This window comes from Mediterraneibacter sp. 210702-DFI.3.120 (assembly GCF_020561005.1).
GTDB classification, from domain to species: Bacteria; Bacillota; Clostridia; order Lachnospirales; family Lachnospiraceae; genus Mediterraneibacter; species Mediterraneibacter faecis.
In genome coordinates this window covers 230,087-287,757 of sequence record NZ_JAJCNG010000001.1, presented here as the reverse complement: position 1 = coordinate 287,757, position 57,671 = coordinate 230,087, and the positions used below count along the sequence as shown (strand labels likewise).

Annotated in this window: 50 protein-coding genes (1 of these 50 cut by a window edge); 45 read left to right on the top strand and 5 right to left on the bottom strand. The window is 42.8% G+C overall.

Translation table 11 applies throughout. The features are described 5' to 3' along the window. The 3 genes from LI162_RS01435 to LI162_RS01425 all read left to right on the top strand — a co-directional run. On the top strand, positions 1 to 122 hold the end of the coding sequence (locus LI162_RS01435; protein WP_227155558.1) for a phosphatidylinositol-specific phospholipase C domain-containing protein. 3,985 nt of this gene lie to the left of the window's left edge; 122 of the gene's 4,107 nt are visible here — the last part of the coding sequence; its start codon lies off the left edge, out of view; it ends in the stop codon at positions 120 to 122. A gap of 197 nt (positions 123 to 319) precedes the next feature. Further along, positions 320 to 1,099 (top strand): hypothetical protein, encoded by a 780-nt coding sequence (locus tag LI162_RS01430; RefSeq protein WP_055160865.1) that lies wholly within the window; start codon positions 320 to 322, stop codon positions 1,097 to 1,099. Positions 1,100 to 1,119: 20 nt separating this feature from the next. Further along, positions 1,120 to 2,412 (top strand): chloride channel protein, encoded by a 1,293-nt coding sequence (locus LI162_RS01425; protein ID WP_227155556.1) that lies wholly within the window; start codon positions 1,120 to 1,122, stop codon positions 2,410 to 2,412. Positions 2,413 to 2,416: 4 nt separating this feature from the next. Here LI162_RS01425 and LI162_RS01420 read toward each other — a convergent pair whose 3' ends face one another. The 3 genes from LI162_RS01420 to LI162_RS01410 all read right to left on the bottom strand — a co-directional run bounded on the left by LI162_RS01420 (position 2,417) and on the right by LI162_RS01410 (position 5,462). Further along, positions 2,417 to 2,830, bottom strand: coding sequence for a potassium channel family protein (locus LI162_RS01420; protein WP_055160872.1), 414 nt, complete (start codon positions 2,828 to 2,830; stop codon positions 2,417 to 2,419). An 80-nt stretch (positions 2,831 to 2,910) separates the two neighbouring features. Continuing rightward, positions 2,911 to 4,293 carry an MATE family efflux transporter gene (locus tag LI162_RS01415; RefSeq protein ID WP_227155554.1) on the bottom strand — a complete coding sequence of 461 codons (1,383 nt, stop codon included), beginning with the start codon at positions 4,291 to 4,293 and terminating at the stop codon, positions 2,911 to 2,913. 131 nt (positions 4,294 to 4,424) lie between these two features. Next, entirely contained in the window at positions 4,425 to 5,462 is a 1,038-nt protein-coding gene (locus LI162_RS01410; protein WP_196020087.1) for a YeiH family protein, read from the bottom strand. Positions 5,463 to 5,691: 229 nt separating this feature from the next. On the opposite strand from LI162_RS01410, the gene clpB reads away from it, so the two are divergent. The 18 genes from clpB (at position 5,692) to nifJ (ending at position 30,917) form a co-directional block, all read left to right on the top strand. Further along, complete coding sequence (gene clpB, locus LI162_RS01405; RefSeq protein WP_020436372.1) at positions 5,692 to 8,277, top strand: ATP-dependent chaperone ClpB; 2,586 nt, start codon at positions 5,692 to 5,694, stop codon at positions 8,275 to 8,277. A gap of 424 nt (positions 8,278 to 8,701) precedes the next feature. Continuing rightward, positions 8,702 to 9,937 (top strand): Y-family DNA polymerase, encoded by a 1,236-nt coding sequence (locus LI162_RS01395; RefSeq protein ID WP_227155552.1) that lies wholly within the window; start codon positions 8,702 to 8,704, stop codon positions 9,935 to 9,937. A 15-nt stretch (positions 9,938 to 9,952) separates the two neighbouring features. After that, a complete protein-coding gene (locus tag LI162_RS01390; RefSeq protein ID WP_227155550.1) occupies positions 9,953 to 10,966 on the top strand; it encodes an acyltransferase in 1,014 nt (337 codons plus the stop codon). 111 nt (positions 10,967 to 11,077) lie between these two features. Continuing rightward, positions 11,078 to 12,544 carry a UDP-N-acetylmuramoyl-L-alanyl-D-glutamate--2,6-diaminopimelate ligase gene (locus tag LI162_RS01385; protein WP_227155548.1) on the top strand — a complete coding sequence of 489 codons (1,467 nt, stop codon included), beginning with the start codon at positions 11,078 to 11,080 and terminating at the stop codon, positions 12,542 to 12,544. 4 nt (positions 12,545 to 12,548) lie between these two features. Next, a complete protein-coding gene (gene priA / locus LI162_RS01380) occupies positions 12,549 to 14,774 on the top strand; it encodes a replication restart helicase PriA (RefSeq protein WP_227155546.1) in 2,226 nt (741 codons plus the stop codon). Between the two features lie 18 nt (positions 14,775 to 14,792). Continuing rightward, the gene (gene def, locus LI162_RS01375) at positions 14,793 to 15,290 is read left to right on the top strand and encodes a peptide deformylase (RefSeq protein WP_015528377.1); all 498 of its coding nucleotides are present in this window, start codon (positions 14,793 to 14,795) and stop codon (positions 15,288 to 15,290) included. A 3-nt stretch (positions 15,291 to 15,293) separates the two neighbouring features. Continuing rightward, positions 15,294 to 16,232 carry a methionyl-tRNA formyltransferase gene (fmt, locus tag LI162_RS01370; protein WP_227155539.1) on the top strand — a complete coding sequence of 313 codons (939 nt, stop codon included), beginning with the start codon at positions 15,294 to 15,296 and terminating at the stop codon, positions 16,230 to 16,232. 50 nt (positions 16,233 to 16,282) lie between these two features. Continuing rightward, a complete protein-coding gene (locus tag LI162_RS01365; RefSeq protein ID WP_015528375.1) occupies positions 16,283 to 16,990 on the top strand; it encodes a zinc metallopeptidase in 708 nt (235 codons plus the stop codon). 66 nt (positions 16,991 to 17,056) lie between these two features. Continuing rightward, positions 17,057 to 18,463 carry a 16S rRNA (cytosine(967)-C(5))-methyltransferase RsmB gene (gene rsmB, locus LI162_RS01360; RefSeq protein ID WP_227155537.1) on the top strand — a complete coding sequence of 469 codons (1,407 nt, stop codon included), beginning with the start codon at positions 17,057 to 17,059 and terminating at the stop codon, positions 18,461 to 18,463. Between the two features lie 72 nt (positions 18,464 to 18,535). Then, complete coding sequence (rlmN, locus tag LI162_RS01355; protein ID WP_020436379.1) at positions 18,536 to 19,576, top strand: 23S rRNA (adenine(2503)-C(2))-methyltransferase RlmN; 1,041 nt, start codon at positions 18,536 to 18,538, stop codon at positions 19,574 to 19,576. 5 nt (positions 19,577 to 19,581) lie between these two features. Then, positions 19,582 to 20,322, top strand: coding sequence for a Stp1/IreP family PP2C-type Ser/Thr phosphatase (locus LI162_RS01350; RefSeq protein ID WP_020436380.1), 741 nt, complete (start codon positions 19,582 to 19,584; stop codon positions 20,320 to 20,322). After that, entirely contained in the window at positions 20,319 to 22,526 is a 2,208-nt protein-coding gene (pknB, locus tag LI162_RS01345) for a Stk1 family PASTA domain-containing Ser/Thr kinase (protein WP_055158337.1), read from the top strand. The genes LI162_RS01350 and pknB overlap by 4 nt, the downstream gene beginning before the upstream one ends. Before the next feature lie 17 nt (positions 22,527 to 22,543). Next, complete coding sequence (rsgA, locus tag LI162_RS01340; RefSeq protein ID WP_055146417.1) at positions 22,544 to 23,422, top strand: ribosome small subunit-dependent GTPase A; 879 nt, start codon at positions 22,544 to 22,546, stop codon at positions 23,420 to 23,422. 4 nt (positions 23,423 to 23,426) lie between these two features. Continuing rightward, entirely contained in the window at positions 23,427 to 24,089 is a 663-nt protein-coding gene (rpe, locus tag LI162_RS01335) for a ribulose-phosphate 3-epimerase (RefSeq protein WP_015528369.1), read from the top strand. After that, positions 24,082 to 24,741, top strand: a complete 660-nt coding sequence (locus LI162_RS01330; RefSeq protein ID WP_020436384.1) for a thiamine diphosphokinase — start codon at positions 24,082 to 24,084, stop codon at positions 24,739 to 24,741. Before rpe ends, LI162_RS01330 begins: the two co-directional genes overlap by 8 nt. 141 nt (positions 24,742 to 24,882) lie before the next feature. Next, a complete protein-coding gene (ychF, locus tag LI162_RS01325; protein WP_227155535.1) occupies positions 24,883 to 25,980 on the top strand; it encodes a redox-regulated ATPase YchF in 1,098 nt (365 codons plus the stop codon). A gap of 130 nt (positions 25,981 to 26,110) precedes the next feature. Beyond that, positions 26,111 to 27,064 carry a prolipoprotein diacylglyceryl transferase gene (lgt, locus tag LI162_RS01320; RefSeq protein ID WP_055160922.1) on the top strand — a complete coding sequence of 318 codons (954 nt, stop codon included), beginning with the start codon at positions 26,111 to 26,113 and terminating at the stop codon, positions 27,062 to 27,064. Between the two features lie 280 nt (positions 27,065 to 27,344). Further along, positions 27,345 to 30,917: a pyruvate:ferredoxin (flavodoxin) oxidoreductase gene (nifJ, locus tag LI162_RS01315; protein WP_227155533.1), complete on the top strand. Its 3,573-nt coding sequence runs from the start codon at positions 27,345 to 27,347 to the stop codon at positions 30,915 to 30,917. 105 nt (positions 30,918 to 31,022) lie between these two features. Here the strand turns inward: nifJ and LI162_RS01310 are convergent, their stop codons facing one another. Beyond that, the gene (locus tag LI162_RS01310) at positions 31,023 to 31,877 is read right to left on the bottom strand and encodes an AraC family transcriptional regulator (RefSeq protein ID WP_020436388.1); all 855 of its coding nucleotides are present in this window, start codon (positions 31,875 to 31,877) and stop codon (positions 31,023 to 31,025) included. A 225-nt stretch (positions 31,878 to 32,102) separates the two neighbouring features. Between LI162_RS01310 and LI162_RS01305 the strand changes: the two genes are divergently transcribed. The 12 genes from LI162_RS01305 to smpB all read left to right on the top strand — a co-directional run bounded on the left by LI162_RS01305 (position 32,103) and on the right by smpB (position 46,303). Then, complete coding sequence (locus LI162_RS01305; RefSeq protein WP_227155530.1) at positions 32,103 to 33,899, top strand: L-fucose isomerase; 1,797 nt, start codon at positions 32,103 to 32,105, stop codon at positions 33,897 to 33,899. Between the two features lie 140 nt (positions 33,900 to 34,039). Then, positions 34,040 to 35,509: a rhamnulokinase gene (locus LI162_RS01300; protein ID WP_334290420.1), complete on the top strand. Its 1,470-nt coding sequence runs from the start codon at positions 34,040 to 34,042 to the stop codon at positions 35,507 to 35,509. 191 nt (positions 35,510 to 35,700) lie between these two features. Then, a complete protein-coding gene (locus LI162_RS01295) occupies positions 35,701 to 36,702 on the top strand; it encodes a LacI family DNA-binding transcriptional regulator (RefSeq protein ID WP_015528361.1) in 1,002 nt (333 codons plus the stop codon). A gap of 310 nt (positions 36,703 to 37,012) precedes the next feature. Then, the gene (locus LI162_RS01290; protein ID WP_227155528.1) at positions 37,013 to 37,990 is read left to right on the top strand and encodes an ABC transporter permease; all 978 of its coding nucleotides are present in this window, start codon (positions 37,013 to 37,015) and stop codon (positions 37,988 to 37,990) included. A gap of 78 nt (positions 37,991 to 38,068) precedes the next feature. After that, positions 38,069 to 39,565: a sugar ABC transporter ATP-binding protein gene (locus LI162_RS01285; RefSeq protein ID WP_227155526.1), complete on the top strand. Its 1,497-nt coding sequence runs from the start codon at positions 38,069 to 38,071 to the stop codon at positions 39,563 to 39,565. Between the two features lie 14 nt (positions 39,566 to 39,579). Then, complete coding sequence (locus LI162_RS01280; protein ID WP_015528359.1) at positions 39,580 to 40,584, top strand: ABC transporter permease; 1,005 nt, start codon at positions 39,580 to 39,582, stop codon at positions 40,582 to 40,584. 343 nt (positions 40,585 to 40,927) lie between these two features. Further along, complete coding sequence (locus LI162_RS01275) at positions 40,928 to 42,043, top strand: substrate-binding domain-containing protein (protein WP_015528358.1); 1,116 nt, start codon at positions 40,928 to 40,930, stop codon at positions 42,041 to 42,043. Between the two features lie 109 nt (positions 42,044 to 42,152). Further along, positions 42,153 to 42,593, top strand: a complete 441-nt coding sequence (locus LI162_RS01270; protein ID WP_020436394.1) for an RbsD/FucU family protein — start codon at positions 42,153 to 42,155, stop codon at positions 42,591 to 42,593. A 30-nt stretch (positions 42,594 to 42,623) separates the two neighbouring features. Beyond that, positions 42,624 to 43,067 carry a hypothetical protein gene (locus tag LI162_RS01265; protein WP_015528356.1) on the top strand — a complete coding sequence of 148 codons (444 nt, stop codon included), beginning with the start codon at positions 42,624 to 42,626 and terminating at the stop codon, positions 43,065 to 43,067. A gap of 130 nt (positions 43,068 to 43,197) precedes the next feature. Beyond that, entirely contained in the window at positions 43,198 to 43,440 is a 243-nt protein-coding gene (gene secG / locus LI162_RS01260) for a preprotein translocase subunit SecG (protein WP_015528355.1), read from the top strand. Positions 43,441 to 43,678: 238 nt separating this feature from the next. After that, positions 43,679 to 45,790: a ribonuclease R gene (rnr, locus tag LI162_RS01255; RefSeq protein WP_227155577.1), complete on the top strand. Its 2,112-nt coding sequence runs from the start codon at positions 43,679 to 43,681 to the stop codon at positions 45,788 to 45,790. 48 nt (positions 45,791 to 45,838) lie between these two features. Then, a complete protein-coding gene (gene smpB / locus LI162_RS01250) occupies positions 45,839 to 46,303 on the top strand; it encodes an SsrA-binding protein SmpB (protein WP_118177703.1) in 465 nt (154 codons plus the stop codon). 37 nt (positions 46,304 to 46,340) lie between these two features. Here the strand turns inward: smpB and LI162_RS01245 are convergent, their stop codons facing one another. Continuing rightward, a complete protein-coding gene (locus tag LI162_RS01245) occupies positions 46,341 to 46,931 on the bottom strand; it encodes an HAD family hydrolase (protein ID WP_215639957.1) in 591 nt (196 codons plus the stop codon). A gap of 290 nt (positions 46,932 to 47,221) precedes the next feature. On the opposite strand from LI162_RS01245, the gene LI162_RS01240 reads away from it, so the two are divergent. The 12 genes from LI162_RS01240 to LI162_RS01185 all read left to right on the top strand — a co-directional run bounded on the left by LI162_RS01240 (position 47,222) and on the right by LI162_RS01185 (position 57,645). Next, a complete protein-coding gene (locus tag LI162_RS01240) occupies positions 47,222 to 48,169 on the top strand; it encodes a beta-ketoacyl-ACP synthase III (protein ID WP_055146219.1) in 948 nt (315 codons plus the stop codon). A 23-nt stretch (positions 48,170 to 48,192) separates the two neighbouring features. Then, positions 48,193 to 48,417: an acyl carrier protein gene (locus LI162_RS01235; protein WP_081016846.1), complete on the top strand. Its 225-nt coding sequence runs from the start codon at positions 48,193 to 48,195 to the stop codon at positions 48,415 to 48,417. A gap of 79 nt (positions 48,418 to 48,496) precedes the next feature. Further along, the gene (gene fabK / locus LI162_RS01230; protein WP_334300958.1) at positions 48,497 to 49,453 is read left to right on the top strand and encodes an enoyl-[acyl-carrier-protein] reductase FabK; all 957 of its coding nucleotides are present in this window, start codon (positions 48,497 to 48,499) and stop codon (positions 49,451 to 49,453) included. After that, on the top strand, positions 49,446 to 50,366 hold the full coding sequence (gene fabD, locus LI162_RS01225) for an ACP S-malonyltransferase (RefSeq protein ID WP_227155522.1): 921 nt from the start codon (positions 49,446 to 49,448) through the stop codon (positions 50,364 to 50,366). The genes fabK and fabD overlap by 8 nt, the downstream gene beginning before the upstream one ends. Further along, positions 50,360 to 51,109, top strand: a complete 750-nt coding sequence (fabG, locus tag LI162_RS01220) for a 3-oxoacyl-[acyl-carrier-protein] reductase (RefSeq protein WP_054751492.1) — start codon at positions 50,360 to 50,362, stop codon at positions 51,107 to 51,109. The genes fabD and fabG overlap by 7 nt, the downstream gene beginning before the upstream one ends. A gap of 19 nt (positions 51,110 to 51,128) precedes the next feature. Beyond that, positions 51,129 to 52,367 carry a beta-ketoacyl-ACP synthase II gene (gene fabF / locus LI162_RS01215; RefSeq protein ID WP_015528347.1) on the top strand — a complete coding sequence of 413 codons (1,239 nt, stop codon included), beginning with the start codon at positions 51,129 to 51,131 and terminating at the stop codon, positions 52,365 to 52,367. Positions 52,368 to 52,379: 12 nt separating this feature from the next. Beyond that, positions 52,380 to 52,871 (top strand): acetyl-CoA carboxylase biotin carboxyl carrier protein, encoded by a 492-nt coding sequence (gene accB, locus LI162_RS01210; RefSeq protein WP_015528346.1) that lies wholly within the window; start codon positions 52,380 to 52,382, stop codon positions 52,869 to 52,871. Positions 52,872 to 52,886: 15 nt separating this feature from the next. Next, positions 52,887 to 53,318: a 3-hydroxyacyl-ACP dehydratase FabZ gene (gene fabZ / locus LI162_RS01205; protein ID WP_015528345.1), complete on the top strand. Its 432-nt coding sequence runs from the start codon at positions 52,887 to 52,889 to the stop codon at positions 53,316 to 53,318. A 20-nt stretch (positions 53,319 to 53,338) separates the two neighbouring features. Then, positions 53,339 to 54,688: an acetyl-CoA carboxylase biotin carboxylase subunit gene (locus tag LI162_RS01200; RefSeq protein ID WP_226900994.1), complete on the top strand. Its 1,350-nt coding sequence runs from the start codon at positions 53,339 to 53,341 to the stop codon at positions 54,686 to 54,688. Next, entirely contained in the window at positions 54,675 to 56,393 is a 1,719-nt protein-coding gene (locus LI162_RS01195) for an acetyl-CoA carboxylase carboxyltransferase subunit alpha (protein WP_227155520.1), read from the top strand. Before LI162_RS01200 ends, LI162_RS01195 begins: the two co-directional genes overlap by 14 nt. 126 nt (positions 56,394 to 56,519) lie before the next feature. Further along, positions 56,520 to 56,966 carry a MarR family winged helix-turn-helix transcriptional regulator gene (locus LI162_RS01190; RefSeq protein ID WP_015528342.1) on the top strand — a complete coding sequence of 149 codons (447 nt, stop codon included), beginning with the start codon at positions 56,520 to 56,522 and terminating at the stop codon, positions 56,964 to 56,966. Between the two features lie 175 nt (positions 56,967 to 57,141). Next, positions 57,142 to 57,645, top strand: a complete 504-nt coding sequence (locus tag LI162_RS01185; RefSeq protein ID WP_055146210.1) for a DUF6465 family protein — start codon at positions 57,142 to 57,144, stop codon at positions 57,643 to 57,645. Positions 57,646 to 57,671 lie beyond the last annotated feature (26 nt).

Here is a 57,671-nt window from a genome sequence, read left to right as displayed (position 1 = left end):
AACAGGTGAAAACAGCAAAGACAGGAGACAGCATCAGTTACATCTGGATTCTGATGATTGCAGGATCAATTGCAGTGATCGGTGGAATGATTTATGTTATTAGAAGAAGAAAACAGAAGTAAAATTAAAGTGAATCTATAAACGATAGATAGAAAGGTGTTAGGCATATGTGGAAGCTGTTATTTTAAACTTCGGCCTGACACCTTTTGTTGAAAAAAAGATAAAATTAGTATATTATGAAAACAGATGCGGTATATCTTAAACATGTAATAAAAAGTGTTTCTGACCGCAATGTGTTGAGAGAAAAGGAGGGTAAGAAATGAGTGAATTAAGCAAAAAAGCAAGAAATAGAACAAGAGTCCAGATGGTACTGACAATGTTGGTTATCGTTTCTATTATCAGACAGTTTTTTCTAGGAAACTATCACAATATGTTTCTTGGCATTCTAACATTGATTTTGTTTATGGTGCCACAGTTTATCGACAAGAAACTTGGAGTGACAATTCCGGTTGGTCTGGAAACGGTTATTCTGATTTTTATCTTTTCAGCAGAGATACTTGGAGAGATCAATGCATTTTATGTAAAGATTCCGGTATGGGATACTATTTTGCATACAACGAATGGATTCCTGATGGCGGCAATCGGGTTTGCGCTGATTGATTTATTCAACAGAAGTGATCGATTTTCAATTAAGATGTCCCCATACTTTGTGGCATTTTTTGCATTTTGTTTTTCAATGACAGTTGGTGTTTTGTGGGAGTTCTTTGAATTCAGTATGGATTGGTTTTTCGGATTGGATATGCAGAAAGACTGGATCGTTCCGGCAATCAATTCAGTGAAGCTGAATCCGACAGGAGCAAATATCCCAATCCATGTAGATGTTCAGTCTGTTGTGATCAACGGTGAGACGTGGAATCTGGGCGGATATTTAGACATTGGAATCGTAGATACAATGAAAGATCTTATGGTGAATTTTGTCGGAGCCGTTGTATTTTCTGCAATTGGAATTTTATATTTGAAACATCGTGGAAAAGGAAAACTGGCAGCTTCCTTAATTCCGCAGGTAAGAGATACGGATGCAGAAACATCTGAAAAGTAGAAAACGTAAAGGACAGATTGATGAACAGTCAAAAAGAAATTAGAAATATAAAGATAAAAAACCAGTTAGAGCTCTGGCTGTTCTGTGCAATTATCGGTGCAGTTGCCGGCGGATTGGTCTGGGCACTTTTAAAGATCATGTCAGTCGGGATGAATCTTATCTGGGAATGGATTCCAGAACATTTTTTATTACCATACTATACGATAGTGGTCTGTGTGATCGGTGCATTTCTTATCGGTATCTTCCGGAAGGTGTACGGAGATTATCCGGAAGAAATGGAAACTGTTATGGCAAAAGTGAAAACGGAGAAGCATTATGATTATAAAAATATGCTTGTCATGATGATCGCAGCAGTGCTGCCGCTTTTGATCGGAAGCAGTGTAGGTCCGGAAGCCGGGCTTACCGGAATTATCGTCGGAATGTGTTACTGGGCAGGAGATAATCTGAAGTTTGCCAGACAGCATGCGAAGGAATACTCCCAGATCGGGGTAGCAGCATCCTTAAGTGTTTTATTCCATGCTCCGCTATTTGGATTGTTTGAAGTGGAAGAGAACACTTTAGAAGAGAATAAGTCAGAACAAACTGTTGTTCCGGCAGGAATTTCATCAAAGATATTTATTTATGGAATCGCAATTGCTGCTGCAACAGGTATTTATGCAGGACTTTCCGCAGTATTCGGTTCAGGACTTTCCGGTTTTCCAAGCTTTGAGGCAGTTGAGATCGGAAAGATGGACTATGCATTAATACTTCTCTATATTATTGCAGGATGCGTGTTAGCTGTTTTTTATGAAAAGACACATCAGATAACGAAGAAAACTGCGAAAAAGGTACCGGCAGTTCTTCGAGAAGTTCTCGCAGGAATTTGTCTTGGAATCTGTGGAATGTTAATCCCGGCAGTTATGTTTTCGGGAGAAGAACAGATGGGAGTGTTGATGAAAGAGTATAGTCAATACCTTCCGTTAGCACTGATCGGAGTTGCATTTTTGAAAGTGCTTCTCACAAATATTTGTATACAGTTCGGTTTGAAGGGAGGACATTTCTTCCCGGTTATCTTCGCAGGTGTATGCATGGGATATGGCGTGGGAATGCTGATCTGCGGAAATGCAGAGAGTCATCTAGTTTTCGCATCTGCAATTGTTACAGCGGCGCTTCTAGGTGGAACGATGAAAAAGCCGTTAGCCGTTACAATGCTTCTGTTTCTATGCTATCCAGTGAAATTGTTCGTATGGATTTTTGTGGCTGCGGCAGCAGGCAGCAAATGCCTATCCTTATTTGATAAGAGAAAAGTGGGAAACAAAAATTCCGTTGAGTGAAAACTCAGCGGAATTTTTTTACCCTTTTTGAGATGTCTTCCAGTTCTTCTTTGGAAAGTTCCGGGAGACGTTCTAATTTATCCAGGAACATCACTGCCGTTTCACGACGCTGCATCTCTACAATCTGTCCGTAATAATTGACAACAACACCGGTAACGATTGCAACAACGAAGATCGTGTAGATTGTGACAAGTACCGAAACCAGTTTGCCAATGAAAGTTATGGCAACAATATCGCCGAACCCGGCGGTAGAAAGTATCGCATAGCAATACCAGAGGGCATCTCCATAGTGGTTGATGTCAGGCTCTACCAGTTGAATGATGGCTGCGGATACAAAGAGAAATACGATATAACCGGAAAGAATCTGGGTTGCTTTCGTGCGTTTTAGGATCATCCATAAAAGTTTTAGCTTTTTCATATATTAACGGCTCCGTTTCATAAATTTCAGATAAATTAATTATATCATGAAATGGAGTCAAAAGAATAGTTAGATAAAATTTATTCTACGGTTTTCATTTTACTGCCTTTATTCAGAATTCCATTAAAGCGGCTCATGAATGTGATTGTTGTGATTGTGGCTGCAACAATATCACTGATCGGTTCTGCAAGAAAGACTGCAAAAACCTTATCCTGAATAAAGACTGGCAGGATAAAGATCAGCGGAATCAGCAAGATCAGTTTTCTTAAGCAGGCGAGCAGCAGACTGACCTTTGCCTGTCCCAATGCCATGAAACTTTGCTGACATGCAACCTGGAATCCGAGGGAGAAAATACCTGCCATATAGATTCTCAGCGCCCATGCGGTATAAGTGATCAGATCCGTATTGTTGGAAAAGATTCCTGCAAACAGCTTAGGAAACAGCAGCATGATCAGCCAGAAACAGCTGGTGAAAATCGTACAAACCTTAAATTGTGTAAAGAAGGCTTTTTTTACTCGCTCTTTATTGCCGGCACCGAAGTTATAACTCATGATCGGCTGACCGCCCTGGCAGATTCCCTGCAGTGGCAGCGTGGCAAGCTGGCTGACACTTGTAATGATCGTCATGGCTCCGACAGCAAGGTCTCCACCATATCTTGACAGACTGGAAGTAAAGCTGATGGAGAGAATACTTTCTGTAGAAAGCATGACAAAAGTGGAAATACCAAGTGCAAGGCATGGTAAGATAACATCCTTTTGTAATCTGAAATTTTCTTTTCTAAGATGAAGGATCGTCTTCTTCCCGGATAAGAAACGAAGAATCCAAATTGCACCGACAGCCTGACTTAAAACAGTGGCAAGTGCGGCACCTCTTACACCAAGATTGAATACGAAGATAAAAATCGGATCAAGAATGATATTGATCACAGCTCCGATCACAGTAGTCATCATACTGATCTTGGCAAATCCCTGTGTTGTAATAAATGGATTCATTCCCATCACGATTAAGACAAAGACACTTCCAAGGATATAGATTCTTGCGTATGCTACTCCGTACGGCAGTGTCTTCTCGCTGGCTCCAAAAAGTGTCAACAGCTGTGGTGCAAATGTAAAGAAAACTACAGTAAGTATGACAGCCATAAGGATGAGAAGTGCAAAACAGTTTCCAAGGATTTTTTCAGCTGTTTTATTATCTTTCTTTCCCATAGATATCGCAGCACGCGGAGCACCACCGGAACCTGCAAGCATAGCAAAAGCGTTGATCAGCATAAGGATCGGTGTAAATAATCCAACGCCGGTTAATGCCGCGGCTCCAACACCGGAAATGTGTCCGATATAGATTCGGTCTACAATGTTATATAGAAGATTGATGATCTGGGCGACAACCGCAGGAATTGCAAGCTGTGCCAGAAGGCGCGGAATCTTTTCAGTTTCCATCGCCTGAGAATTTGATTTGCTATTCATATCTGTTTTCTCCTAAATAGATTTAATGTCAAAGAAGATTATACATCTCATGTAAAGGAAAAAGCAATAAGAAATCCAAAGTCACTATTGTATCAGGAATAGAAACTTTGGAGTTCAATATTGTCAATATTTTACCATATATGCATGATGTGTTGCATTGCAAGGCTGACTACTGTAATACCAACCCAGCAGGAAGCACCGAGAAGGATTGGCTTTCCACCAGATTTGACAAGCTTCACAACATTGCTGTTCAGACCGATCGCAGCCATAGCCATGATAATGAAGAACTTAGACAGTTCTTTCAGCGGAGCAAATACATCCGCATTTACCCCAAGGCTCATGCATACAGTTGTAATGACAGCCGCAATGATAAAGTACAGGATGAACATTGGAAAAGCTCTTTTTAAGCTGAACTTACCGGATGATTTTCCGTCTTTTGCGGCTGATTTCGCACGAATCAGTGAGAGCACAAGTGTGATCGGAATGATTGCAAGCGTACGTGTCAGTTTAACTGTGACAGCAGTATTAAGTGTCTCACTTCCAAGATTCCACATGCTGTCCCAGGTAGAGGCGGCAGCAGTTACGGATGAAGTATCATTGATCGCAGTTCCGGCAAAGACACCGAAAGCATTTCCGCTTGTTGTGTCGAAGCCGAGTGCATTTCCAAGCACCGGGAAAAGTACAGCAGCGATAACATTGAAGAAAAAGATAACAGAAATCGCCTGTGCGACTTCTGTGTCATCGGCGTCAATGACAGGCGCTGTAGCAGCTATCGCAGAACCACCGCAGATGGAAGAACCGACACCAACAAGGATAGATGTGTTGGAAGGAACATTCAGTACCTTGCGGAGCAGCCATGCAATGATCAAAGAGGTAGAAATTGTACTGATGATAATAGGAAGAGACTGCTTTCCTGTCTGTAAGATAACTCCGAGATTCATGCCGAATCCAAGCAGAACAACAGCAGTCTGTAAAATAATTTTAGATGTCCATTTAATTCCTGATTCGGCTGTTCCTTTTTCAGTCCAAAAGCAGGTGATCACCATTCCGGCGAGAATCGCAATGACAGGTCCGCCGATTACCGGGAATGCTTTTCCAATCAGCCAGGATGGAATCGCAATCAGAAAGCAGACCAGAATTCCTTTGAAATTTTTCTGAATAAAATTCATGATAGTTTCCTCTCTTAAGTCTTTTGTTACTGTCGGCACTATGGGCGTCAGCAACCGTATTTTTATGAAACAATTATAGATTATAACACTGGCAAACAGAAAAAATAAGGACTTCACAAAATTTTTAGAAAAGAATTAGCACTCAACCCTTTACAGTGCTAACAATACGTGCTATATTCCTAATAGAACACAGGAAAAGCAAATTTGTGGTTCAAAGGAGGGAAAGACCATGAATATCAATAAATTTACACAGAATTCATTACAGGCAGTTCAGAACTGTGAGAAGATTGCTGCGGATAACGGGAATCAGGAACTGGCGCAGGAGCATTTGCTGTATGCGCTGCTGACACAGGATGACAGTCTGATTTTAAAATTATTTGAGAAGATGAACATTCAGGGCCAGCTCTTTATTAACAGTATCGAGCAGGCAATCGGCAAGAGACCGAAGGTACAGGGAGGCCAGGCTTATGTCGGTCAGGACTTGAATAATGTGCTGATCCATGCAGAGGATGAAGCAAAGCAGATGGGAGATGAGTATGTCTCTGTTGAGCATCTGTTTCTTGCAATGCTGAAGTATGCAAGCCGTGAGTTGAAGCAGATTTTCCGTGAATATGGCATTAGCAGAGAGGGGTTCCTCCATGCGCTGTCAACAGTAAGAGGAAATCAGAGAGTTACTTCTGACAATCCGGAAGCAACTTATGATACATTGAATAAATACGGTCAGGATCTTGTTGAGAAAGCAAGAGATCAGAAACTGGATCCGGTCATCGGACGTGATGAAGAGATTCGTAATGTGATTCGTATCCTGTCCCGTAAGACAAAGAATAACCCGGTGCTGATCGGTGAACCTGGTGTAGGTAAAACTGCGGTTGTAGAAGGACTTGCACAGCGAATCGTCAGCGGAGATGTACCGGAAGGACTGAAAGATAAGACAATCTTTTCGCTGGATATGGGAGCACTGGTAGCAGGAGCGAAGTATCGTGGTGAATTCGAGGAACGTCTGAAAGCAGTTCTTGAAGAAGTGAAAAACAGTGACGGAAAGATCATTCTTTTCATTGATGAACTTCATACGATTGTAGGAGCAGGTAAAACAGACGGTGCGATGGATGCAGGAAATATGCTTAAGCCTATGCTTGCCAGAGGTGAACTGCACTGTATCGGTGCAACAACACTGGATGAGTATCGTCAGTATATTGAGAAGGATGCTGCATTGGAGCGTCGTTTCCAGCCGGTCTTGGTAGATGAGCCAACCGTTGAGGATGCAATCTCTATCCTTAGAGGACTGAAAGAGAGATACGAAGTCTTCCATGGAGTTAAGATCACAGATAGTGCGCTTGTTGCGGCAGTTACACTTTCGAACAGATATATTTCTGACCGTTTCCTGCCGGATAAAGCAATCGACCTTGTTGACGAGGCGTGTGCATTGATCAAGACAGAACTTGATTCTATGCCGACAGAGCTTGATGAGCTTCGCCGTCGTGTGATGCAGATGGAGATTGAAGAGTCTGCACTTAAGAAAGAGGAAGATCGCTTAAGTAAAGAGCGTCTGGAACATTTGCAGGAAGAACTGGCAGAACTGAAAGCGCAGTATGCAAGTAAGAAAGTACAGTGGGAGAATGAGAAGAATTCCGTAGAGCATGTGCAGAAGATCCGTGAGCAGATCGAGCAGGTGAACAAGGAGATTCAGAAAGCTCAGAGAGAGTACGATCTGAATAAGGCAGCAGAGCTCCAGTATGGACGTCTTCCACAGCTGCAGAAACAGCTGGAAGAGGAAGAGGCAAAGGTAAAGGCAAAAGATCTTTCTCTTGTGCATGAATCCGTTACAGATGATGAGATTGCAAAAATCGTTTCCAGATGGACAGGTATCCCGGTTGCAAAACTGAACGAGAGCGAGAGAAACAAAACTCTTCACCTTGCAGATGAACTGCATAAGCGTGTCATCGGTCAGGATGAAGGTGTAGAGCTTGTAACTGAAGCAATCATCCGTTCCAAAGCAGGTATCAAAGATCCGACAAAACCGATCGGTTCCTTCCTGTTCCTTGGACCTACAGGTGTAGGTAAGACAGAGCTTGCAAAGGCACTTGCCCAGAGCCTGTTTGATGATGAGAACAACATGGTTCGTATCGATATGAGTGAGTACATGGAGAAATATTCCGTGTCCAGACTGATCGGAGCTCCTCCGGGATATGTCGGATACGATGAAGGCGGACAGCTGACAGAAGCAGTCAGAAGAAAACCATATTCTGTTGTGCTTTTCGATGAGATCGAGAAAGCACATCCGGATGTCTTCAACGTATTGCTGCAGGTACTGGATGATGGACGAATCACAGATTCCCAAGGACGTACAGTTGACTTCAAGAATACAATCTTGATCATGACTTCCAACATTGGTGCAAATTATCTGCTGGAAGGCATTAAAGAAGATGGTTCGATCGATGAACAGAGTCAGGAGATGGTAATGGATGATCTGAAAGCACATTTCAGACCGGAATTTCTGAACCGTCTGGATGAGATTATCATGTTCAAACCATTGACAAAGACAAATGTACGTTCCATCATTGACCTTCTGGTTGCTGATGTGAACCGCCGTCTGGAAGAACGTGAACTGAGTGTCGAGCTGACAGATGCAGCGAAAGACTTTGTTGTGGAAGGTGGATATGAGCCGATGTACGGTGCAAGACCACTGAAACGTTACTTGCAGAAGAATGTAGAGACATTAGCTGCAAAACTGATCCTTGCAGGAGATGTGGGACGTGGAGACACGATCTTGATCGATGTGAAGGACGGTAAACTGACAGCAGGTGTGAAGAAATAAAATATGATACCAGGGTCAAAAGGTCTGAAACCACCGGTGCTTGCACAAAGGTGGTGTAATGGCCTTGGGACCCGCCCCAATATGAGCATAAAAGTGGAGCGTAAGCTTCACGATATGCGAATAGTGGGTAGGATTGTGGGAGTGCATTGCACGAAACAATCCGTAGGTATCCTAGTTGGGGGCTTTTGCCCCCAACATCAAAATATCAGTATAGTTACGATATAATATACAGGGCTGTGAAAAATGAAAATTTTCTGGAGATTTTTGGAAAATTGAGTTTTTCACAGCTTTTTTTTCGTTCACCGAAGTAATTGATACAAGAGCAGACTCTATGTTAAAATAAGAAACTGACAGAATGCATATGCATACAACAAGAATTAATACTAAGAAAGAACTCAGGCAGAATTCCAGAAAGGAGGCTACCATGGCGCGCATTATTTTCCACATCGACGTCAATTCAGCATTTTTAAGCTGGACGGCGGTTGAACAATTGAAAAATGGATCAAAAGTGGATCTGCGGGAGATTCCGGCGATTATTGGCGGAGATCAGAGCTCGCGTCATGGAATCGTCCTTGCAAAATCATCACTTGCCAAATCCTATGGGATTCAGACGGGTGAACCTGTAGTAAATGCATTTCGAAAATGTCCGAATCTTGTGACAGCACCGCCGAATCATAAGATGTATCGAGAAAAGAGCCGGATGCTGATGGATTTCCTGCGGACATATACAAAGAAGATCGAGCAGGTCAGTGTCGATGAATGTTATATGGATTTTACAGAGCTTGTCGGGCGATATCCAACACCGGTGGACGGTGCAATGGAGATCAAAGAAGAAGTGAAGAAGCGTTTTGGATTCACGGTGAATATTGGAATCTCCAGTAATAAGTTACTAGCGAAGATGGCTTCGGATTTTCAGAAACCGGATCGGATCCATACGTTATTTCCAGAAGAGGTTCCGCAGAAAATGTGGCCACTTCCGATCGGAGAACTCTTTATGGCAGGGCGTTCAAGTGTGGAAGTCTTTAAGAAACTTGAAATTAATACAATTGGAGATCTTGCTCATGCGGATGTAAATGTAATTACGCTGCATTTAAAAAGTCATGGCCGGATGCTCTGGAATTTCGCAAATGGAATCGGGGACGATAAGGTACAGTATGAACCGGAAGAGGCAAAGGGAGTAGGAAATTCAACGACTCTGTCAGAGGATGCAACGACTTATGAAGAGGCGATAGATGTATTTCGTGAGCTTGCGCAGAGCGTGGGAAACAGGCTGAAGAAGGCAGGAAAGAAAGCCGGGATGGTGAGCATGGAGGTTCGCTATTATGATTTCAGAAATATGTCGCATCAGGTGCAGCTTCAAAAGCCGACGAATGATCCGGTTATCTTATGTGAGACAGCCTGTAATTTGTTCCGTGAAAGCTGGAGTGGAGAACCTGTCCGTCTGCTCGGAATCCGAACGTCAAAGTTAGTAGAAGAGAATGCACCGGAGCAGCTGACAATTTTTGATATTGAGTTTCCGAAAGAGCCGGATGAAAAGCATAAGAAATTAAATGCTGCATTGGAACAGCTGAGCAATCGTTATGGAAAGGGTGCGGTTGTGAAAGGCACATTTTATAAACCGGACGGAAACAAGAAAAAAGATGAAAATCAGAAGAGATAGAGAGAAGAAAACACATTGAAAGAAAGAAATTATAATTTGGAATTGATTCGAATGATTTCCTTTATATTTGTTATTGTGATTCATGTATCGAATTATTATTGCAGAGCTTACGGGGATATTACGATTGGGGAGTACAGTTTTTCACTGCTATTAAATCTGCTGGCAAGGGTAAGTGTACCGTGTTTTTTCATGATCACAGGAGCACTTCTGCTTGGAAGAGAGGAATCATTACACAAACATGCGAAGCGAGTTTTACGTTTTCTGATTGTCCTGCTTGTGTGGAGCGTAATATACATGATCTGGAATGCAGTTTATATGAAAGATCCTTATCAAATCAAAGACTTATTATATAAGCCAGTAGAACAGCATCTGTGGTATCTGTATGCGATGATTCCGATTTATCTGGTACTTCCTTTTTTCCAGGTTATGTGTAAAGGGATGAACCTTCGGATGGAACGCGCATTTCTTGCAGTGATTACGGCGGCTGTTTTGTTCAATTATATTTCCACATTTTTTGATGAAAAGATGTATTATTCCGTCCCGCTGGTGGGGGACAGAATCTATTCTTATTATGTATTTATCGGATATTATATATATAAATATCGTAAGCATGTGATGAAGGGGAAAATGATTCCGGCAGGTATTTTTGTAGTATGCATGGCATTAAATTATGGGCTGACTTATGCGGCAACCTTGCAGGATGGAGAACATTATGAACGTCTGCTGGAATATGGTAATCCACTGCTTGCACTGGCAGCAGCGATGGCATTTCTTATGTTAGTACGATTGAAAAAGAGCGAATTCAATCCGTCCGAACAGGCAAAGAAGTGGATTGACAGATTTTGTGGATGTTCCTTTGGGATTTATTTGATCCATATCATGTTTCTTGATGTTTATAAGAGAAATATTAAGCCAGAGACATTTTCAGCCTGGATCATGATTCCGGTAGTGAGTGTGGGACTTGTGTTATTGTCATTTGGATGTGTCTGGCTGATTCGAAAGACGAAAACAGGACGAAAGATTATGTAGGTTTTTTTGCATATGCGGTGAGATTATGTTATTCTATAAAGGTTAAGACAATCGTTATTTGCCTGAAAGTCAATGATGCAATACACCAGTTCAGAACAGGAGGGTTAGATCATGAAATTAGATAAATTATTAGAACGCCTGGACTACACAGTAGTACAGGGAAGTGATTCTACGGAAGTAACAACACTGATCAATGATTCAAGAAAAGTGGAAGAAGGATCTGTTTTCGTATGTATCAGCGGAGCAGTATCTGATGGACATAAATATGCAGCGGATGTTGCGGCGAAAGGCGCGGCAGCTGTTGTTGTAGAGAAAGATGTCGAAGTGCCGGAAAATGTGACTGTAATTAAGGTAGAGGATACTCGTTATGCACTGGCTCTGATGTCAGCAGCTTACTTTGGATATCCGGCAGATAAGATGAAAGTCATCGGTATTACAGGAACAAAGGGAAAGACAACAACAACTTACATGATCAAGTCTATTCTTGAAGAGACAGGACATAAGGTTGGATTGATCGGAACAATCGAGGCAATTATCGGAGACAAGAAGATCCCGTCATGCAATACAACTCCGGAGTCTTACACGATCCATAAATATTTTGCAGAGATGGTAGAAGCAGGTTGTGACTGTGTTGTTATGGAAGTTTCTTCTCAGGGACTGATGCTTCACAGAACATCAGGAATCCCATTTGAGATCGGCATTTTCACAAATCTTGGAAGAGACCATATCGGACCGAATGAGCATAAGGATTTTGATGATTACAAGAGATGCAAAGGGCTTCTGTTCAAGCAGTGTAAGCTCGGAATCGCCAATGTGGATGACAAGTATTTTAAAGATGTATTTGAAGAATCTACATGTAAGATCGAGACATTCGGATTTTCACCGGAGGCGGATCTTCATGCAGAGAATGTAGAACTTGTATCAAGACCGGGATATCTTGGTGTGGCATATCATGTTGCAGGCGTGATGGATTTTGATGTAGAGATTGATGTTCCAGGTAAATTCAGTGTTTACAATTCACTGACTGCTATTTCTGTCTGCCGTCATTTCCAGGTGCCGGTTGAGATGATCAAGGATGCACTCAAGAAGGCCAAGGTAAAAGGACGTATTGAGATGATCAAAGTGTCTGATGAATTCACATTGATGATCGATTATGCACATAATGCGATGAGCCTTGAGAGTCTTCTGACTACATTAAAGGAATATAACCCGAAACGTCTGGTATGTCTGTTCGGATGTGGCGGAAACCGTTCCAAAGACAGAAGATTCGAGATGGGTGAAGTATCCGGAAGACTGGCAGACTTGACGATCATTACATCAGATAATCCGAGATTTGAAGAACCACAGGATATTATTAATGACATCAAGACTGGAATTGCGAAGACAGATGGAAAATATGTGGAGATCTGTGATCGTAAAGAGGCAATCAAATATGCGATCGAACACGGCGAACCGGGTGATGTTATTGTACTGGCAGGAAAAGGACATGAGGACTATCAGGAAATCTGCGGTGTGAAGCATCCGATGGATGAGCGCGTGCTGATCAAAGAAGTTCTGGAAGAATTAAAAGAGAAATAAGATTGTGTTTGCAGATGTTATTGTAGATATACAACATGAAAAACTGGATAAGATCTTTCAGTACCGAATACCGGAACGACTGAAAGACGAGCTGCATCCGGGGCTGGAAGTAATTATCCCTTTTGGAAAAGGAAACCGACAGATCAAAGGTTATGTGACTTCATTATCAGAGACTTGCAATTATGATCTGTCAAAGGTGAAGGAGATTACAGACATTTCCAGAAACAGTGTGGCAATCGAAGCGAGACTGATCGCGCTGGCGGCATGGATGAAAGAGCAGTATGGCGGAACGATGATCCAGGCGCTTAAGACAGTGCTGCCAATCAAGCAGAAGGAGAATGCGAAGGTAAAGAAACATCTCCGTTTGCTGCTTACTGAGGAAGAGAGTCAGGAGAAGCTGGCTTTTTATCAGAAGAAGAATCAGAAAGCAAGAGCAAGGCTTTTGGAAGCTTTGAAGGAAGCCCCAATTCTGGATTATGAGCTGGTGACGAAAAAATTAAATGTGACACTGCCTGTGATCCGGGCATTGGAAGAGCAGGGCGTGTTGAAGATAGAGTCAGAGCAGGTATACCGTAATCCGGTGAAACAGGCAAAGAAATCACAACAGGAGATCATCTATACGGAAGAACAGCAGCATGTGATCCAGGGGTTCCGGCAAGACTATCTGTGTGGAACAAGGAGAACTTATCTGCTTCACGGAGTGACCGGAAGTGGAAAGACAGAAGTCTATATGGAGATGATCCGCACGGTTGTTGACCAGGGAAAACAGGCAATCGTTCTGATTCCGGAGATCGCACTGACATATCAGACAGTGATGCGGTTTTACCGCTGTTTCGGCGACAGAGTTTCTATCATGAACTCAAGACTGTCTGCCGGAGAACGTTACGATCAGATGATGCGTGCGAAGAAGGGCGAGGTCGATGTGATGATCGGACCACGTTCTGCACTTTTTACTCCATTTCCGGATTTGGGTCTGATCGTTATTGACGAAGAGCATGAACCAACCTACAAGAGTGAGCAGGTGCCACGTTATCATGCAAGAGAAGTAGCAGTCCACAGGGCAGAAGTAGAAGATGCAAGCGTTGTGCTCGGAAGTGCAACTCCGTCAATGGAGGCAATGTATCGGGCAAGGCTTGGTGAGTATCAGCTTTACGAGATGAAGAATCGTTCTCATATGCAGCAGATGGCGACTGTGCATACAGTTGATATGCGAAAGGAACTGAAGAATGGAAACCGTTCCATCTTGAGTGAGAAGTTGCAGGAACTGATTGAAGACAGACTGAATGCAAAAGAGCAGATCATGCTGTTTTTGAATCGCAGAGGATATTCAGGTTTTATTTCCTGCAGAGAATGTGGCCATGTAGTGAAATGCCCGCACTGTAATGTATCCTTGTCGGTACACAAAGGCGGGAAAATGGTCTGTCATTACTGTGGTTATGAACAGCCGAAGGTGACGGAGTGTCCAGAATGCGGTTCCCGTTATATCGGAGAATTCCGCGCAGGAACCCAGCAGATCGAGGACATGGTGAAGGCAAGATTCCCACAGGCAAGAGTACTCCGCATGGATATGGATACGACGAAGAAAAAGGATTCCCATGAGCAGATTTTATCTGCCTTTGCGAATGAAGAGGCGGATATTCTTGTGGGAACACAGATGATCGTAAAGGGACATGATTTTCCAAAGGTCACATTAGTCGGTGCATTGGCAGCAGATATGTCTCTTTATACAGATGATTATCGTTCCGGTGAGCGAACATTTCAGCTTTTGACACAGGCAGCAGGCCGTGCCGGAAGAGGTGACAGACCGGGTGAGGTCGTGATTCAGACTTACGATCCGGAGCATTATGCAATCGAGGCTTCAGCAGCGCAGGATTATGAAGCATTCTATGAGAAAGAAATCCGTTACCGCAGTCTGATGGGATATCCACCGGTGGAGAACCTGATGGCAGTACTTGCAGCATGTGAAGATGAGGTACTTTTAGAGAAAGCGTGCAAGTATCTGAAGGAATACATTTTGAGGATCAAAGGTCAGGCACAGCTCGACGTGATCGGCCCGGCAAGTCCGGGAGTGGATAAGATCAAAGATATTTACCGGAGAGTGATTTACGTAAAAGCGCCGGAATACCGAACCTTAGTTGTATTAAAAGACAGGATGGAACAATATATAGAAATTAACTCAGGGTTTCAGAAAATGAGAATCCAATTCGATTTTAACCCGATGAATTTATAGAAAAGAGAGGAAAGAATAATGGCAATTAGAGAAGTAAGAGAGATGGGCGATGATGTTCTTGAAAAACAGTGTAAACCAGTGACGAAGATGACACTTCGTACAAAGATTTTAATTGAAGATATGCTTGATACGATGTATGAGAAGATGGGGGTGGGTCTTGCAGCACCGCAGGTTGGTATTCTCAAACAGATTGTAGTGATTGATGTCGGAGAAGGTCCGATCGTTTTGATCAATCCTGAGATTGTTGAGACATCCGGTGAGCAGACAGGCGAAGAAGGTTGCTTAAGTGTGCCGGGAAAATGGGGAATCGTAACTCGTCCGAATTATGTAAAAGTACGTGCACTTAATGAAAATATGGAGGAGTTTGAGATAGAAGGAGAAGAACTTCTTGCAAGAGCGTTCTGTCATGAGATCGATCACCTGGGAGGACACCTTTATGTAGAGAAAGTAGAAGGAGAACTGCATGATTCACCGGCCTACAACGAGGAAGATATGGAATACGAAGTGGAGGAATAATTGATGAGAATAATTTTCATAGGAACACCGGACTTCTCCGTGGGAACACTGGAGGCACTGGTGGAAGCAGGGCATGAGGTATGTCTCGTAGTGAGCCAGCCAGATAAACCAAAGGGACGCGGTAAAGAGATGCAGCCAACTCCGGTGAAAGAAGCTGCGCTGAAACATGGGATTCCGGTTTATCAGCCAAAGAAGATCCGTGATCCGGAATGTGTAGAAGAACTGAGAAAATACAATGCAGATGTGATGGTTGTCATTGCATTTGGTCAGATCATTCCGAAAGAAATTCTGGAGATGACACCATACGGATGTATTAATGTACACGCATCTCTACTTCCGAAATACCGTGGTGCCGCGCCAATCCAGTGGTCTATCATCAATGGCGAGGAAGTGACAGGTGTTACAACAATGCAGATGAACGAAGGACTGGATACAGGCGACATGATCCAGAAGGTTGAAGTGCCGATCACAGAAGATGAGACAGGAGAAAGCCTTCATGATAAGCTTGCAGAGGCAGGAGCAAAGCTTTGTGTAGAGACTCTGAAAGCTATTGAAGATCATACGGCAACTTTCGAGAAGCAGGGAGAAAGCCCGACAGAATATGCCAGAATGCTCGATAAGAAGCTTGGAAATATTGACTGGAATACATCCGCAGTACAGATCGAACGTCTGGTGCGTGGCCTGAATTCCTGGCCAAGTGCTTACACACATTGGGACAAAAAGGTAGTGAAGATCTGGAGAGCAAAAGCAGAGGCTGATGGCACGGTAAAAGCAGAGCCTGGAACAGTGTTGAGTGTAGAGAAAGATTCCTTTACTGTTCAGACAGGGGATGGCGTCTTACGAGTTCTGGAACTTCAGATTCCGGGGAAAAAGAGAATGGATACAGGAGCTTTCTTAAGGGGATACACAATTGAAAGCGGAGTTAAATTTACACAGGAATAAGAGGACTTCTAGAGGGGGACTGCAGATAGATAACAGGAGGTAGTTTTAGTATGTATTATGGATTTTATTATGACTGGACTTATATACTGGTACTGATCGGTGTGGTTCTCAGCCTGCTCGCATCGTCCCAGGTGAAAGGAACATTTGCAAAATATTCGAAGATCCGCAGTTATTCAGGGATGACAGGACGAGAAGCGGCAGAACAGATCCTCAGAAGAAATGGAATCTATGATGTGCAGGTGACTCATATTGCGGGAAATCTGACCGATCATTATGATCCGAGAAACAAGACACTGGCACTTTCTGATCCGGTTTATAATTCAACTTCTGTAGCAGCAATCGGAGTTGCGGCACATGAGTGTGGTCATGCAGTACAGCATTTTGAAGGGTATGCACCTTTATCAATCCGTGGGGCACTTGTGCCGGTCGTAAATTTCGGTTCCATGATTTCCTGGCCGTTGATCATTATCGGCCTGTTTATGAATGGCCAGATGTCCAGCTTCCTTATTGATATCGGAATTCTGCTCTTTATGGTAGCTGTGGCATTTCATCTTATAACACTTCCGGTGGAAATCAATGCTTCCAGAAGAGCGGTGAAGGTACTTGGAAATTCAGGAATGCTCCGTGAAGACGAAGTTGGTGGAGTGAAGAAGGTACTTCGGGCAGCAGCAATGACATATGTGGCAAGTGCGGCCGCAATGATTTTACAGCTTTTACGTTTGTTGATCCTGACAAATGGACGAAGAAGGAATGACTGATAAAAAGAAAAAATGCTGTAACTGTTCAGAGCCAACCTCCAAAATGCGGAGAATAGGAGATTATTTATGGGAAAGCAGATCAATGAACGAGAGATCGTTCTAGAGATTTTGATGGAAATAACAGAGAATGGAGCATATAGTCATAAGATTCTTGGAGATGTTCTGTCAAAATATCAATATCTTGAGAAACGTGAGCGTGCATTTATCACCAGAGTTGTGGAAGGTACTCTGGAACATATGATAGAAATTGATTATATTTTGAATCAGATTTCTAAGACAAAGGTTAAGAAAATGAAACCGGTCATCCGTAATCTTCTTCGTAGCAGTGTCTATCAGCTGAAATATATGGATAGCGTACCGGATCATGCGGTGTGCAGTGAGGCAGTAAAGCTTGCGGTTCGAAAAGGATTTTCAGGTCTGCGGGGATATGTGAATGGAGTTCTGAGAAATGTTGTCCGCAAGATGGATGAGATCGAGTATCCAAAAGAAGATGTACAGAGATTGTCTGTGAAATATTCTGTCCCGGAATGGATTCTTTCTTTATGGAAGAAAGAATATGGGGAAGAGATTACAGAGAAGATGGCAGCAGATTTTCAGAAAGAGAAGCCGATTACGATCCGATGTTGTATGAACCGGGTTACACCGGAAGTATTGAAAGAAAAACTGGAAGCAGAAGGAGCGAAAGTAGAAGCACATCCGTATCTTCCTTATGCGTTTTATCTTTCAGATTATGATTATCTGGAAGGTCTGGAAAGTTTTCAGGAAGGACTCTTTGCAGTACAGGATATCAGTTCTATGTTTGTCGGAGAACTGGCAGATCCAAAAGCCGGCGATCATGTAATTGATGTCTGTGCAGCACCGGGAGGAAAATCACTTCATGTGGCAGAGAAGCTTCAGCTGGCAGATGAAGTGGCGGCGAGAGAGAATGGAACAGAAGAAAAGACAGGACGGGTTGAAGCAAGAGATCTGACTGAATATAAGACAGATCTGATTTGGCAGAATATCGACCGTTCCGGACTTGGAAATATTTGTGCTGTATGCAAGGACGCTTCTGTATTTGATGAGTATGATAAGGAAACAGCGGATCTTGTGATTGCAGACCTTCCATGTTCAGGTCTTGGCGTTCTTGGCAAAAAACCAGATCTGAAATATCGCGTACAACCGGAAGATCTTGAAGAACTTGCAGATTTGCAGAGAAAGATTCTGACTTGCGCACAGGCAATCGTCAAGGATGGCGGCACATTGCTGTACAGCACATGTACCGTAAATCCGGGAGAAAACATGGACAATGTACACTGGTTCTTGAAAGAATACCCACAATTTGAACTGGATGATATTACAGAAAATCTTTGCAAGGAGTTACGAAGTGATGTGATCGAGAAGGGATGTATCCAATTCTTCCCGGGAGTTCACGATTGTGACGGATTCTTTATTGCAAGATTAAAGAAAAAGCATGATTTTCAGGAAATGTGAAAAAATAGAAAAAGCAAACAAATAATGTGAATAACTCACAGAAAAAACGAAATACAGGAGGAAAACTTTAAGATGAAGAAGGATATCCGTGCTTATGGATATGAAGAATTACAGAAAGAGATGGCGGCGATCGGAGAAAAAGCATTTCGTGCAAAACAGATTTATGAATGGCTGCATGTGAAGCTGGTAGATCATTTTGATGAGATGACGAATCTTTCAAAGGCTTTGAGGGAAAAACTGGAAGAGAATTATGAGATTCTCCCGGTTGTTATGCTTGAGAGACAGATTTCCCAGATTGACGGTACGAACAAATTCCTGTTCCGTCTCTACGATGGAAATGTAGTCGAAAGTGTTCTTATGAAATATAAGCATGGAAATTCTGTCTGTATTTCCTCCCAGGTCGGTTGCAGGATGGGATGTGCATTCTGTGCATCAACGATCGGAGGTCTGGTGAGAAATCTTTCTCCGTCTGAGATGCTTGGACAGATCTATCAGATTCAGAAGATAAGTGGTGAGAGGGTTTCGAATGTGGTGATCATGGGAACCGGAGAACCGATGGATAATTACGATAATTTCCTGAAGTTTATTCATTTACTTACAGATGAGCATGGACTGAATATCAGTCAGAGAAATGTCACCGTATCAACCTGTGGAATAGTTCCAAGGATGAAAGAACTGGCGAAAGAGCATTTACAGATTACACTTGCACTTTCGCTTCACGGTTCCAATCAGGAAAAACGAAGAAAATTGATGCCGGTTGCAAATAAATATGATATCACAGAAGTACTCGCAGCCTGTGACGAATATTTCAAAGAAACCGGCCGGAGAGTGAGCTTTGAGTACAGTCTTGTACATGGTGTGAATGATACGGATGAAGATGCACAGGAACTGATTCATTTATTAAAGCATAAGAACTGTCATATCAATCTGATACCGGTCAACCCGGTAAAAGAGCGTGATTTTGTTCGTCCAAGCCGGAAAAGTGCTTTGAATTTCAAAAATAAACTTGAAAAAAGCGGAATAAATGTTACTATAAGAAGGGAAATGGGCTCTGATATTGACGGAGCCTGCGGTCAGCTCAGGCGCCGCTACGTAGAAACTGAAGGAGAATAGAAGGTATGAAGACATTTTCAATTACAGATGTTGGAATGGTGCGACAGGTAAATCAGGACTACGTCTTTACGACGGGAAAACCACTGGGTATTCTCCAGAACCTGTTCGTGGTAGCGGATGGTATGGGTGGCCATCAGGCAGGAGATTATGCTTCCAAGTGTACGGTGGAAGTGATGATCAAAGAGATTGCGAAGAGCGAGGGTGAGGATATCGAACGTGTTCTTGTGAAAGCAATCAAGGCTGCCAATCGTGAGATTATCAAAGAAGCATCCGGTGACGAACATCTGAAGGGGATGGGAACAACGGTTGTTGCCGCTACTGTGAAAGAACAGATGCTGTATTTTGCCAATGTGGGAGACAGCCGTCTGTATCTGATCAATCAGGGAATCCAACAGCTAAGTAAGGATCATTCTCTTGTAGAAGAGATGGTTCGTCTCGGTGGAATTAAGCCGGAAGAAGCGAAGCATCATCCGGATAAGAATATTATCACAAGAGCGATCGGTGCAAAAGCTGATGTGGATGTGGACTTTTATGAACACCGTCTGAAACGGGGAGACATCATTCTGATGTGTACAGACGGATTAAGTAATATGGTGGAAGATGAAGAACTTTTCCATATTGTGCAGGGAAGCCGGGATATCGTCGAGGCAGGTGAGATGCTGGTGGAAGCAGCAAAAGAGAATGGAGGAACAGATAACATCGGAGTGGTATTGTTTGAGCCATTTGCAGATGAGGTGAGTGTATGATTAAAGAAGGAGTATTTTTAGGGAAACGATACGAGATACTTGGTCGTATCGGTTCTGGCGGAATGGCAGATGTCTATAAAGGCAAGGACCATAAGCTGAATCGTTTTGTTGCGATCAAGGTGTTGAAGAGCACATATCGTTCGGATGAGACGTTTATTAAGAAGTTTTTAAGCGAAGCTCAGGCAGCAGCAGGATTGATGCATCCAAACGTAGTCAATGTCTATGATGTAGGGCAGGATCGTGGTCTTTATTATATGGTCATGGAGCTTGTAGAAGGAATTACGCTGAAGGATTATATCGAGAAGAAAGGAAAGCTTTCAGCAAAAGAGACGATCAGTATTTCTATTCAGATGGTGACAGGCATTCAGGCAGCGCATAACTGCCATATCATTCACCGGGATATTAAGCCGCAGAATATTATTATTTCCAAAGATGGAAAGGTTAAGGTTACTGACTTCGGAATCGCGCGGGCTACGACATCAACGGCAACGCAGGCAGTAACAACAACGGTGATGGGATCTGTACATTACACATCTCCGGAACAGGCCAGAGGCGGTATTGTAGATGAGAAGAGTGATATCTATTCAGCAGGTATCACGATGTATGAGATGATCACCGGGCATGTTCCGTTTGACGGAGATTCGACAGTGACGGTTGCTTTGAAACATTTGAATGAAGTGATCAAGTCTCCTGCAGAAGAAGTACCGGATATTCCGTACAGTCTGGAGTGCATTATTATGAAATGTACACAGAAACTGCCGAATAAACGATATATGAGCTGTGAGGAACTGCTTCAGGATCTGAAGCACTCACTGGTAGATCCGGATGGAGATTTTGTAGTTCTTGATGGTGTGACAAAACGTATGCCGGCAGCATCCCAGGATACAGGACGGACCACGGTTGTTATGTCACAGGATGAACTGAATCGTATGAAGAATCGTCAGAATTATAATGATGATTATGACGACGATTACGAGGATGACTATGACGATTACGATGACCGCCGCAGAAGCCGTTATGATGATGACGATGACTACGATGACCGCCGCAGAAGCCGTTATGATGATGACGATGATTACGACGACCGCCGCAGAAGCCGTTATGATGATGACGATGATTATGATGATCGCCGCAGAAGCCGCTATGATGATCGCCGTAAGAAGAATGAAGTGAATAAAGACACGAAGAAGATCATGAAGATTCTTATGGTTGTTGCCGGTGTTGTGATCGCACTTTTGATCATGTTCCTTGTAGGAAATGCAGTGGGCGTATTTAAAGGTGGAAAAGGAACGACTACACAACAAACAGATTCAGAGATGGTAAAAGTACCGGATGTGACAGGCAAGACATATGAGGAAGCTCAGAAAGAACTGAACAAATATGATCTCGGAATCCATAAATCAACTGCGCCTTCCGATACTGTTGCAAAAGGAAAGATTATCAGCCAGGATCCTGCTGATGGAAAGAAAGTAAAGAAGCATACAACAGTCAATGTTGTGATCAGCAGTGGTGAAGAAGCTAAGATGACAACGATTCCAAGTGTTGTTGGTTTGGCAGAAGCTGATGCAGAAAAAGCACTTCAGGATAAGAATCTTGTTGTGAAGAAAGGTGATCCGGTCTACAGTGATGATGTGGAACAGGGAGAAGTTGTTTCTGTCAGTCCGAGTGAAGGGGCAGAAGTAAAAGAAGGAACAACAGTTACTCTTGTAATAAGCAAGGGAAATCAGCCGGCAACAGTTCCTAAACTTACCGGAAAGTCCCAGTCGGATGCTGAAGCAGCACTTTCACAGGCAGGTTTGTCCGGAAATGCAACTGAAGATTACAGTGATACTGTAGAAGAAGGAGTTATTATTTCACAGGATACAGATGCCGGAAAAGAAGTATCTAAAGGTACAACAATCGGATATGTGGTGAGTAAAGGACCAAAGATGACGGTGGTTACAGTACCGGATCTTTCCTATAAAGACCAGAATACAGCGGAAAAACTGTTGAAGCAGGCAGGACTTACACCGGAGTATATTGGCGAAGATTATAGTGATGAATATCCAGAAGGACAGGTGTTCTATCAGTCTGTCAGCGTTGGTACGCAGGTAGAAAAAGGAACAACTGTTCAGTATATGGTCAGCAAAGGATCTCAACCATCAGCCCCGGATAGTGGAAATTCAGGAAATGATTCCGGGACAGAAGAGAACACGAATCAATGATAACAGAGAGCAAGTATATGCAGGGAAAGATAATAAAAGGGATTGCCGGATTCTACTACGTGAATGTAGTAGAATCCGGAATTTTTGAATGTAAAGCAAAAGGTGCTTTTCGAAAAGACGGGATCAAGCCGTTGGTCGGTGATGATGCTGTGATCGAGGTACTTGATGAAAAAGAAATGACAGGAAATATCACAGAGATCCTGCCGCGTAAGAATGAGTTGATTCGTCCGGCAGTAGCCAATATTGATCAGGCACTGGTTGTGTTTGCGGTGACAAAACCGAAACCACATTATAATCTGTTGGATCGTTTTCTTGTCATGATGGAACGAAAAGAGATACCTGTCGTATTATGTTTTAATAAGACGGATATTGCCAGTCATCCTGAAATTGCAGAATTGAAAGAAGTTTATACCGGATGCGGATATCCGGTAATCTTCACAAGTGCGAAGGAAGAAGAAAATATCAGTGAGTTAAAATCACTTTTAAAAGGAAAGACAACTTCGATTGCAGGTCCTTCCGGTGTTGGAAAATCATCCCTGATCAATCTTCTGCAGTCTGAAGTGAAGATGGAGACAGGAAGTATCAGTAAGAAGATTGACCGTGGGAAACATACAACAAGACATTCCGAACTGATCGTGATTGGAGAAGATTCTTATATTATGGATACTCCGGGATTCAGTTCTCTTTATGTCAATGATTTCGAAAAAGAAGATTTAAAATATTATTTTCCGGAATTCACACCGTTTGAAGGACAGTGCAAGTTCAATGGCTGTGACCATATTCATGAACCCGGATGCGCTGTAAAAGAGGCAGTTGAAGAAGGGAAGATCCATAAGATCAGATATGAAGATTATACGGAGATGTACCGTGAACTAAAGGAAAGAAAGAGGTATTAAGTTTATGAAAAATATTTTGGCACCATCTATTCTCTCAGCAGATTTCAAGATTTTAGGAGAGCAGTTGAAATTAACAGAAGAAGCAGGCGCAGAGTATATTCATTTTGATGTGATGGACGGAATGTTCGTTCCAAGCATTTCCTTTGGAATGCCTGTTCTCGCATCGATCAAGGGAGCAACAACACAGACACTGGATGTTCATCTCATGGTGACAGAACCGATTCGTTATGTGGAAGAATTCGTGAAAGCAGGAGCAGATATCGTTACAGTTCATTATGAAGCATGTGAAGATCTGCAGGCAACAATTGATAAAATCCATGCAGCAGGAGCGAAAGTGGGAATTTCTATTAAACCAAAGACACCGGTTGATGTACTGCTTCCATATCTGGATCAGGCAGAGATGTTTCTGATCATGTCTGTAGAACCGGGATTCGGCGGACAGGCATTTATTCCGGAATCACTGGAGCGTATCAGTGAATTGAGAAACCTTCTGAATGAGAAAGGACTTACAACTGATATTGAAGTAGATGGTGGAATCTATCATAAAAACGTGGCAGAAGTACTTGCAGCCGGAGCGAATGTAATGGTCTCAGGTTCAGGCGTTTTTAAAGGTGATATCAAAGATAATACAGCAAAGTTTATGGAGATTTTAAACGGCAATGTGTAAGAGAACAGTTATTGTGAGCGGGGGAATGCTGGAAGAAGATTTTGTCCTTCCGATTCTTGAGGCAGAAGAGACAGAATTTATTATCGGAGTAGATAAAGGACTCGCATTTCTTTATGAACATAAGATCAAGCCGGATTACATTGTGGGAGATTTTGACAGTGTACCGGAAGAAGTGATCGATTATTATAGAAAAGAAGCAAGTGTACCGATCCGGGAGTTCAATCCGGTAAAGGATGCGTCTGATACGGAGATTGCACTTCGTATGTGTCTTGGACTCAGAAGAAAAGAAATCTGGATTCTTGGAGGAACAGGAAATCGTCTGGATCATTTCTGGGCTAATGTTCAGTGCCTGAATATTGCACTTGAAGCAGGATCTCAAGCGATGATCTTAGACAGTCATAATAGAATTCGTCTGCTTGATCATGGAATCGCAATTCGCAGAGAAGAAGCTTTCGGAAAGTATTTTTCAGTATTTCCGATGCAACTTCCGGTTGAGGATTTCTGTATCAGCGGTGCAAAATATCCATTGCAGAATCATTTGCTCTCATCAGGAGACAGCTTGTGTGTGAGTAATGAGTTTGCAGAAGGTGAAGATGAAGTGAAGATCTCTTTCGTGTTTGGAAAAGTGATTTTGATGGAGACGAGAGATTGAAATTCAAGCCCCATTATAGTATAATATTAGATGCTATTTTGGGGCTTCTTTTTGTGAAAGAGTCACATAACAGAAAATAAGAGAAATAGACCTTGTGGATTTAGCTTTAGAAATCAAGGTTTTAAGGAGGAAATAGAGAAAATGAAACTTGGTATTGTGGGATTACCGAACGTAGGAAAAAGTACACTGTTCAATTCACTGACAAAGGCCGGTGCAGAATCTGCAAACTATCCATTCTGTACAATTGACCCAAATGTCGGTGTCGTAACAGTTCCGGATAAGAGACTGGATGTGCTTGGAGAGATGTATCATACAAAGAAGATCATTCCGGCAGCAATCGAGTTTGTTGATATTGCAGGACTTGTGAAGGGAGCATCAAAAGGAGAAGGACTTGGAAACCAGTTTCTTGCCAACATCCGTGAGGTTGATGCAATCGTTCATGTAGTAAGATGCTTTGAGAATACTAATATCGTTCATGTAGACGGAAGCATTGATCCGCTGCGTGACATTGAGACAATCAACCTTGAGCTGATCTTCTCAGATCTTGAGGTTCTTGAAAGAAGAATCTCCAAGACAGTGAAGCTTTCAAGAAACGATAAGATGGCGGCGAAAGAGCTGGATCTTCAGAACCGTCTGAAAGCGCATCTGGAAGAGAATAAGATGGCGAAGAGCTTTGTGACAGAGGATGAGGATGAGCAGGCATGGCTTGCAGAGTATAATCTTCTGACAGCAAAACCGGTAATCTTTGCAGCAAATGTATCTGAGGATGATCTTGCGGATGATGGTGTGAACAACGCAGGGGTTCAGGCAGTCCGTGAGTATGCAAAAGCGGAAGAATGCGAAGTGTTCGTAGTATGTGCAGAAATTGAAGAAGAAATTTCTCAGTTAGATGACGATGAAAAATCAATGTTCCTTGAGGATCTTGGATTGGAAGAATCCGGACTTGAGAAGCTGATCAAGGCAAGCTATCATCTTCTTGGACTGATCAGTTATTTGACAGCAGGTGAGCCGGAAGTTCGTGCATGGACAATCAAGAAGGGAACTAAGGCACCACAGGCAGCTGGTAAGATTCATACAGACTTTGAACGTGGATTTATCCGTGCGGAAGTAGTAAGTTATGATGATCTGATGGCATGTGGAACTCATGCGGCAGCGAAAGAAAAAGGATTAGTTCGTCTGGAAGGAAAAGACTATGTCGTTCAGGACGGAGATATCATGCTGTTCAGATTTAACGTTTAACAGATATAGGGAATATGCTTAAAAACCGGTTAGATTCATTGTTTTCTAATTGGAAAAGCAGTAAAAACAGGAATCAGGGACAACTAGATTTGTTCCTGATTTCTGTGGATATGAAAGGAAATAACATAATATGCATTACAATATCAGCTTTCCGAATTTAGGGATTTATCTGGATCATGTAGGAAAAAGCATCAGCATCTTTGGTTTTTCCATTGCTTACTACGGCATGATCATCGGTGCAGCAATTTTGATTGGATTTCTGATTGCCACAGCGGAGGCAAAAAGAACAGGACAAAATCCGGAAGACTATCTGGATATGGGAATTGTCGGAGTAATCGCAGGAATTGCGGGTGCAAGAATCTATTACGTGATTTTCTCCTGGGATTTATATAAAGATAATCTTTTGTCTATCTTTAATCTCAGAGAAGGTGGTCTGGCAATTTATGGCGGCGTGATCGGAGCAGTGATCGCAGTTTTTGTGATGGCTGCTGTTAAGAAAAAATCACCATTTCAGATTTTGGATACAATTGCACTGGCGCTTCTGAATGGTCAGATGCTTGGACGTTGGGGGAATTTCTTTAACAGGGAAGCATTTGGAGAATACACGGATTGTCTGTTTGCAATGAGGCTTCCGGTTGATGCAGTAAGGCCGGGAGATATTACAGAACTTATGCGCGAGAATATGCAGAGAATTGACGGAGTCAGTTATATTCAGGTACACCCGACATTTTTGTATGAATCATTATGGTGTGCCGGACTTCTTATTATATTGTTTCTGTATAGGAAACATAAGAAATATGAAGGTGAGCTCTTTCTTATGTACCTGTTTGGTTATGGGGCAGGACGCGTGTGGATCGAGCGGCTTAGAACAGATCAGCTTGTTCTTCCGGGAATCGGATTTCCGGTGTCAGAACTTCTGGCAGGTTGCCTGGTGATTGTGACAGGAATTGTGCTGATCTATTGCAGAAGGCATTGCAGAAAAAGAAATGAGAAGAAAAAAGTGGATCAGTATGAGCCGGTGCCAACAAAGATCAAAGGGAAAAAACCACCGAAGTGGGATGACCGGTTGTTTAAAAACAGATAGAATGATAAGAAAAAAGTATAGTGATTCATAAGCCGGAAGAGTTAATGTTCAACAGAAAGTACTCTTCTGGCTTTTCCTATTTCTGCCTGTTTTAGTTAATAATCCCCAATAACAGCACTGATAACTATTCTCAAAACACTGCGCTGTACACGAAAATATACAAAAGAGGATATTTATAACTCTAGACTTTTGTGACTTTTGGAGATATAATGAAACTACATGTGAATTAATTATACTTAACTCAGTGTAAAACCTATGTAACACCTAAGGAGGAATAAAAATGGCAAGAAAAATGAAGACCATGGACGGTAATCAGGCAGCAGCTCACGTTTCTTATGCATATACAGAAGTAGCAGCTATTTACCCGATTACGCCTTCATCCGTTATGCCGGAGCATATCGATGAGTGGGCTACTGAAGGAAGGGAGAACATTTTCGGACAGACTGTACAGGTTACAGAGATGCAGTCCGAGGCCGGAGCAGCAGGTGCTGTTCACGGATCATTAGCAGCAGGTGCTCTTACAACAACATTTACTGCTTCTCAGGGACTCCTTCTTATGATTCCTAACTTATATAAGGTTGCTGGTGAGCAGCTTCCGGGAGTATTCAACGTATCTGCCCGTGCACTTGCAAGCCACGCACTGTCAATTTTTGGAGATCATTCTGACGTTTATGCATGTCGTCAGACAGGAGCAGCTATGCTCTGTGAATCCAGCGTACAGGAAGTAATGGACCTTACTCCGGTTGCTCATTGTGCAGCACTTGAAGGAAAGATTCCATTCATCAACTTCTTTGATGGATTCAGAACATCACACGAGATTCAGAAAATCGAGACATGGGATTATGAAGATCTGAAAGACATGGTAAGCATGGAAGCAATCGACGAGTTCCGCGCACATGCACTTAACCCGAACCACCCATGCCAGAGAGGTTCAGCTCAGAACCCGGATATCTTCTTCCAGGCTAGAGAGGCTTGTAACCCATTCTATGATGCACTTCCGGGAATCGTTCAGAAGTACATGGATAAGGTTAATGAGAAGATCGGAACAGACTACAAACTGTTCAACTACTATGGAGCAGCAGATGCAGAGCACGTGATCGTAGCTATGGGATCTGTTTGTGATACAATCGAGGAGACAATCGATTACCTGACAGCTGCAGGAGAGAAAGTCGGAGTTGTTAAAGTTCGTCTTTACAGACCATTCAGCGCAGAAGCTCTGATCGACGCTATCCCGGATACAGTTAAGAAGATTTCTGTTCTTGACAGAACAAAAGAGCCAGGAGCACTTGGCGAGCCACTGTACCTGGATGTTGTTGCAGCACTTAAAGGATCTAAGTTCGATGCAGTTCCGGTTTACACAGGACGTTATGGACTTGGTTCTAAAGATACAACACCTGCTCAGATCGTTGCTGTATACCACAACGATGAGAAAGCTAAATTCACAATCGGTATTGAAGATGATGTTACACATCTTTCACTTGATGCTGGTAAGCCACTTGTTACAACACCAGAAGGAACAATCAACTGTAAGTTCTGGGGACTTGGAGCAGATGGTACTGTTGGAGCAAACAAGAACTCCATCAAGATCATTGGTGATAACACAGACATGTATGCACAGGCTTACTTTGATTATGACTCTAAGAAGTCCGGTGGTGTTACAATGTCTCACCTTCGTTTTGGTAAGAAGCCAATTAAATCAACATACCTGATCCATCAGGCTAACTTTGTTGCATGTCATAACCCGTCTTATGTTAACAAATACAACATGGTTCAGGAACTTGTTGATGGAGGAACATTCCTTCTGAACTGCCCATGGGATATGGAAGGACTTGAGGAACATCTTCCGGGACAGGTGAAAGCTTATATCGCTAACCACGGAATTAAATTCTACACAATCGATGGTATCAAGATTGGTAAAGAGATCGGACTTGGCGGACGTATCAATACAGTTCTTCAGTCTGCATTCTTCAAACTTGCAGCTATCATTCCGGAAGAAGAGGCTATTGACCTTATGAAAGCAGCTGCTAAGGCTACTTACGGAAGAAAAGGTGACAAGATCGTTCAGATGAACTACGATGCAATCGATGCTGGTGCAAAACAGGTCGTAGAAGTAGAAGTTCCGGAAAGCTGGAAAGATGCAGCTGATGAAGGACTTGCTACACCACACATCGCAGACGGCGGAAGAACTGATGCAATTGCATTTGCTAAGAATATCCAGGCAAAAGTTAACGCTCAGGAAGGAAATACACTCCCTGTATCTGCATTCAATGATTATGTTGATGGATCTACACCGTCAGGAACATCTGCATATGAGAAACGTGGTATCGCAGTAGATATTCCGGTTTGGAATCCAAATCAGTGTATCCAGTGTAACCGTTGTGCATATGTATGTCCGCACGCAGTTATCCGTCCGGTAGCTCTGACAGAGGAAGAAGTTGCTCAGGCTCCAGAAGGACTTAAGACACTTGATATGATTGGAATGCCGGGAATGAAGTTCACAATGACAGTATCCGCTTACGACTGTACAGGATGTGGATCTTGTGTGAATGTCTGCCCAGGCAAGAAGAATAAAGAGACAGGCGAAGTTGAGAAGGCTCTTACAATGGCTAACATGGAAGCTAATGCAGGAGAGCAGACATTCTTCGACTTTGGTAGAGAGATTCCGGTTAAACCAGAAGTTGTTGCTAAATTCAAAGAGACAACAGTTAAGGGAAGCCAGTTCAAACAGCCACTCCTTGAGTTCTCAGGAGCTTGTGCAGGATGTGGTGAGACACCATACGCTAAGCTGATCACACAGCTGTTTGGTGATAGAATGTATATTGCAAATGCAACAGGATGTTCTTCTATCTGGGGTAACTCTTCACCGTCTACACCTTACACAGTAACACCAGAAGGTAAAGGACCTGCATGGAGCAACTCCCTGTTTGAAGACAACGCTGAGTTTGGATACGGTATGCTGCTTGCACAAAATACAATCAGAGACAGACTGAAAGCAAAAGTTGAGAAGATTGCAGAGAAGACTACAGATGAGGCAGTTAAGGCTGCAGCAACTGAGTATCTTGAGACATATACAGTAGGCGCTACAAATGGAACAGCTACAGACAAACTTGTTGCAGCTCTTGAAGCACTCGATTGCGATTGCGAAGAGAGAGCAGAAGTTCTGAAGAACAAAGATTTCCTTGCTAAGAAATCCCAGTGGATCTTCGGAGGAGACGGATGGGCTTACGATATCGGATACGGCGGAGTTGACCACGTTCTTGCAAGCAAGAAAGATATCAACATTATGGTATTCGATACAGAGGTTTACTCCAACACAGGTGGACAGTCCTCTAAGGCTACTAAGACTGGTGCTACAGCTCAGTTCGCAGCAGGCGGAAAAGAGACTAAGAAGAAAGACCTTGCAGGAATGGCTATGACATACGGATACGTATACGTAGCTCAGATCGCTATGGGTGCTGACTTCAACCAGACAGTTAAGGCAATCGCTGAGGCTGAGGCTTATCCGGGACCATCACTGATCATCGCTTATGCTCCATGTATCAACCATGGTATCAAGAAGGGTATGAGCAAAGCTCAGACAGAGGAACAGCTGGCAGTAGAGTGTGGATACTGGAATAACTTCCGTTACAACCCGGCTGCAGAGGGAGACAAGTTCTCACTTGACAGCAAGGCTCCGAAGGCAGAAGGATACCAGGACTTCCTGAATGGTGAAGTACGTTACAACGCACTGAAGAGAGCTAACCCGGCTAAGGCTGACAAGCTCTTCGCTCTCAATGAGCAGGAGGCTATGGAGAGATACGATTACCTGAACAAACTGGTAACTGTATACGCTGCAGAAAAAGAAGATAAATAAGGATATTTCATGAGCGAATGAGATATGAAAAAAGGAGATCTCCGTAAGGGGATCTCCTTTTGCGTGAAAAAATGATGGGGAGTTGACCGGTTTCGCAATTTTTGATTACAGTGGTGCGCGAAGATATTTCTTCGGTGTCATTCCTTTATATTTTTTAAAGGTTTTGATAAAGTAGCTTACATCGTTAAATCCACAGCTAAGTCCGATGTCTGCGATTGATTCATTCGAAGTAACGAGCTTGAAACAAGCTTGTTCTATTCTATAGTAATTCAGATAGTCAACAGGAGTTCTATGGGTCATATCTTTAAAGTAGCGACAGAAATATTTTGAATTCATACCGGCGGCCTGAGACAGATCTTCCAGTGTGATACAGTCAGCATAATGGTTTTCAATCACTTCAAGAGCTTTCTTTAAATGTTCTATTTTTCGGCTATCCTTTTGACTGATGATTCGAACGTTTTCATACAATTTATTTTCCAGAATATAGCCTAAGAATTCGTACAGAGTACCAATCACCATAAGCTCGTGCCCTTCAGTACGCTTTTTGATATGTTCAAACATCATGGAGGTGATATGCTCTAAATTCTTTACGGGTGCTTTGATAAGGGAAGGGATAGTCAGAGTGTCACTTCCGATCTTCTTAAGCAGACGTTCGCTGGCATGATTTACTGCCATGAGTGATTCAAGGTTAAAAACAAGGCATTCATAGACACAATCCTTAGGAATTCCACCATGAAGAAGCCCTCCTTTTATAAAAATAAGGTCGCCGGCTACTGCAGTGAATTCATTTTCACCAATTGACATAAGTAATTTCCCTTTTAAAACACGAATAAGTTCATATTCGATGTGCCAGTGATAAGACATTTCATACCGTGGATGATTCGGCGTAACATGATAAAATTCAATTGGAAAATCAATGGTTCCGTGATTACGTTCTTCTCTGTAATTGATGTATTTCATGCAATAATCTCCTTTAAAAATCTAAATAGTGTAAAAACAAACACATATGTGGAAATATATGTTTATAAATTGTACTTTGTTGTATAAAAGGTGAATATCTTTATATTTTTATTCTAGTATACCACAAGACAAAAAGAAAGGAAAGAACTATAATGATACTCAAAGAAGCGGTTCTGCGAAGGAAGATAAGCAGAGCAAGGCAAACAATTAAGGAGGAATGTAATTATGGCAGAAAGAAGATTAGTAGGATCTTATCCAGTAATTGGTATCAGACCGACAATCGATGGACGTAGAGGAGCTCTTGACGTAAGAGGATCTCTTGAAGAGCAGACAATGAACATGGCAAAATCAGCAGCAAAACTGTTTGAGGAGAACTTAAGATATTCAAATGGTGAGCCGGTTAAAGTTGTTATCGCTGACACAACAATCGGACGTGTAGGTGAGAGTGCTGCTTGTGCTGATAAGTTCAGAAGAGAAGGCGTAGATATCACAGTTACAGTTACACCTTGCTGGTGCTACGGAGCTGAGACAATGGATATGGATCCACAGACAATCAAAGCTGTATGGGGATTCAACGGAACAGAGAGACCGGGAGCTGTATACCTTGCATCTGTTCTTGCTACACATGCACAGAAGGGACTTCCAGCATTCGGAATTTACGGACATGACGTTCAGGAAGCTGACGACACAACAATTCCGGAAGACGTTAAAGAGAAACTTCTTAGATTCGGACGTGCAGCTGTTGCAGCAGCATCCATGAGAGGAACATCTTACCTTCAGATCGGATCTGTTACAATGGGTATCGGCGGATCTATCATCGATTCCGATTTCATCGAGTCTTACCTTGGAATGCGTGTAGAGTCTGTTGATGAGGTAGAAATCATCCGTCGTATGTCAGAAGAGATCTATGACAAGGCTGAGTACGAAAAAGCTCTTAAATGGGCAAAAGAGACTTGTAAGATCGGTTGGGATAAGAACCCAGAAGAGCTTCAGGCTTCTCCAGAGGAGAAAGAAGAGCAGTTCGAGTTCGTTGTTAAGATGGCAGTTATCATCAAAGACCTTATGAACGGAAACAAGAATCTTGACGAGAAATTCTCAGAGGAAGCAATCGGACACAACGCTCTGGCAGCTGGATTCCAGGGACAGAGACAGTGGACAGACTTCTATCCGAACGGAGACTTCGCAGAGGCAGTTCTGAATACATCTTTCGACTGGAACGGAGCTCGTGAGCCATACATCCTTGCTACAGAGAACGACGTTCTCAACGGACTTGGAATGATGTTCATGAAACTTCTTACAGGACGTGCTCAGATCTTCGCTGATGTTCGTACATACTGGAGCCCAGAGGCAGTTAAGAAAGCTACAGGATATGACCTCGAGGGTGTTGCTAAAGAGAACGGTGGATTCCTTCACCTGATCAACTCTGGAGCAGCTTGTCTTGATGCATCTGGTGTTGCTAAAGACGAGAATGGTAACGGCGTTATGAAAGAATGGTGGAACGTTACAGAAGAAGACCAGAAAGCAATCATGGATGCTACAGAGTGGTGCATGGCTGACAACGGATACTTCCGTGGAGGCGGATACTCAAGCCGTTACGAGACACGTGCTCAGATGCCAGCTACAATGATCCGTCTTAACCTTGTAAAAGGCCTTGGACCGGTTCTTCAGATTGCAGAAGGATGGACACTTGAACTTCCGGAAGAAGTATCTGATAAGCTTTGGAAACGTACAGACTACACATGGCCATGTACATGGTTTGCTCCAAGATGTGATGGTAAAGAGGGAGCATTCAAGACAGCTTATGATGTAATGAACAACTGGGGAGCTAACCACGGTGCTATCTCCTATGGACACATCGGAGCTGACCTGATCACAATGTGTTCAATGCTTCGTATTCCAGTATCTATGCACAACGTACCGGAGAAAGATATCTACCGTCCGGCAGCATGGAATGCATTTGGAATGGATAAAGAAGGCGCTGACTTCAGAGCTTGTAAGAACTACGGACCACTTTATAAATAAGATGGAGTCCTTTTGTCAGGAAATGTAAAAAGACTGTAAATACAGTTTCGATACAGAGCTAGAACAAAGAATGCGGGGGGTCTGCCTATGCAGGGCCCCCGCTTTAATACCGACTAAAAGAGTATTAAGAAAAGAGGAAGATTATGGAGAAAAAAGTATTAGCATTTGACTTTGGTGCTTCAGGCGGAAGAGCAATGTGCGGAACTTTTGATGGTGACAAGATCAGCATTGAAGAACTTCACCGTTTTTCTAACGATCCGGTTATTTTGAATGGATCAATGTACTGGGATGTACTGAGATTATTTTTTGAGATCAAACAGGGTCTGATCAAAGCAAAGAAATGTGGAAAGATCGAAAGTATCGGTATCGACACATGGGGAGTTGATTTTGGACTGATCGACGAGGAAGGAAGACTTCTTGAGAACCCTGTACATTACCGTGATGCACGTACAGAAGGAATGATCGAAGAAAGTTTCAAACTGATCGATAAAGAGAAATTCTACCAGATCACAGGAAATCAGTTCATGGATCTCAATACAGCATTCCAGCTCCTTTCTCTTGTAAAGACAAGAAAAGAGCTTCTTGAGAAAGCTGACAAGATGATTTTGATGCCAGACCTTTTCAACTACTTCCTTACAGGGGAGAAAAAAGCTGAGTATTCTATCGCTTCTACAACACAGCTTCTTGATGCGAAAAAGGGTGAGTGGTCAGACGAAGTGATCGAAGCACTGGGAATTCCGAAACATATTTTCCCGGAAATCGTACCTACAGGTACAAAGATCGGCACTCTTACAGATGAAATCTGTACAGAGCTTGGTCTGGATAAGATTGATGTTATGGCTGTTGCGGGACATGATACGCAGAGCGCACTTGTATCTGTACCAACATCAGAAGAAGATTTTATCTTCCTGAGTTGTGGAACATGGTCACTGCTTGGAACAGAGCTTGCAGAACCTATTATCAATGAGAAATCTGAGCATTACAACATCACGAATGAAGGTGGATATGGAAGAAAGATTTCCTTCCTTAAGAATATCATTGGATTGTGGTGTATTCAGGAAAGCCGTCGTCAGTGGATCCGCGAAGGAAATGAGTACGGATTTGGCGAGCTTGAGATTATGGCAAAAGAAGCTCCGGCACTTCAGAGCTTTATTGATCCGGATGCACCGGAATTCACACCTGCCGGAGATATTCCGACAAGAATCCGTGAATTCTGCAAGAAGACAGGACAGCCTGTTCCGGAAACAGTCGGAGAAGTTGTTCGTTGCATCAACCAGAGTCTTGCAATGAAATATCGTCATGCGATGGAAGAGATTAAAGAGTGTACAGGTAAAGATTATAAGACAGTCTACATGGTAGGCGGTGGAACACAGAGTGCTCTTCTTTGCCAGTTCACAGCAAATGCATGTGGATGCAGAGTAAGTGCAGGTCCGATCGAGGCGACTGTTCTCGGAAATATTGCACTGCAGCTCATGGCTTCCGGAGATATCAAATCTATCGAAGAAGCAAGAGAAATTATCAAACGTTCTCAGGACATCAAGATCTACGAGCCACAGGACAAAGAAGCATGGGACGAAGCATACGAGAGATTTAAGAAAATTTTAGTATAGTGCTTTGAACTAAGGGGGAATGGGTTGCCAGTCGCACATCGTGTGAACAGTAACATTATGGCTGGCAACGTAATAAAAAAGAATTCTTCAGAAACACTTGACTGTCAATCTGCTGTATGATTTAATGGAATAAGCAGTTGAGTTGGGCAAAATGCATAACGGTTCGCTAATTGGTCTGGGAGGAGAAGATTATGGCTGCTACTATTCGCGATATCAAGAAAAGGACAGGATTGTCCCTTGCAACGATATCGAAGTATTTGAATGGCGGTAATGTATTGCCGGAAAATCGTATCTTGATTGAGGAGGCAATCAACGAACTGCATTATGAAGTGAACGAGCTCGCAAGAGGGCTTGTTACCCACAAGACAAAGACGATTGGAGTTCTGGTTTATGATATACAGTGTCTTTTTGTAGGAAGTATGCTGCATTATCTGGGAATGGAACTTCATAAAAAGGGATATGGAATGTTGATCTGTGATTCCTGCAATGACGAGAAGCTACAGAAAGAAAATCTGCAGTTTCTTCTTAGCAGGAAAGTAGATGGAATATTGGTATTTGCTGTAGGTATGCATGGAAAGTTTCTTCATGCTGCGAAAAAAGCAAATGTTCCGGTTGTTCTGGTTGACAGATCATTCCAGGATGAAGAATATGATTGCGTTGAGGTTGATAACCGGACAGCAATCTATCGTGCAACGAATAAATTAATTGAGAACCATCACAAGAAAATAGCTGTGATTGCCTCTAATATTGAATATACCGGAAGGGAACGTGTGAAAGGATATTCTGATGCGATGAACCAGGCAGGACTGGAGATTCCAAAGGAATACTGTAAGCTGGGAGGGCATTCTTTTGAACATGGGTACAGAGGAATGAAAGAACTTTTGGAGCTTGAAGACCGTCCGACCGGTGTGATCTTAGGAAACTATAACACCATGCTTGGTGGAATTATGGCATTGAACGAATCAGGACTCTCCTGTCCGCAAGATGTCTCGCTCATCGGAGTGGATAATCTTCCGATGACCCAGGTGCTGCGCCCTAAATTATGGCTGATTGTCCAGCCAATGGAAACGATGTGCGAGAAGGCTGTAGCTATGCTCCTGGAGCGAGTAAATGGAGAGCAAAACGGTATGCCGGTAAAAATTAGTTTCAGTACCTCTGTAAGAGAGGGAGACTCAATACGAGACCTTGGATAGTGCATAAGCAAAATGCACAGAAAAGCGTGGGTTTTGTTGTGAAAATGGATAAAAATATAGTGAAAACAAACAAAAACGAACCGTTTCGCCCTAAAAACGGTGGGGAATCTTGACAAAACGTGGAAACAAAGCTATAATTTATTCATGTATCAAAGGTGTGCGGGGAAATCGAAAACACACTTTGAAAAACAAAAAATCTTAAAGCTTTGAAAGCGAACCGTTACGCTGAGGTTAAGAGGAATGGGGGTATCGTAAGAGTTAATCGACAATCCAGTCAACACCAGCAAAGTAAAAGATGGGAGGAAGAAAATTGGAAAAAATTAAACAAAATCCTTTTGTAAAAAAGGTAGGATTTAACAGAATTGTTTTGTGCTGTGTCCTTCTTCTGATGTACGGACTTTTCTGTGCACTGACCGGAGGAAGCTTCGCAGGAATGAACCGAATCATGAGCGCACTCAATTATGCTTATTTCCTTGGATTTTTATCACTGGGTGTTACATTTGTAATTGCTACAGGACAGATCGACTTCTCTATTGGACCGGTTATGTTCTGTTGTGCACTTATCTCAGGTTATACACTGACAACACATGGAATTTCCATGCCGGTTGCAATCCTGATCAGTATCCTTGTGGGATTTGCTTTTGGTCTCTTTAATGGATACCTGGTAGCTTACTGGTCAGTACCTTCATTCATCACTTCAATGGCAAGTATGAATATTGCAAAAGGTCTTGCGTCAGTTTACACAAAGACACAGTCAGTCAGCTGGCCGCAGGCAGCAGATCCGGACAACGGATGGTTCAGAAATCTTGTAAGATATAACGGGGTCCCGGTTGGACTTGTTATTCTTCTGGTAGTTGCAGTTGTCTGTGCGATTATCCTGAACAAGACAAGAATCGGACGTTACATCCTTTGCCTTGGTAGTAACAAAGAAGCTGTTAGACTTTCAGGTGTAGATGTTAAGAAATGGGAAATGCTTGCATTCATTATCTGTGGAGTTCTCGTTGGAATGGGCGCTATCTTCTATGTATCTGCATATACAACAGTACAGCCTGGTTATGGAGATCAGTACAACAACGAAGCAATCGCCGGATGTGTAATGGGTGGTACATCCATGGCAGGTGGACTTGCATCCATCAGCGGTACAATCATTGGTGTATTTATCATCGCTCTTCTTCAGGAAGGAATTCTGGCTCTTGGCTTTACAAAAGATTATCAGCTTATCATTACAGGTGTTATTGTTATCGTCGCAGTATTCAGTGACGTACTTGCAAGACGCAGAAAGAACTAATTTCTCTTCTATATTAAGAGATCAGCTTTATGAATGATGAACGAAATGTTTGATTGAAAGAAAGGCAAGGGTAATAAAATGGGCGAAGTTATATTGGAAATGAAAGGGATTGATAAATCTTTCCCAGGTGTTCACGCACTTGACCATGTAGATCTTGAGATCAGAAAAGGCGAAGTTCTTGCTCTTATGGGAGAGAACGGTGCCGGTAAATCTACTCTGATGAAAGTTCTTACAGGTATTTATACAAAAGATTCTGGAACAATTACATATGAAGGAAAAGAAGTAGAGTTCCACAGCGCACGTGAAGCACAGGATAACGGTGTTATCATCGTACACCAGGAGCTGAACATGCTTGGTCATCTGACAGTTGCTCAGAACATCTTCATCGGAAGAGAGTTCAAGAAGGGTATCAAGATTGATGACAAGAAGATGAACGAAGAAGCACAGAAACTGTTCGACAGAATGAACGTTGATATTGATCCGAGAGAGACAATGTCAAAACTTACAGTAGGTAAGCAGCAGATGTGTGAGATCGCAAAAGCTATTTCACATGATGCAAAGATCATCATCTTTGACGAGCCATCAGCAGCTCTGACAGAGACAGAGATCGAGCAGTTGTTCAAGATCATCCGTGACCTGAGAAGTCAGGGAATGGGAATTGTTTATATCTCCCACCGTATGGATGAGATTAAAGTGATCACAGACCGTGTTACAGTCATGAGAGATGGTACTTATGTTGGAACATTGATCACAAAAGAAAGTACAAAAGACGACATCATCAACATGATGGTTGGACGTGTTATTTACGAAGATCCGAAGGAGAAGAATATGACACCTCCGGGAGCACCGGTAGTTCTTAAAGTTGATCACCTGAACGCTGGTAAGATGGTACAGGATGTAAGCTTCGAACTTCACAAAGGTGAGATCCTTGGATTCTCCGGACTGATGGGAGCTGGACGTACAGAGACAGCCAGAGCACTCTTTGGAGCTGACCCGATCGACAGCGGTGATATTTATATCAACGGTAAGAAGGTTACAATCAAGAGCCCACAGGATGCTGTTAAGTGCGGTATCGGTTATCTGTCAGAGGACAGAAAGAGATATGGTATTGTTGTACAGAAATCAGTTGCTGAGAATACAACAATGGCAACACTTGAAAAGTTCATGAGTGGTCCTTTTATCGATAAGAAGAAAGAGAACAAGATTGCTCAGGAATATGTTGAGCAGCTTGCAACAAAGACTCCTGGTACAGATCAGCTGGTAGTTAATCTGTCAGGTGGTAACCAGCAGAAAGTCGTTATTGCAAAATGGCTGACAAGAGACTGTGACATCCTTATCTTCGATGAGCCTACAAGAGGTATCGACGTTGGAGCTAAGAATGAGATTTACAAGCTGATGAATCAGCTGGCAGCAGAAGGAAAAGCCATTATTATGATTTCCTCCGAGATGACAGAGATCCTTCGTATGAGTGACAGAATCGTTGTTATGTGCGAAGGTAAGAAGACAGGTGAGCTGGATATTTCCGAAGCTACACAGGAAAATATCATGAACATGGCTACACGTGAGATTGAGTAGGGAGGGAAAAAGTAATGGCAAATAATACAACAAAGAAGGCCGGCTCTAATAAGTCATTTATTGACAGAATGGGAGGACAGAAATTCATCGTCCTGCTCGTTGTTATTGCACTGTTTATCTTCTTCTGTGCAATGAGCCCGAACTTCAGAAAATATACAACATTTATTAACATTCTGGACTTCTCCTATTATATTGTCCTGATGGCAATTGGAGTAGCCTTTCCACTGATGACAGGTGGTGTTGACCTGTCAATCGGTACTGGACTTGTATGTTATTCACTCGTTGGTGGATATCTGATCGTTCACAAAGGAATGCCTACAATCGTTGGTATCCTTGCAGCAATTATTCTTGGAATGCTGATTGGTGTTCTGAATGGTGTACTGGTAGCAATCATGGACCTGCCGGCATTCCTGGCAACACTTTGTACTTGTATGATTACTCGTGGACTTGGTTCCATTATCGTAGGTGGATTCGGAATCTCATGGCCGGCAGCAGCAGCACCGGGTGGATGGTTCAGAAGTATCTTCAAGATTCAGTCTGGCGGACAGAATATCCCGATCGGTTTCTTATGGGTAATTCTTCTGGTTGTTGTTATGACATTTGTACTGAATCATACAAGAATTGGACGTTATACACTTGCAATCGGAAGTAACAAAGAAGCAACAAGACTTTCCGGAGTTAATGTAAGATTCTATCATATTGCAGCATATGTAATCTGTGGATTCTTCGCAGGACTTGCTTCTATCGCATACTCCGCTATCTTCGCTACAGTTCAGCCAGGAAGTGGTGCTGGATTCGAGCTTGAGGCTATCGGTGGAGCAATCATCGGTGGTGTATCCATGACAGGTGGTGTAGGAAGCATCACAGGAACACTGTTTGGTGTATTCGTTATCTGTCTTCTGAAGACTGGTCTTCCATTCATCGGACTGACAGCTAACTGGCAGCAGATCATTACAGGATTTGTCCTGATCGCAGCCGTACTTGTTGATATTCTTAAGAGAAAAGCAGGAAAAGAGTAATTTTTTTCACTTAAATTTAGAATTTGTGAAAAATCACGAAAAAGCAATAATTAATTGCAAAACCATTGGTAATGTGTTATATTATTAATGTGTGCGGATAGATAGCGGCGGGGAAACATGCTGAAAAAAAGCGTGAAAAAGAAAGCTGTTACTATAGAAGCTAAACGAAACAGACTGTATAAAGAGTTTTCGGACAAAGAAGCCTGGGCAAACTACTTCTGCAGAGCGATTTAAGAAATGCACGAAAGAGGCTCTGCCAGAGAGGCCTGGCATTAGGGAGAGGAAAACTGGAAGAAAACTCAGACAAGCAGTCACAAATTTATTTTGTCAGGAGGACATAATTATGAAAAAGAAAGTTTTAGCAGTTTTACTTGGTGGATGTATGGTAGTTGGAATGCTCGCAGGATGTGGATCCAAGGCAGATGACACTAAGAAAGCAGATGGCGACACTAAGACAGATGGATCAGGAGATTCCAAGGGATATCATTTCGAAGTTGTTGTAAAGAGCTTCCAGTCTTCATACTGGCAGGCAGCTGTACAGGGAATCAATCAGGCTTGTGATGAGCTCGGTGTTACAGCTAACACAACAGGACCGAACGCAGAGTCCGATATCGCTGACCAGGTTAACATGCTGAACAACGCAATCAACAAAAATCCAGACGGAATCGCTCTTGCAGCTTGTGACCAGAACTCAGTTCTTGATTCACTGCAGTCAGCACTTGACAAGAAGATTCCGGTTGTATGTTTCGACTCAGGTGTTCCGGACGCTCCAGAAGGATCTGTATACGCAACAGTTGTAACAGACAACGAGCAGGCTGGTGGAATCGCAGCAGAGCATATTTATGAAGCAATCAAAGACAGAATCGGAAACGGACAGGTTCGTGTTGGTGAAGTTAACCAGGATGCAACATCTGCTAACATTTCTGAGCGTGGTATGGGATTCATCAACAAGTTCATCGAGCTTGCTAAAGCTGATGGAAAGACAGTAGCAGTTGTAGGAAATGACTTCTATGTAAACCAGGTAAAAGACAATGGCGATCAGGCATCTGCTGACGTAGTTCTCGAAGTTGCAGTTCCGGCACAGACAACAGTTGAGCTGTGTGCTACAGAGGCTTCTAACATCATGAACAAAGACGATACAATCGCTATGTTCGGATCAAACCAGGTATCTGCAGAGGGTGTTCTCACAGCTAACCAGAACCTGAACAAACTTGGAACAGATGATGATAAGATCGTTGCAGCTGGATTCGATGCTGGATCAGTTATCAAAGCCGCTGTTAAAGATGGTACATTACTTGGTGCTGTTACACAGTCTCCTCTGATGCAGGGTAAAATCTCCATCGAGACTCTTGCTAAGATCTGTGATGGTGAGTCTGTAGAAGACGTTACAACAGATGGTTACTGGTATGATTCTACAAACATGGATGATGAGGATATCTCTCCAAACCTGTATGACTAATTCATATCTGTAAAGAGAAGCTGAATTATTAAAGTGAAAAGAAAGGAATCGGGAAATTCCCGGTTCCTTTTTTAAAATAATATGTTATTATATCAAGGAGGAAGATAATATGTTAAAAGGAATTCCAAAAATTTTATCACCAGAACTGTTGAAAGTACTTGCTGAGATGGGACACAGTGACAGACTGGTCATCTCTGATGGAAACTTTCCGGCTGAATCAATGGGAAAAGACGCGATTGTGATCCGTTGCGACGGACACGGAGTACCGGAGATTCTTGATGCGATTCTTCAGGTGTTTCCTCTGGACAGCTATGTGGAGCATCCGGTAAATCTTATGGAAGTTATGCCTGGAGATACAGTGGAGACACCAATCTGGGATACATATAAAGAGATTATCCGTAAATATGATGACAGAGGTGATGCTGTTGTTGGAAACATTGAGCGTTTTGCATTCTATGATGAAGCTAAGACAGCTTATGCAATCATTGCAACAGGTGAATCAGCACTTTATGCGAATGTAATGCTTCAGAAGGGTGTTGTAACAGACTAGTCACATTTTTTAACGTAATGGAGGAACAATATGCTTGATCATGTAGAAAAAATATTTGCAGATATGAAGCCGATGATGAAAAAGTTGAAGAAGGCTTCTTATAAAGTAAATATGGAGGCTTTTATAGAGAATCATGGACATTATTTCCGTGAGATGACAGAATATACGGAGAATGCTTCTGATAAAGAGACGGCAGCCAAAGAGCTTGCAGTAGACTTTACAGATAAGGTTTATGATGCATATGTTTCTCCGAAAAAAGGAAAAATAGACAGTGCAATTCAGACAGATCTGAACTTCTTTATGATCTATTATGTATTTCCGGCAATTCTTTTGACAGAGCATGACGATGCAAAACTGATCGCAGATCATCTCTGCAGCAGATGGGGAGAAAAGTTTAAGAACAGTAAGATTCAGTATACAGATTATGATTCCCTATATGTTTCATTCCGTGAGAAGATATTTGGAATCTTTTAATACTTGCAAATCAACCTTACTTGTGATAGAATAATTAAGATTCATGTAATGGCATGAGAAGATTTTAGAAGCTATATTTTTATGGTTTAATAAGTGTGCTGTTACCTTAGTGTGTAGGAGGTCATAGAAGATGGACATTTTGAAGATTGTTTTATACATTATCTTTGTTATAGACTGTATCGCATTATCAGCGATTATTCTTTTGCAGGAAGGAAAGTCAGCCGGATTGGGAACAATTGGCGGTATGGCGGATACTTATTGGGGACAGAACAAGGGACGTTCTATGGAAGGTGCACTTGTAAAGTCTACAAAGTTTCTTGCTATCCTTTTCCTGGTGCTTGCAGTAGTACTGAACCTTAAGGTTTTTAATTAATAACAGATGATGAAGTAAGTATAAGACATTCTATAATAAGACTATAGAATGTCTTTTTTTACTTTAAGTAGTGATGAAAGGTTACTGTTCACTCCCGTGTCAATCACTCCGCTGATTGACACGGAGGATGCAAGTTTTGACTTGAATGCATCTCGCCCCATCGCCAAAGGCGATTTAAAATGGCGAGATGCGTTGCTGGTCGCACATCGTGTGAACAGTAACGATGAAAGGAAACGGAATGGATCAGACATTTGAAAAGAGAAAAAAAGTGATTTATGACTTTATTTGTGATGATTTTTATATCCCAATGAAAGTCAAAGAGATTGCGACGGTTCTTCAGGTATCGAAAGAACAGAGAAGAGAGCTTCAGGAAGTGTTGGATGCGCTCGTTGAAGAAGGAAAGATTACACTTTCTAAAAGAGGAAAATACAGTAAAGGGCAGACGAAGCGTATCACAGGAACCTTCCAGGCGAATATCCGTGGATTTGGATTTGTTATGCTAGAGGGTGAAGATGAGGATATCTTTATTCCGGGAGAGAATGTGAACGGTGCATTCCAGGGAGATGAAGTGGAATGTATTATCACAGGTGCGCCGGGCGGTAAGAGAAAAGAAGGAAAAATCGTAAGAATCGTGTCGCATCAGGTGAAGAAGATTGTCGGATTGTATGAGAAGAGTAAGAGTTTTGGATTTGTACGTCCGGATAATCAGAGATATCTGAAAGATATTTATATTCCGGCCGGAAAAGAGATGGGTGCCATGGACGGTCATAAGGTTGTGGTAGAACTGACATCTTATGGACAGGAACATGCTAAGCCGGAAGGAAAGATTGTTGAGATCATCGGTCATGTGAATGATCCGGGAGCAGATATTTTATCTATTGTAAAGGATTATGATCTTCCTACAGAATTTCCGGAGAAGGTATTGAATCAGGCGGTTCGTGTTGGAAAAGATGTATCAGAAGCAGATTGTGCAGGAAGATTGGATTTACGTGACTGGCAGATGGTTACGATCGACGGTGAAGATGCGAAGGATCTGGATGATGCGGTTTCTCTGACAATGAAGGATGAGAATTATCAGCTGGGAGTTCATATTGCGGATGTTACCAATTATGTACAGGAGAAAAGTGCTCTGGATCGAGAAGCACTGAAGCGTGGGACGAGTGTTTATCTTGCTGACCGTGTCATACCGATGCTGCCGCATGTGTTGTCGAATGGCATCTGTTCTCTGAATGCAGGGGAAGACCGTCTGGCATTATCCTGTATTATGACAGTGTCTCCAAAGGGCGAGGTGATCAATCATCAGATCGCGGAGACTGTGATCCGGGTAGACAAGCGTATGAGTTATACAGGTGTATCTAAGGTGCTGGCAGAAGAACCGGAAGCACTGGAAGAAGATAAGGATTTTGTTCCGATGATTCAGAAGATGCAGGAACTTTCAACGATTCTCAGAGAACGTCGTGGCAAGAGAGGTTCGATTGATTTTGATTTTCCAGAGACAAAGATTGAATTGGATGAGAAGGGGAAACCAATTAATATCAAACCTTATGAGAGAAACAGTGCAACGAAGATCATCGAAGATTTTATGCTTCTTGCCAATGAGACAGTGGCAGAAGAATATTTTTGGAGAGAGGTTCCATTTCTCTACAGAACGCATGAAGTTCCAGATGAAGAGAAGATAAAGAAACTGAGTACATTTATCAATAATTTCGGTTATCATATTCATGTGCATGATGAAGTAAAGCCAAAGGAGATTCAGAAACTTCTTAGTCAGGTGGAAGGAACCCCGGAAGAAGCTCTGATTAGCAGACTTACATTACGCTCCATGTGCCAGGCAAAATACACAACAGATAATACAGGACACTTTGGACTGGCAGCGAAGTATTATACACATTTCACTTCTCCGATCCGCCGTTATCCGGATCTCCAGATTCACAGAATCATTAAGGAGAACCTGCGCGGACGATTGAATGAGAATCGTATAGAACATTATGACAAGATCCTCCCGGAAGTAGCGAAGCAGTGTAGTGACAGAGAACGACTGGCAGAAGAGACAGAACGTGAAGTTGTGAAGATGAAAAAAGCAGAGTATATGCGCATGCATATTGGAGAAGAGTACGAAGGTGTCATTTCCGGTGTTACAAAATGGGGAATCTATGTAGAACTTCCGAATACAGTGGAAGGTCTTGTTCATGTTGTGGATCTGCGGGACGATCATTATAATTTTATAGAGCAGACATATGAAATGGTCGGAGAGCATACAGGAAAGACATATAAACTTGGTGAAAAGGTGCGTGTCCGCGTAAGTGATGCAGATAAGCTGCTCCGAACGATTAATTTCGAGCTGGCATAATACTTGCAGGAGTGCGGTTAAAATAGATGAGTTAGAGGTTGGAATCAGATGGCAAAGACAGAGAAAAAACTTATTGCGAATAATAAAAAAGCATATCATGATTATTTTATTCTTGAGAAATACGAAGCAGGACTTGTGCTGCATGGCACAGAAGTAAAGTCTCTTCGTATGGGAAAGTGTAGTATTAAAGAAGCATTTATCCGTGTGGAAGACGGGGAGATGTATATCTATGGTATGCATATCAGTCCTTATGAGAAGGGGAATATCTTTAACAAAGATCCGCTTCGTGTGAGAAAGCTGCTTCTTCATAAGAAGGAGATACTGAAAATATTTGGTAAGATGAAAGAACAGGGAATTACAGTTGTTCCGCTGCAGGTTTATTTCAGCGGAAGTCTTGTAAAGATTGAGATTGGACTTGCCAAAGGTAAGAAATTATATGACAAGCGTGAGACGATCGCAAAGAAAGATCAGAAGCGTGAAGTACAGAGAGAATTCAAAGCGTTCAATCGATAAAGGATTGAGGCAGGAGCGAATAGAAAAAGCAATTGGATCAGAAACCAATTGCTTTTTTTACTTCATTGATATCGCCAGTAAATACAAGTCCACCCATTCCGGCTTCTTTTGCTGCATTGATGTTTGGCTCAAGATCATCAATAAAGAAACATTCTTCTGCCTTTAAATCAAATTTCCTGAGAAAATGACTGTAGATTTCAGGAGACGGCTTTGCAAGTCTGATCGGTCCGGAAAATAAGATTCCGTCAAACTGAGAAAGAAGTTCACTTCCTTCATAGTATTCTGCAAAATAGGTTGGAGCATTAGACAGCAGATAGATTGGTATATTGCGCTCTTTTAATTCATGGATAAATGTAATGGTATCCGGAAGTAAAGTAGTGCAGCGTGGCCATTCTTTTGCAAACCGGCGGATGCAGTCCTTCAAATGTTCCGGAACCTGATCGATGACTTCATTTATGTAACTATCATAATCAAGTGTGCCGGCGTCAAGTTCTGCCCAGCGTTTATAAACGATTTCGGATAAATAATCCAGTTCTTCTTCATATGGGCAGAATTCTGAGAGGATCGCTTTTCCATCAAAACGTCCGATGACATTTCCAAAGTCAAAAACAATATTCTTGTATTTCATGACAAATTTCCTTTCTGAACAGTTACGTTTATTTTATTATACTGCGCAGAAAAGACAGATTCAAATAAAATATGCATTGCTGTTCACACGGGAGTGAACAGTAACATCGTGCGAACAGTAACTAATAGACAAAAAGAGAAAATCTGTCTAAAAATTATCTTGACATCTATTTTATTTATGATATACTTTGATAGTCAAAGTATTTAAAGGTCAAAACAATTATGGTTCAGATCTGGAAAGAATCATACTGTGAAGAGTGACAATTATTTTGACAGAGTTGGAGAAGAGATATGATAGGAAGAATATGCGGGACAGGATCGTACATACCGTCCCATCGAATGGACAACGTGGAATTGTCCTCTCTGGTCGACACAAGTGATGAATGGATCCGGGAACGCACAGGAATTCAAAGCCGACATCTCGCAAAACAGGAGACGGTATCTTTTATGGCTGCAAAAGCAGCAGAAGAAGCTCTTGCAGACAGCGGGCTGAAAGCAGAAGAGATTGACCTGATCCTTGTAGCGACGTCTTCTTCAGAAACAGTATTTCCGAATACTTCCTGTGAAGTGCAGAAAGCAATCGGTGCAGTTCATGCATGGGGATACGATCTGAATGCAGCCTGTTCGGGATTTATTCTTGCGTTGAATACGGCGCAGTCTTATATCCGTTCGGGTCTTGTTAAGACTGCACTGGTGATCGGTGCAGAGAAGATGAGCAGAATTGTAGACTGGAAAGACCGAGGAACTTGCATTTTATTCGGAGACGGTGCAGGTGCAGTGGTTCTCCGGGGAGAAGAAAGTGAAAGTGCGGAAGCCGTCTATGCGGCCATGGCACATTCGGCAGGAGACAAAGGAGAGGCATTGACCTTACAATATGGAACAGAAGAAACGCCGGTAATTCGGATGGATGGACAGGCAGTTTTTAAGTTCGCTGTGAGAAAAGTACCGGAAATCATCGAAGAAATGTTGAAAAAAGCAGATGTTTCAAGAGAAGATGTGGATTACTTTGTTTTGCATCAGGCAAACAGAAGAATCATTGAAGCGGCTGCAAAGAGGGTTGGCGTAGAAATTGAGAAGTTCCCAATGAATCTTGGTGAATATGCGAATACGTCGGCGGCGTCAGTTCCAATCCTTTTAAATGAAATGAATCGGGATGGAAAGCTGAAAAGAGGTCAGAAAATTATACTTGCCGGATTCGGGGCAGGACTTACATGGGCAGGATGCCTGATGGAATGGTAAATTCAAGAAAGGAAAACAAAATCATGTTAGAAAAAGTAAAAGAAATCGTAGCAGAGTCATTAAACGTAGAGGAAAGCACATTAAGTGAGACAACATCTTTCAAAGAGGATCTTGGAGCAGATTCCCTGGATCTTTTTGAGATGGTAATGGCATTTGAGGAAGCTTTTGAAGTAGAGATCCCATCTGAAGATCTGGAGCAGATCACAACAGTGGGTGACGTTGTAAAATATATCGAATCACACAAGTAAAAGTATAGAACTAGTAGAAAACGAAGCATTTCGGTTCCTTTTCGGCAGCCGATCCGAGAGAACCGTTGATAGAGAAGTGATCAAGAAGGGAGTTCTTATGAGAACGAGAATAACAGAATTACTTGGAATTGAGTACCCGATCATTCAGGGCGGTATGGCATGGGTTGCGGAATATCATCTGGCGGCAGCAGTTTCAAATGCCGGTGGACTTGGACTGATCGGAACAGCAAGTGCACCGGCCGAGTGGGTCAGAGAACAGATCCGTGAGGCAAAGAAGCTGACAGATAAGCCGTTTGGAATCAATATTATGATGATCAGTCCTTATGCAGATGAAGTTGCAAAGGTGGCTGTTGAAGAAGGTGTCGCAGTTGTCACGACAGGTGCAGGATCTCCGGAAAAATATGTAAAGATGTGGAAGGAAGCCGGAATCAAAGTGATCCCTGTAGTTGCTTCTGTAGCGATGGCGAAGAGAATGCAGCGTTGTGGAGCAGATGCTCTGGTGGCAGAAGGAACAGAAGCAGGCGGACACATCGGTGAGAATACAACGATGGTTCTCGTTCCGCAGCTTGTAGATGCAGTTGAAATCCCGGTGATCGCAGCCGGAGGAATTGCAGATGGAAGAGGAATTGCAGCGGCATTTATGCTCGGAGCAGAGGGTGTCCAGATTGGAACACGTTTTGTTGTGACAGAAGAAGCACAGGTGCATGAGAATTATAAAGAATGCATTTTGAAAGCAAGGGATATTGATTCTCGTGTGACAGGAAGATCTACAGGTCATCCGGTTCGTGCTCTTCGTAATAAAATGACGAAAGAGTATCTTGAGAAAGAACAGGCAGGAGCAACATTCGAAGAACTTGAACATCTGACACTAGGAGGACTCAGGAGAGCTGTTGTTGATGGAGATGTTCAGAGCGGAAGCGTGATGGCAGGGCAGATCGCAGGTATGATCAAGGAGAAGCTTACCTGTCAGGAAGTGATTCAGAAGCTGGTCTCACAGACAGATGAACTGATCGGAGGAAAAGGATTCTATGAGTAAGATCGCATTTATTTTCCCGGGACAGGGAGCACAGAAAGCCGGAATGGGAAAAGATTTCTATGAAAACAGTAAGACGGCAGCAGAGGTGATCGACCGTGCAAGTGAACTGCTTGGACTGGATATGAAAGCACTCTGTTTTGAAGAAAATGATCTTCTGGATCAGACAGAATATACACAGGCAGCACTTGTGACTGTCTGTATGGCAATGGAGAAGGTATTAAGAGAACGGGGACTCGCCCCGGATGTCACAGCAGGCTTAAGCCTGGGTGAATATTGTGCGATTGCTTCAGCAGGAGGAATGAGCACAGAAAATGCAATCACAACAGTAAGAAAACGCGGTATTCTGATGCAGAATGCAGTACCGGGTGGTCAGGGAGCCATGGCAGCGGTTCTTGGACTGGATGCCGGAAAGATTGAGGAAGTGCTGGCAGATCGAAGTGGTGTAATGATCGCCAACTACAATTGTCCGGGACAGATTGTGATTACAGGATGGAAGGAAGATGTGGAACAGGCAGCAGATGCACTGAAGGAAGCCGGAGCAAAGAGAGTCCTTCCGCTTAATGTCAGTGGACCGTTCCATTCTTCCCTTCTGGAGCAGGCCGGAGAAGAGCTTGGAAAAGAACTGGAACAGGTAGATTTTTCTGATCTCCAGATCCCATATGTGACGAATGTGACAGCAGAATATGTAACTGATATTACAAAGACAAAAGAACTGCTCGCACGTCAGGTAGCATCTTCCGTACGATGGCAGCAGAGTATGGAACTTCTGATCGCGGACGGTGTAGATACATTTGTCGAGATCGGGCCTGGAAGAACACTGGCTGGTTTCTTGAGAAAGATAAACTGTGAGGTGAAAGTGTATAACGTCGGAACCTGGGAAGACGTAGATAAGGTGGTAAATGAATTATGTTAGACAGACTGACAGGGAAAGTTGCGGTAGTGACAGGTGCTTCCAGAGGAATCGGAAGAGCGATCGCGCTGCGTCTGGCACAGGAGGGCGCAGCAGTAGTGATCAATTATAATGGATCGAAAGAGCGCGCGCAGGAAGTGAAAACAGAGATTGAATCTGCAGGCGGAACAGCACAGATCATGCAGTGTGATGTGGCAGATGCAGCATCTTGTGATGAGATGTTTCAGACAATCATTAAAGAATTCGGAAGAATAGATATCCTTGTGAACAATGCGGGAATTACAAGAGACGGACTGCTTATGAAGATGGCAGAAGAGGATTTTGATGCTGTGATCGATACGAATCTGAAAGGGACTTTCCATTGTATCCGTGCAGTCTCAAGACAGATGCTGCGTCAGAGATCCGGAAGAATTATTAACCTGTCTTCTGTATCAGGAGTTCTTGGAAATGCAGGACAGGCTAATTATTCTGCATCAAAGGCTGGAGTGATTGGACTCACAAAGAGTGCGGCAAGAGAACTGGCTTCCAGAGGAATTACCGTAAATGCGATTGCTCCGGGATTTATTAACACAGAGATGACAGAAGTACTTTCAGAGAAGGTGAAAGAAGGAGCAACAGCCCAGATCCCTCTTGGAAAGTTTGGAGAGACAGAAGATATTGCGAATGCGGCGGCATTTCTTGCTTCTGATGAAGCACGTTATATCACAGGCCAGACGCTGCATGTCGACGGCGGAATGGCGATGTAAGAATAGAAGGAGTAGGAAAATGAAGAGACGAGTTGTTGTAACCGGAATGGGTGCGGTGACACCGATTGGAAATACAGTAGAAGAATTCTGGAACGGAATCAAAACAGGTAAAGTTGGAATTGGTCCGATCACAAAATTCGATACAACAGATTATAAGGTTAAGCTGGCAGCAGAAGTGAAAGATTTCGTTGGAAAAGAACGAATGGATTTCAAGGCAGCAAAGAGAATGGAATTGTTCTCCCAGTATGCGGTTGCAGCAGCAAAGGAAGCATTTGCGGATGCGGGACTTGATATGGAGCAGGAAGATCCTTACCGTGTGGGAACGATCATCGGTTCAGGTATCGGAAGTCTCAGCTGTGTAGAGCAGAATTACGACAAGATCCAGACAAAAGGACCGGCGCGTGTAAATCCATTGATGGTTCCGTTGATGATCTCCAATATGGCAGCAGGAAATGTATCTATCCAGCTTGGACTGAAAGGAAAATGTACAGATGTCGTGACAGCATGTGCATCAGGATCTAACAGTATCGGAGATGCACTCCGTGCGATTCAGTATGGTGACTTGGATGTTTGTGTTGCAGGGGGTACAGAGAGCTGTATCTGTCCGACCGGAATTGCAGGATTTACTGCGTTGACAGCACTGTCTACAAATGAAGATCCAATGACAGCTTCCCGTCCGTTTGATCAGGACAGGGATGGATTTGTCCTCGGAGAAGGAGCCGGAATCGTAGTTCTGGAAGAACTTGAACACGCGAAAGCGAGAGGCGCGAAGATTTACGCAGAACTCGCTGGGTACGGCTCTACAGGAGATGCTTATCATATTACATCTCCGGCAGAAAATGGAGAAGGAGCCGGAATGGCGATGAAACTTGCAATGAAAGAGGCTGGTGTGGCACCGGAAGAAGTGGATTATATCAATGCCCATGGAACAAGTACACATCACAATGACCTCTTTGAGACGCGTGCGATCTGTTATGCATTAGGAGATGCAGCCGAAAATGTAGTTGTCAATTCAACAAAATCTATGATCGGTCATCTTCTTGGAGCAGCAGGAGCAGTAGAATTTGTTGTCTGCGTAAAGAGTATTCTGGATAATTTCATCCATCAGACAGTTGGTACAAAGAATGTAGATCCGGAATGTGGATTGAATTATGCAGTAGGCGCACCGGTAGAGAAAGAAGTGAATTGTGTAATTTCTAATTCTCTTGGGTTTGGTGGGCACAATGTGTCTCTTCTTGTAAAACGTTTCGAAGAGTAAGGAGAAGCGAAGATGAAGATGGAAGAAATATTGAAGCTGATCGAAGCAGTCTCTGCTTCTGAGCTTACAGATTTTAAATATGAAGAAAATGGAACAAAGCTGAATCTGAAGAAAGAACAGCAGAAGGTGGAGATTATACAGAGTCCGGGAGTAGTTCCGGTGACAGGAACTGTCACAGCAGGTCTTCAGACAGCAGAAATTCTGCAAAATCCAGGAAATGAAGCGGATCACACACAGGAAGAGCATCAGGAAGTGATAAAAGAAACAGAAGGTGAACTGATCGTTTCACCTCTGGTTGGAACTTTCTACGCAGCACCGGCAGAGGATGCACCGAGTTTTGTTAAGGTTGGTGACAAGGTCGAAGCCGGACAGGTTGTCGGAATCATAGAAGCGATGAAACTTATGAATGAGATTGAGAGTGAATGTGCCGGTACAGTTGCAGAAGTTCTTGTAGAGAACGGAGAACCGGTAGAATACGGCCAGCCGATTTTTAGAATTGTTTAAGAAAGGAATTCAGATATGAATAGTTTAAATGTAGAACAGATTCAGGAAATCATTCCGCACAGACATCCATTTCTTTTGATTGATAAGATTGAAGATTATGTTCCGGGAGAATATGCAATTGGATACAAAGGTGTTTCTTATCATGAGGATTTCTTTCGTGGACATTTCCCACAGAAAGCAGTAATGCCTGGAGTTCTGATTCTTGAGGCACTTGCTCAGACAGGAGCTGTGGCAATCTTAAGTGTACCGGAGAATCAGGGAAAGATTGCATTCTTCGGTGGTGTACAAAAATGTCGCTTCAAAGGAATGGTATTTCCGGGAGATCAGTTGAAATTAGAGACAAAGATTATTAAAAGAAAAGGACCGGTAGGCGTAGGAGAAGCTGTGGCAACAGTTAACGGAAAGGTCGTTGTTACGGCAGAACTTACATTTATGGTTGGAGAATAAAAAAATCAGGAGCAGAAGAAATGATAGAGAAGATTTTAATTGCGAACAGAGGGGAGATTGCAGTCCGGGTGATCCGCGCCTGCAGAGAAATGGGAATCCGTACGGTTGCTGTTTACTCTGAGGCAGATAAAGATGCGCTGCATACCCAGCTCGCAGATGAAGCAGTCTGTATAGGTCCTGCTCCATCCGCAGAAAGTTATCTGAATATGCAGAATATCATCAGTGCAACACTTGTGTCCGGCGCAGATGCAATCCATCCGGGATTTGGATTCCTTTCTGAAAACAGCAAATTTGCAGAACTGTGTGAACAGTGCAAGATCACATATATCGGACCGGATTCAAAGGTGATCAGTGCTCTTGGAAATAAATCCGTTGCAAGAAATACGATGGTGGAAGCAGGTGTTCCGGTTATTCCGGGAAGCAAGGAGCCTGTCTATACCGTAGAAGAAGGCGAGAAGATCGCTGGTGAGATTGGTTATCCAATCATCGTTAAGGCAGCACTTGGCGGTGGAGGAAAAGGAATGCGTGTCGCACAGACACCGGACGAGTTCCAGGCAAGTTTCCAGACAGCACAGAAAGAAGCGCAGATGGCATTCGGAGACGGAACAATGTATCTGGAACATTTTGTAGAACATCCGCGTCATATAGAATTTCAGATTCTTGCAGATAAGTATGGAAATGTGGTCCATCTTGGAGAAAGAGACTGTTCCATTCAGAGAAATCATCAGAAGATGATCGAGGAATCTCCGTCAGAAGCACTGACACCGGAATTGAGACAGAAGATGGGAGAAGCGGCTGTGAAAGCGGCGAAGGCAGCTCATTATACGAATGCCGGAACGATTGAATTTCTCTTAGAAAAGAGTGGAGCCTTTTACTTTATGGAAATGAATACAAGAATCCAGGTAGAACATCCGGTGACAGAATGGGTGACAGGAATCGATCTGATCAAAGAGCAGATTAAGATTGCAGACGGACAGAGACTAAAGCTTCAGCAGAAAGACATCAAGATCACAGGTCACGCGATCGAATGCAGGATTAATGCAGAGAACCCGAAAAAGAATTTCCGCCCGTCTCCTGGAAAAATCACAGATGTACATTTCCCGGGTGGTGAAGGCGTACGTGTAGACAGTGCGATTTACACAGGATATGAAGTTCCGCCTTATTATGATTCCATGCTTGCGAAACTGATTGTACATGCTGACGACAGAGAAGAGGCTATTCGTAAAATGAGAAGCGCACTTGGCGAAGTTATTATTGAAGGTGTGGACACAAATATTGATTATCAGTATGAGATTTTGAATCATAAAAAATTCATATCTGGAGATATTGATGTGGAGTTTATCGGAGGAATGATGAATGAGACTGCATAATATGTTTAAAAAGACCGGAGAGAAGATCACTTCGATTCATTCACGAAACAGAAGAAGGCCGGAAGCACCGGAAGGAATCTTGAAAAAATGTAATAAATGCGGTGCAGCAATCTTAACAGATGAAGTAATCAACGGAAAATATATTTGTCCTAAATGTCATGGATACTTTCGTATTCCGGCATATAAGAGAATTGAGCTTGTGACAGACGCAGGCTCTTTTGAAGAATGGAATGAAAAGATCGATGAAGGGGAAAGACCGGAGAATCCGTTGGATTTCCGGGGCTATACAGAAAAAGTCGAAGCTTTAAGAGTAAAGACAGGGCTTGATGAAGCGGTTGTTACAGGAAAAGCAACAATCTGTGGGTATCCGGTTGTGATCGGGGTCTGTGACGGAAGATTTATGATGGCCAGTATGGGACATGCGGTAGGAGAAAAGATTACCCGTGCAGTCGAGCGTGCAACAGAGGAGAGGCTTCCTGTTGTTCTTTTTACCTGTTCCGGAGGCGCACGTATGCAGGAGGGAATCATTTCCCTGATGCAGATGGCAAAGACTTCAGCAGCACTGAAACGCCACAGTGATGCAGGCTTTCTTTATATTCCGGTATTGACTGATCCAACTACGGGAGGTGTCACAGCAAGCTTTGCTATGCTTGGAGATATCATTCTTGCAGAACCGGGAGCACTGATCGGATTCGCCGGTCCGCGTGTGATCGAGCAGACGATCGGACAGAAATTGCCGGAAGGATTCCAGAGAGCTGAATTCCTTCTTGAGCATGGATTTGTTGATCAGATCGTAACCAGGGATGAGATGAAGGAAGTACTGGGGCAGATTCTGAAAATGCATACGGTTACAGATGAAAAGAAAGAAGACTGTCCGGAAAAGAAAAAAGAGAACAGAAAAAACATATCTGCAGTAAAAGAAAATGTGTCAGCCTGGGAGCGTGTTCTGAAATCCAGGGAAAAAGAACGCCCGGTCGGTAAGGATTATATTGACAGATTGTTTACAGATTTTGTAGAATTACATGGAGACAGATATTATAAGGATGATCCGGCAGTAGTAGGAGGAATTGCGTATTTTCATGGAAAAGCAGTTACTGTGATCGCCCAGTGCAAAGGAAAGACAACGAAAGAAAATCTGGAACGGAATTTTGCAATGCCGTCTCCGGAAGGTTACAGAAAAGCACTGCGTCTGATGAAACAGGCAGAGAAGTTCCAGCGTCCGGTCATCTGTTTTGTGGATACTCCGGGGGCTTTCTGCGGAATGGAGGCAGAAGAGCGTGGACAGGGTGAGGCAATTGCCCGGAATCTGTATGAGATGTCAGCTTTGAAAGTGCCGGTTCTTTCAATTGTAATCGGAGAAGGTGGAAGCGGCGGTGCGCTTGCACTTGCAGTTGCAGATGAAGTGTGGATGATGGAGAATGCAGTGTATTCAGTACTTTCACCGGAAGGGTTTGCAAGCATTTTGTGGAAAGACAGCAAGAGAGCGTCAGAGGCGGCAGGGGTGATGCGTCTGACAGCAGCAGATCTTAAGGAACTTAAGGTGATCGAAGAAATAATTTGCGAGCCTGAAGTGTACCGGGAAGATACGATGGTTCCTGTGCTCTGTGAACTGGAAGAGAAGATGGAACATTTCCTTGAACAATATGGAAGCCTTTCAGAAAAACAACTGACAGATAGAAGATACGACAGATTTCGTCGAATGTAAGAGATAGAAAACATGGCATTGTCTGAATTAAGATAGCAGACCAGAATGAAAGTGATCCCGGAAGATTGAATAGAGAAGAGCTGTTTGAAGAGATCAGAGAACAGTAGAAGACGAGGAGGAAAAAAGATGGATGCGTATAATACCATCAATGACATTCTGGTACATTTATTTAATGAAATCTGGGAGCTGGAGAAAAAGGCAATCATTACAGAGGAGTTTAAAGACATCACAAACAACGATATGCATATAATAGAAGCAATCGGTGTTTCAGGAAAGACAACGATGTCTGTAGTGGCAAAGAAGATGAAGATTACGGCAGGGTCTCTGACCACAGCGGTGAATGGGCTGGTAAACAAGAAGTATGTAATGCGTGCCCGCGGTGAAGAGGATCGAAGAGTGGTGTATATCTGGCTGACAGAAAAAGGGGAGAAGGCTTACTATCATCACGAGGAGTTTCACAGGGAGATGACAAATGCTGTGCTGAACAGACTGGATGAAAAAGAGATTCCGGTTCTTATGAAGACATTGGACGGACTTTCAGAATTTTTCAGGGGATATTCTTCAGAGGAATAAAATGATAATTATCAAGGAAAATTTGACGTTTTGTCAAAAATGAGTTACAATAATCTGTATCGTGAATAATTTATCATTACGGACAAAAGTTCTTGTTATTATTTCGCGTTAAGAATAACATTGTAATGAGGTAGTGCCAATATACTTGGGTGTATATTTTAGGAGGGAAACAAGTATGGTAACAAAGAAGACATCTTCAACAACAAAAGCTGAAACAGCAACAGTAAAGGCAGAGAAGAAAGAGACAGCAGCTGCGAAAGCAATCGAGACAAAGAAAGACACAACAAAGAAACTTGAAACAAAGGCAGCAGTGCTGGTAGATACACCAGAAGTTCAGGCAGAAGAAGTGAAAGAGACAGTGAAGAAGGCAGCTAAGAAGGTTGCAGCAAAAGCAGAAGATACAGCTGAAAAGGCTGTAAAGACTGTAAAGAAAGCAGCAGCTAAGAAGACAGCAACTAAGACTACAAAGAAAGCTGATCTGAAGACAGAATTCTTCCTTCAGTTCTCTGGTAAAGAGTATACAGAGAAAGAGATTCTTAAGAAAGTCAAAGATGTATGGACAAAGGATTTGAAGAATAAAGTCGGAGACATGAAAGATGTTAAGATTTATCTGAAACCGGAAGAGTCAGCAGCATATTATGTTGTTAATGGAGATACAACAGGAAAAATCGATCTGTAAGATATAAATAAAAGATATAAGATCGC

Bases quoted from the DNA above. Each gene is read 5' to 3' on its own strand.
- LI162_RS01275 (WP_015528358.1), top strand. From the start codon at position 40,928: ATGAAAAAGAAAGTTTTAGCAGTTTTACTTGGTGGATGTATGGTAGTT.
- rnr (WP_227155577.1), top strand. From the start codon at position 43,679: ATGGATCAGACATTTGAAAAGAGAAAAAAAGTGATTTATGACTTTATT.
- nifJ (WP_227155533.1), top strand. From the start codon at position 27,345: ATGGCAAGAAAAATGAAGACCATGGACGGTAATCAGGCAGCAGCTCAC.
- secG (WP_015528355.1), top strand. From the start codon at position 43,198: ATGGACATTTTGAAGATTGTTTTATACATTATCTTTGTTATAGACTGT.
- LI162_RS01295 (WP_015528361.1), top strand. From the start codon at position 35,701: ATGGCTGCTACTATTCGCGATATCAAGAAAAGGACAGGATTGTCCCTT.
- LI162_RS01310 (WP_020436388.1), bottom strand. From the start codon at position 31,877: ATGAAATACATCAATTACAGAGAAGAACGTAATCACGGAACCATTGAT.
- LI162_RS01285 (WP_227155526.1), top strand. From the start codon at position 38,069: ATGGGCGAAGTTATATTGGAAATGAAAGGGATTGATAAATCTTTCCCA.
- LI162_RS01330 (WP_020436384.1), top strand. From the start codon at position 24,082: ATGTGTAAGAGAACAGTTATTGTGAGCGGGGGAATGCTGGAAGAAGAT.
- LI162_RS01385 (WP_227155548.1), top strand. From the start codon at position 11,078: ATGAAATTAGATAAATTATTAGAACGCCTGGACTACACAGTAGTACAG.
- clpB (WP_020436372.1), top strand. From the start codon at position 5,692: ATGAATATCAATAAATTTACACAGAATTCATTACAGGCAGTTCAGAAC.
- LI162_RS01240 (WP_055146219.1), top strand. From the start codon at position 47,222: ATGATAGGAAGAATATGCGGGACAGGATCGTACATACCGTCCCATCGA.
- LI162_RS01190 (WP_015528342.1), top strand. From the start codon at position 56,520: ATGGATGCGTATAATACCATCAATGACATTCTGGTACATTTATTTAAT.
- fabF (WP_015528347.1), top strand. From the start codon at position 51,129: ATGAAGAGACGAGTTGTTGTAACCGGAATGGGTGCGGTGACACCGATT.
- LI162_RS01420 (WP_055160872.1), bottom strand. From the start codon at position 2,830: ATGAAAAAGCTAAAACTTTTATGGATGATCCTAAAACGCACGAAAGCA.
- LI162_RS01350 (WP_020436380.1), top strand. From the start codon at position 19,582: ATGAAGACATTTTCAATTACAGATGTTGGAATGGTGCGACAGGTAAAT.
- lgt (WP_055160922.1), top strand. From the start codon at position 26,111: ATGCATTACAATATCAGCTTTCCGAATTTAGGGATTTATCTGGATCAT.
- pknB (WP_055158337.1), top strand. From the start codon at position 20,319: ATGATTAAAGAAGGAGTATTTTTAGGGAAACGATACGAGATACTTGGT.
- fmt (WP_227155539.1), top strand. From the start codon at position 15,294: ATGAGAATAATTTTCATAGGAACACCGGACTTCTCCGTGGGAACACTG.
- LI162_RS01200 (WP_226900994.1), top strand. From the start codon at position 53,339: ATGATAGAGAAGATTTTAATTGCGAACAGAGGGGAGATTGCAGTCCGG.
- LI162_RS01235 (WP_081016846.1), top strand. From the start codon at position 48,193: ATGTTAGAAAAAGTAAAAGAAATCGTAGCAGAGTCATTAAACGTAGAG.
- LI162_RS01410 (WP_196020087.1), bottom strand. From the start codon at position 5,462: ATGAATTTTATTCAGAAAAATTTCAAAGGAATTCTGGTCTGCTTTCTG.
- LI162_RS01265 (WP_015528356.1), top strand. From the start codon at position 42,624: ATGCTTGATCATGTAGAAAAAATATTTGCAGATATGAAGCCGATGATG.
- fabD (WP_227155522.1), top strand. From the start codon at position 49,446: ATGAGTAAGATCGCATTTATTTTCCCGGGACAGGGAGCACAGAAAGCC.
- LI162_RS01365 (WP_015528375.1), top strand. From the start codon at position 16,283: ATGTATTATGGATTTTATTATGACTGGACTTATATACTGGTACTGATC.
- ychF (WP_227155535.1), top strand. From the start codon at position 24,883: ATGAAACTTGGTATTGTGGGATTACCGAACGTAGGAAAAAGTACACTG.
- LI162_RS01185 (WP_055146210.1), top strand. From the start codon at position 57,142: ATGGTAACAAAGAAGACATCTTCAACAACAAAAGCTGAAACAGCAACA.
- rlmN (WP_020436379.1), top strand. From the start codon at position 18,536: ATGAAGAAGGATATCCGTGCTTATGGATATGAAGAATTACAGAAAGAG.
- rsmB (WP_227155537.1), top strand. From the start codon at position 17,057: ATGGGAAAGCAGATCAATGAACGAGAGATCGTTCTAGAGATTTTGATG.
- rpe (WP_015528369.1), top strand. From the start codon at position 23,427: ATGAAAAATATTTTGGCACCATCTATTCTCTCAGCAGATTTCAAGATT.
- LI162_RS01195 (WP_227155520.1), top strand. From the start codon at position 54,675: ATGAGACTGCATAATATGTTTAAAAAGACCGGAGAGAAGATCACTTCG.
- fabZ (WP_015528345.1), top strand. From the start codon at position 52,887: ATGAATAGTTTAAATGTAGAACAGATTCAGGAAATCATTCCGCACAGA.
- accB (WP_015528346.1), top strand. From the start codon at position 52,380: ATGAAGATGGAAGAAATATTGAAGCTGATCGAAGCAGTCTCTGCTTCT.
- LI162_RS01305 (WP_227155530.1), top strand. From the start codon at position 32,103: ATGGCAGAAAGAAGATTAGTAGGATCTTATCCAGTAATTGGTATCAGA.
- rsgA (WP_055146417.1), top strand. From the start codon at position 22,544: ATGCAGGGAAAGATAATAAAAGGGATTGCCGGATTCTACTACGTGAAT.
- LI162_RS01245 (WP_215639957.1), bottom strand. From the start codon at position 46,931: ATGAAATACAAGAATATTGTTTTTGACTTTGGAAATGTCATCGGACGT.
- LI162_RS01280 (WP_015528359.1), top strand. From the start codon at position 39,580: ATGGCAAATAATACAACAAAGAAGGCCGGCTCTAATAAGTCATTTATT.
- smpB (WP_118177703.1), top strand. From the start codon at position 45,839: ATGGCAAAGACAGAGAAAAAACTTATTGCGAATAATAAAAAAGCATAT.
- LI162_RS01415 (WP_227155554.1), bottom strand. From the start codon at position 4,293: ATGAATAGCAAATCAAATTCTCAGGCGATGGAAACTGAAAAGATTCCG.
- LI162_RS01395 (WP_227155552.1), top strand. From the start codon at position 8,702: ATGGCGCGCATTATTTTCCACATCGACGTCAATTCAGCATTTTTAAGC.
- fabG (WP_054751492.1), top strand. From the start codon at position 50,360: ATGTTAGACAGACTGACAGGGAAAGTTGCGGTAGTGACAGGTGCTTCC.
- LI162_RS01425 (WP_227155556.1), top strand. From the start codon at position 1,120: ATGAACAGTCAAAAAGAAATTAGAAATATAAAGATAAAAAACCAGTTA.
- def (WP_015528377.1), top strand. From the start codon at position 14,793: ATGGCAATTAGAGAAGTAAGAGAGATGGGCGATGATGTTCTTGAAAAA.
- LI162_RS01270 (WP_020436394.1), top strand. From the start codon at position 42,153: ATGTTAAAAGGAATTCCAAAAATTTTATCACCAGAACTGTTGAAAGTA.
- LI162_RS01430 (WP_055160865.1), top strand. From the start codon at position 320: ATGAGTGAATTAAGCAAAAAAGCAAGAAATAGAACAAGAGTCCAGATG.